The following is a 54,165-nucleotide window of genomic DNA, read 5'->3' as shown; positions in this document are numbered from 1 at the left end:
CTGGACCGCTCATGCCCGCCGCGTCACGGCGCGGCCGGCGGTGCAGGCCGTTCTGGCGCGCGAAGGGCTGACGCTTCCAGCCTGACAGCGCCGCTTGCAGTCTCCTCCAAATCCGCCTAAGAGCCGAACCGTACGGTACGGTACGGCTTCTAGAACGCAATGGAATCAGGCCCCGCCATCGAGACCACGACCCCGTCCGCCCGCCAGCAGGCCGTGCTCGACGCGGTGCTCGGATTGATGGTGGAGGCGGGCGATCAGCTCACCATGGACGCCGTCGCGCGCCGTGCCAGCTGCTCGAAGGAGACGCTCTACAAGTGGTTTCGTGACCGCGACGGCCTGCTGACCGCGACGGTGCAGTGGCAGGCCTCTCGGGTCCGCGCCGGCCGCTTCGAGGCCCGCGCGCTCGATGTCGCCACGCTGAGCGAGAGCTTGCGGGATTTCGCGACGACGTGGCTGGAGGTGATTTCGAGTTCCGCGTCGATCGCGCTGAACCGTATCGCCATCGGCGACGCAGCGTCGCGAAAAAGCAATCTCGGCAGCATCGTCCTAGCGAACGGACGCTTCGCCATCGGTGACCGCCTGAAGCCGCTCTTGGAGGCGGGGCGCGAGGCCGGGCTTCTGGCTTTCGACGACAGCGAGACCGCCTTCCGGACGTTCTTCGGCCTCGTCGGCCGCGACGTCCAGATCAGACTTCTGCTCGGCGATGCGATCGATTTCGACGCCGCCACGATCAGACGCGACGCCGCCAGCGCGGTGGAGCAGTTCCTGGCCCTCTACGGCCAGCCCCAACGTCAGCAACTTCCACTTCGGTAAAAGGACAAAAGACATGCGGGTTTATTACGATCGCGACGCCGACCTGAACCTGATCAAGGGCAAGAAGGTCGTCATCGTCGGCTACGGCAGCCAGGGCCACGCCCACGCGCTCAACCTCCGTGATTCCGGCGTGAAGGGCATCGTCATCGCGCTGCGCGAGGGCTCCGCCACCGCCAAGAAGGCGGAGCACGAGGGCTTCACGGTGATGAACGTCGCCGACGCTGCCAAGCAGGCCGACGTCGTGATGATGCTCACCCCCGACGAATTGCAGGGGGACATCTACAAGGAGTCGCTCGAGGGCAACATGAAGCAGGGCGCCGCCCTCCTGTTCGCCCACGGCCTCAACGTCCACTTCAACCTGATCGAGCCCCGCAAGGACCTCGACGTGCTCATGGTCGCCCCCAAGGGCCCCGGCCACACCGTGCGCGGCGAGTACCTCAAGGGCGGCGGCGTGCCGACGCTCATCGCCATCGCCCAGGATGCCTCGGGCAACGCCCACGACCTCGGCCTGTCCTACGCCTCGGCTAATGGCGGCGGCCGCGCCGGCATCATCGAGACCACCTTCAAGGAGGAGTGCGAGACCGACCTGTTCGGCGAGCAGGCCGTGCTCTGCGGCGGCCTCGTCGAGCTCATCAAGGCCGGCTTCGAGACCCTGGTCGAGGGCGGCTACGCCCCCGAGATGGCCTATTTCGAGTGCCTGCACGAGGTGAAGCTGATCGTCGACCTCATCTACGAGGGCGGCATCGCCAACATGAACTACTCGATCTCGAACACCGCCGAATACGGCGAATACGTCACCGGCCCGCGCATCGTCACTGCCGAGACCAAGGCCGAGATGAAGCGCGTGCTGGATGACATCCAGTCCGGCAAGTTCACCCGCGACTGGATGCTGGAGAACAAGGTCGGCCAGACCTCGTTCAAGGCCACTCGCGCCAAGCTCGCCCGTCACCCGATCGAGGAGGTCGGCGCCAAGCTGCGCGGCATGATGCCGTGGATTTCGGAGAAGGCCCTCGTCGACAAGTCCAAGAATTGATCTTTTCGGAGTTGAGGCCGGGCTTCGCTCGGCCTCGGCGATAGGATCTCGGCCGGTGTCGCGCGAGCGGCATCGGCCTTTCCATGTCCGGCGCAGGAGCGGCCAAACCGTTGCGATGACCCTCCCACTTCGGCGATAAGCCTTCTCGGTGCCCTCTCAGAAGAAGCGGGCCGGAGGAGGACACGATGGCATCGCTCTATTTCGACGCGCACCGGGCGCTTCAGGAGGAGTTCGGCACCACCAAGCTGGCAGAGCGGCTCGACACCCAATGGGTTCACGAGACCGTCAAGGAGGACGAGGCCGGCTTCATCGGCAGCCGCGACATGTTCTTCCTGTCCACCGTCGATCCCGACGGGATGCCGACCGTCTCCTACAAGGGCGGCGCGCCGGGCTTCGTGAAGGTGCTGGACGACCATACGTTGGTCTTCCCCGGCTTCGACGGCAATGGCATGTTCTACTCGATGGGCAACGTCGAGGGTCAGTCCAAGGTCGGCCTACTCTTCATCGACTTCGAGACGCCGCATCGCGTCCGCGTCCAGGGCCATGCCAGCCTGCTGCGCGACCACCCGCTGATGGCCGACTACACCGAAGCGAAGTATCTCGTGAAAGTCGATGTCACCAAGATCTGGGTCAACTGCCCGCGCTACATCCACAAGTACCAGAAGCTGCAGCAGAACAAGTACGTGCCGGCGCCGAACAAGGAGACGCCGCTGGCCGCCTGGAAGCGCCTCGATCTCGCCGGGGACGTGATCAGCGACGAGGACAAGGCCCGCGTCGCCAAGGAAGGCCGGCTCGAAGTGCCGGAATACGAGGCGCTGGTCGCGCGCGGTGAGGCTTGATCAGGGTTTCGGTCCATCGGGCGCAGGCCCTTCAAGCTGAGCGCACCTGCCAGAACCACGACCCGAAACGACAGCGCGGATTCACCGAAGTCCGCGCCGGCTGATCGGCTCACACAGCCCGCAAAGCCGGCCCCCGCCGCACGAAGCCGACGATGTCCTTGACCGCGTCGAGGGTCGGTGCAGCCAGCGCCTCGGCCCGCTCCGAGCCTTCGGCGAGCACAGCGTCGATGTGAGCCGGATCGGCCACCAGCCGTTTCATCTCGCCGGCGATCGGCGCCAGCTTCTCGACGGCGAGGTCGACCAGGGCCGGCTTGAAGGTCGAGAACTGAGAGCCGCCGTAATCGGCCAAAACCTCCTCGCGCGTGATGCCGCGGAGCGCGGCAAAAATGCCGACGAGGTTGTCCGCTTCCGGCCGTCCCGCGAGGCCCGCGACCTCGGAGGGCAGGGCCTCCGGATCGGTCTTGGCCTTGCGCACCTTCTGCGCGATCGTGTCGGCATCGTCCGTGAGGTTGATGCGCGAATTGTCGGACGGGTCCGACTTCGACATCTTCTTCGAACCATCGCGGAGCGACATGACCCGCGCTGCCGGGCCGCCGATCAGCGGTTCGGTGATGGGGAAAAAGGACTCACCGTGGCCGTGAGCCAGGATCGACCCCGAAAAGTCGTTGTTGAACTTCTGGGCGATGTTGCGGGTCAGTTCGAGGTGCTGCTTCTGGTCCTCGCCGACCGGGACGTGCGTCGCGCGGTAAGCGAGGATGTCGGCGGCCATCAGCACGGGATAATCGTAGAGCCCGATCGAGGCGGCCTCGCGGTCCTTGCCGGCCTTGTCCTTGAACTGGGTCATGCGGTTCAGCCAGCCGAGCCGTGCCACGCAGTTGAGGATCCAGGTCAGCTCGGCGTGCTGCGGCACCTGACTCTGGTTGAACACGATCGAGCGCTTGGGATCGATGCCGGCGGCGAGGAACGCAGCCGTGACTTCGCGGATCTGGCCCTTCAGCGCCTCCGGGTCCTGCCAGAGCGTGATCGCGTGCAGATCGACGACGCAGTAGAGGCATTGCGCGTCGCGCTCCTGCATCTCCACGAAGCGTTTGATCGCGCCGAGATAGTTGCCGAGGTGCAGGTTTCCGGTCGGCTGAACGCCCGAAAATACCAGTTCCGAAAACGCCGCCATCGGCGCGATCCTTCAAGCCATGCGCCGGAGCGGCCCACCGCCCGATCGAAGGGCCGGGTTCTGACACCCGGTGCGCGGCACGGTCAAGGATGCGCGGCGATCGCGCTCAAGACACCGTGAGGTTCGCGGCCGGCTCCCGCGCGCGACCGGTGGGACACAGGCTGAGCAGGACGCAGCGCCCGCAGGCCGGATTGCGGTGGTGGCAGACGTGCTGCCCATGCAGCATCAGAACCTCGTGATTGTCGTAGAGCGCCTGTGCCGACCAATCGTCGGGAAGCTGGGCGCGCAGGATCGCGTGCGAGGGTCCGACATCGGTCCTCGCGCCGATCAGGCCGGTCCGCTGCGCCACCCGATGATGATGACTGTCGACAGGTAAGGCCGGCATGCGCAGGGTCGAAAACGACAGCACCGCCGCGCTCGTCTTCGGGCCCACGCCCGGAATCGCTTCCAGCCAGTTGCGGGCCGCGTCGACGCTCAGGCCGGCCAGGAAATCCAGGGACAACGCGCCGCGCGTCTCGGCAATCGCCGAGAGGACTGCGCGGATGCGCGGTGCCTTCAGCTCCGGCCAGGTCACGCCGTGGATCGTCGCCTCGATCTCCGCCGGATCGGCGTCCATGACCCGTTCCCAGTCCGGCCAACGTGCCCTCAGCGCCTTGAAGGCGCGGCCGGAATCGGCGTTGCGCGTCCGGTGCGAGAGCAGCGACGAGACCAGTTCGCTCAGCGGATCGAGATCATGGAAATAGGCGATCGGGCAGCCGTACACCCCGCAGAGGTGGCGGTGGATCTCGAGAGCCTTGGCCGAGAGGCGATCCGCCTCGTCGGAACTGGTCGGGTCGAAGCGCGATCGGGGGGAAGGCCGTGTGTGAGCGGAGGAGATTGGCATGGAGCCGGAATCCGCGACGAGTCATGCCCGTTCCCGCCTGCGGCATTGCGATCCGCAAAAGCACCATGTGGAAGCATCGGAGCGAAAGCCGGCGACCGCCTTTCGCTCCGAAACCTCATTTCGGCAGGGCGTAGATGTTGATGTCGAGCTTGTCGTCGGCGGATTCACTGAGGTCGGTGACGTATTCCTCGATGAAGCGGTCCTGCACCGCGATGTCCTTGGCGTCGAAATACGCGATCAGGGTGTCGTAGGTGCCGCTGATCTCGTCGTAGGACCCGGAATGCTTGAAGCGTAGCGCCTTGCCGCTGGGCGTCGCGCCGAAATGCAGGCCCTCGCCCGACGCCGGACCGGAAGAGGGTGCGGCCTCGATCGGAATCATCGCCTCGTACTGGAAGCCGTTGTCCTCGGTCTTGGTGAAGACCGCGAGGGGGCGCCCCGTCGGGCGGATGCCGGCTTTCGAAAGCTCGCCCTCCATCCTGGCGAAGGAGGCCTTCAGGCTCGCCACCGCCTCCTCCCAGGTCGTCTTGCCCGAGAGGATCGCAGCGGGCTTGGCCGGGAGCGCGACCTCTTCGACGTCGTTCGCCTCGGCCGACGGCGCCACCAGGGTCTGGCGCGCCGGCGCGGCAGAGGAGCGGGCCGGCGCCGTTCCGGGGACGCTGGGCGGCGCCAGCGATTTATCGGGCGCGGGGTTTGCGGTCCCGGCGGGCTTCGCGGAGGTATCCGGCGCGGTCGTGGTCGAGAGCGGGTTCGCCTCGGCGGGGGAAGGTGCGTTGGAAGGCGGCGGCGCCGGCTGCTCTGCCGCCCTCGCCGAGGAGGTGGCCAGCACGAGCGCGAGAGCGGCAGCGGTCACGGGACGAAGTCGGGTCAAAGGCAGCGCTCCGGTCTCTACGCCCCCCGCGAATCGCGTGGGCCGTCGGTTCTCGCCAAGCTAGCGGCGATGCGGTCGCTCCGCGAGGCTGCGGTTCAGCACGCATGGCGCATGCCGGCCCGGCCCTCGCGTCGGGCGGCGTGGTTTGCCATATACGCGGGCCATCCCCGAACCGTCGCCCGAGCACCCGTCACCGCAGCGATCGCCCACACACCCGCATGACCGCACTCGCCAATCACCGCTTCCTGAAGATGCACGGCGCCGGCAACGCCATCGTCGTGCTCGACCTGCGCAGCTCGCGTCATATCGTGAGCGGCCGGGAGGCGAAGGCCATCGCCGAAGATCCGCGCTCGCATTTCGACCAGTTGATGGTGCTCCACGACGCCGTCACGCCCGGCACCGACGCCTATCTCAGGATCTACAACACCGACGGCTCCCGCGCCGGCGCCTGCGGCAACGGCACCCGCTGCGTCGCCTTCGCCATGCTCGACGACCCCGCCATGGCGCGTCCGGTCGAGTGCGGGTCTCTGACGCTGGAGACCGAGGCGGGGCTCGTCGGCGTGAAGCGGGTCGCCGACCGCAGCTTCACCGTCGACATGGGCAAGCCGCGTCTCAAGTGGGACGAGATTCCGCTCCGCGATCCTTTCCCCGACACGCGCCGGATCGAATTGCAGATCGGCCCGATCGACGATCCGATCCTGCACTCGCCGGGTGCGGTCAGCATGGGCAACCCACACGCGATCTTCTTCGTCGACCGCGATCCCGAGGCATACGACCTCGAACAGATCGGGCCGATGCTCGAAGGTCATCCGATCTTCCCGGAGCGCGCCAACATCTCGATCGCCCAGGTCGTCGCCCGCGACATCATCAAGCTGCGCGTCTGGGAGCGGGGTGCAGGCCTGACGCTCGCCTGCGGCACGGCCGCCTGCGCGACGGTGGTCGCGGCCTCGCGGCTGCGCATGATCGGCCGGCAGGCCACCGTGAGCCTGCCCGGCGGCCAGCTCTCCGTCGAATGGCGGGCCGACGACCACGTCCTGATGACCGGCCCGGTCTTCCTCGAAGGGGAGGGCACCTTCGCGCCGGAGATCTTTTCCGGGCTCGCCCCTTGAGCGTCGAGACGCTCACCTTCGGCTGCCGGCTCAACACCGTCGAGTCCGAGGTGATGCGCAGCCATGCGCTCGGGTCGTCTGCCGACCGCGATCTCGTCCTCGTCAACACCTGTGCAGTGACGGCAGAAGCCGGCCGGCAGGCGCGCAAGGCGATCCGAAAGCTCGCGCGGGAGCGGCCCGACGCCGAGATCGTCGTCACCGGCTGCGGCGCGGAGATCGAGACGCAAGCCTATGCCGGCATGCGGGAGGTCGCCCGCCTCGTGGGCAACGCCTCCAAGACCAAGCCCGAGACCTGGGCGACGCCCGCCGCGAACGATCCCGGCATCGGCGCGGTCATGCAGGCCCGCGAAACGGATGCGACGCGGATCACTGGCATGGCCGGACACACCCGGTCCTTCGTGCCGGTGCAGAACGGCTGCGACCACCGCTGCACCTTCTGCGTGATCCCGTTCGGACGCGGAAACTCGCGCTCGGTTCCCCTCGACGACGCCGTGGCCCAGGTTCGCCGCATCGTCGCCCATGGCGGCCGCGAGGTGGTGCTGACCGGCGTCGATCTCACCGCCTACGGCCGCGACCTCGACGGGAACCCCACCCTCGGCCGCCTCGTGAAGGCGATCCTGTCCGCGGTGCCGGAGCTCGCCCGCCTGCGGATCTCCTCGATCGACTCGGTCGAGGCGGATGACGACCTGCTCGACGCCTTCGCGAGGGAGGCGCGGCTGATGCCGCATCTCCACCTCTCGCTGCAGGCCGGCGACGACCTGATCCTCAAGCGGATGAAGCGCCGGCATACCCGCGCCGACGCGATCCGCTTCTGCGAGGAGGTACGCCGCCTGCGTCCCGAGACGGTGTTCGGCGCCGACCTGATCGCGGGATTTCCGACCGAGACCGAGGCGCAGTTCGCCCGCTCCCTCGACCTCGTCGCGGAATGCGGCCTGACGCATCTCCACGTCTTCCCGTACTCGCCCCGCCCCGGCACGCCGGCCGAACGAATGCCGCAGGTCGCGGGCGACGTGGTGCGCGAACGGGCTGCGCGACTGCGCGAGGCCGGTGCCTCGGCCTTGATCCACCATCTCGACGGCGAGGTCGGGCAGACCCGGTGCATCCTGGTGGAGCGAGGCGGCATCGGACGCACCGAGACGTTCACGGCCGTGCGGCTCGACGACGACCTCGGGACGCGTCTGTCCCCGGGCGATCTCGCCGACGTCGCGATCGGCGGGCATGACGGGCGACGACTCACCGCTGCGCGTGTTGCGAAAAACCCGCTCGTCGGGTAATGACTCGCCCGATTCTCCCATCGGATTCGTAGGTTGCGGATTGCACCGCCTCCTGTCCGCCGGGAGGTCGGCCCTCGACCATCGCTTATCGAGCATGCGTCGGCCCCTTCTTGATCGGGGGGTGAGCCCGGACCGTTTCGGTTCCCGGGCGGCGAGGAAGAGGGTCTTCCGCAACACGAGCCGCCGACGCCGGCCTCCGCGAGAGGCCATTCAGGAGAGAGAATGTCTGCAGGTCTGAACGCGCGCGACACCGCGCCGAGCCGTGACGATTTCGCCGCGCTGCTCGAAGAGTCCTTCCTCGAACACGAGATCACCGAGGGTTCGGTCGTCAAGGGTACCGTCGTCGGCATCGAGAAGGATGTCGCGGTCATCGACATCGGCGCCAAGACGGAAGGCCGTGTCGCCCTCAAGGAATTCCACGGCCCCGGCCGTGAAGGCGACCTCAAGGTCGGCGACGTCGTCGAAGTCTATGTCGACCGCATCGAGAATGCGCTGGGCGAAGCCGTCATCTCGCGCGACAAGGCCCGCCGCGAAGAGAGCTGGGTCAAGCTGGAGAAGTCGTTCGAGAACAACGACCGCGTCACCGGCACGATCTTCAACCAGGTCAAGGGCGGTTACACCGTCGACCTCGACGGCGCCGTGGCGTTCCTGCCGCGCTCCCAGGTCGACATCCGCCCCGTGCGCGACGTGACCCCGCTGCTCGGCACGCCGCAGCCCTTCCAGATCCTCAAGATGGATCGCCGCCGCGGCAACATCGTCGTGTCGCGCCGCACCGTCCTCGAAGAGAGCCGCGCCGAGCAGCGCTCCGAGCTCGTGGCCAACCTCGAAGAGGGTCAGGTCATCGACGGCGTCGTCAAGAACATCACCGAGTACGGCGCCTTCGTCGACCTCGGCGGCATCGACGGCCTGCTGCACGTCACCGACATGGCCTGGCGCCGCGTCAACCACCCGTCCGAGGTCGTGGCGATCGGCGCCACGGTCAAGGTCAAGATCATCAAGATCAACCACGAGACCCACCGCATCTCGCTCGGCATCAAGCAGCTGCTCGCCGATCCGTGGGAGGGCATCGCCCAGCGCTACCCGGTCGAGGCCAAGCTCAAGGGCCGCGTGACCAACATCACCGATTACGGCGCCTTCGTGGAGCTGGAGCCGGGGATCGAGGGCCTGATCCACGTCTCCGAGATGAGCTGGACCAAGAAGAACGTCCACCCCGGCAAGATCGTCTCCACCTCTCAGGAAGTGGAAGTGCAGATCCTCGAGGTCGATCCGGTCAAGCGCCGCATCTCGCTCGGCCTCAAGCAGACCCTGCAGAACCCGTGGGAGGCCTTCAACGAGAAGCATCCCGTCGGGTCCGAGGTCGAGGGCGAGGTCAAGAACAAGACCGAGTTCGGTCTCTTCATCGGCCTCGAGGGCGACGTCGACGGCATGGTCCACCTCTCGGACCTCGATTGGCAGCGCCCCGGCGAGCAGGTCATCGAGGAGTTCAAGAAGGGCGACATGGTCAAGGCGCAGGTTCTCGACGTCGACGTCGAGAAGGAGCGCATCTCGCTCGGCATCAAGCAGGTCGGCGGCGATCCCTTCGCCGAGGCCGGTGACCTCAAGAAGGGTCAGATCGTGACCTGCGAAGTGACCGAGGTGAAGGATTCGGGCCTGGAGGCGAAGATCGTCGACAGCGACATGACCACCTTCGTCCGCCGCGCCGAACTCGCCCGCGATCGCGGCGACCAGCGCCCCGAGCGTTTCGCCGCCGGCGAGAAGTTCGATGCCCGCGTCGTGCAGTTCGACCGCAAGGCACGCCGCGTCCAGGTCTCCATCAAGGCGCTCGAAGTCGCCGAGGAGAAGGAGGCGATGGCCCAGTTCGGTTCGACCGATTCCGGTGCCTCGCTCGGCGAGATCCTCGGCGCGGCCTTCAACAAGAAGAAGGGCGACGACGAGTAAGTTCGTCCGAGCTCTGATCGCCCCGGGATCGGTTCGCCGATCCCGGGGCTTTTTTGTTTCTGGACCCTGTTGGGCTTGCATGCCGAGGATCTCGAAACAGCCGTCACCCGCGTTCGGCGCCGAGCCGAACGGCCGATCTGAATGTCGCTACGGTTGTTGCGCGCGTCCGGCAGGACAACCGCGAGTGTATCGTTCCTGAACGGCTCTTGCTCGCGCGCCGCCGCCGGGGCTAAAACACCCGCCGGTGTTGGGCGAAACGCCGCGAGCCCATGCCGGTCAAGGACTTGACCCTTGCGGCAGCTCGGATCGCCCTACCGGAAAGACTGAGTGCAAACCGCGGCTCCGCATGGGATGCTGCGGTAAGCGAGTCGAAAATTGACCGGCCCCGAAGCCGCCTGATCCGTCGTTTCGACGGCACCGGGGCGCGGGGCGCGCACCGGCCGGCACAGGCCGGAAGGCGAGGGAGTGAGCCGTCGCATGGCCGCAGACGCCGAAGTTCTGATCGATCGTCGGCGCTTGCGCCGCAAACTCACCCTATGGCGGGTGCTCGGCATCGGCGGACTGATCGTGGCGGTGGGAGCCGTCGGCTATCGCGCCCGGGTCGGCACGGAGGTCTTCGGTTTCTCGGCGGCGCCGAGCCAGATCGCGCGGATTTCCATCGGCGGCTTCATCGCCGGCAGTGAATCCACCACCAAGCTGATCAAGAGCGTCGGCGAATCCGCCGCCGTGAAGGGCGTGGTCGTCTCGATCTCCTCGCCGGGCGGCACGACGACCGGCTCAGAGGAACTCTACCGCAACCTCCGCGCACTCGCCGAGAAGAAGCCGATCGTGGCCTTCGTCGACGGCACCGCCGCGTCGGGCGCCTACATCACGGCCATCGCGGCCGACCACATCGTCGCGCGCGAGACCGCGCTCGTCGGCTCGATCGGCGTGCTGTTCCAGTACCCGGAAGTGTCGGGGCTGCTCGACAAGGTCGGCGTCAAGATGGAGTCGATCAAGTCCTCGCCGCTCAAGGCCGAGCCGTCGGGTTTCACCCCGACCTCGCCCGAGGCCCGCGCCGCCCTCGCCTCTGTCGTCTCCGACACCTACGGCTGGTTCAAGGGGCTCGTCGCCGAGCGCCGGCACATGAACGACGAGGAACTCGCCAAGGTCACCGACGGCCGGGTCTTCTCCGGCCGGCAGAGCATTCCGCTCAAGCTCGTGGACGAGCTCGGCGCCGAGCGTCAGGCGGTGGCGTGGCTCGAGGCGAACAGGGGGGTCGCCAAGGACCTCCCCGTGAAGGACTGGAAGCCGAAATCCGGCAGCGGCTTCACCCTGTGGTCGGCTTTGGGCTCCAGCGCGTCCCTGATCGGCCTCGACGAGCTCGCAGCGCGGCTTCGCGCCGTCGGCACGGAGGCGGAAGGCTATGCCGGCGGAGGCCTCCTCGTGCTCTGGCGCCCGGCGCCCTGATCGCGACGAGCCGCGCCTCCCGCCCATACCGGACCTCGGAAGACGGACGCATGATCAAATCGGAACTCGTGCTCAAGATTGCCGAGCAGAACCCCCATCTCTACCAGCGCGACGTCGAGACCCTGGTCAACGCGATCCTCGACACCATCGCCGACGCCCTCGCCCGCGGCGACCGGGTCGAGCTGCGCGGCTTCGGCGCCTTCTCGGTGAAGCGTCGTGAAGCGCGGCGCGGACGCAACCCGCGCACGGGCGAAGCCGTTGCCGTGTCCGAGAAGGCGATCCCCGTGTTCAAGACGGGCAAGGAGATGCGCCTTCGCCTCAACAAGGCGGGGATCGGCGCGGAAGCGGTCGGTTAATCCTGAGCCGTCCCGAAAAGCCCGCCGGAGACCCGAGATGATCCGCTTCCTCAAGGCCCTGATCCTGCTGCCCGTTGCGCTCGTCGTGCTGCTCCTGGCCGTGGCCAACAGGAACGCCGTGACGCTGTCCTTCGACCCGTTCTCGCCCGAGCCGGCGTTCAGCATCGTGCTGCCGCTCTACGCCATCGTCTTCGCGGCCGTGGCTATCGGCATCCTGGTCGGCGGCATCGGTGCCTGGCTCGGACAGGGCAAGACCCGCGCGAGCGCCCGCCACCATCGCCGCGAGCGCGAGAAGCTGGAGCGCGAGACCGCTCAGATCCGCACGTTCGGTCCCGACGCCGGCAGCCCCGCCTATGGCGGCGGCCGTGCGGCCCTGCCGGCGCCGCGCTGATCGCGCCGGAGGTTCGAACCCGGCCGTTGCCCCCCATACAGGTCAAGATCTGCGGTCTCAGCACCGAGCCGACGCTCGATGCCGCCCTCGATGCGGGCGCCGACCTCGTCGGCTTCGTGCATTTTTCGAGGAGCCCGCGCCATGTCGCCCTCGACCATGGGGCAGTGCTGTCGCGACGCGCGAAGGGCAGGGCAGGGCGCGTCGTGTTGTTGGTCGATCCCGACGATACCCTCGTCGCCGCTGCGGTCGCGTCCCTGGATCCGGACCTGATCCAACTGCACGGGCACGAAAGCCCTGCGCGCGTCGCAGCGATCCGCGCGCGGACCGGGCTCCCGGTGATGAAGGCACTCGGCGTGGCCACACGCGCTGATCTCGCGACGATCGCCGAATATTCGCACGCCGCCGACCGCATCCTCTTAGACGCCAAACCGCCGAAAGACGCCGCACTGCCCGGCGGTAATGGTCTCGCGTTCGACTGGAGTCTTCTGTGCGGAGCGGACTTGCCGGCAGGCACCATGCTGTCGGGCGGCCTCACGCCGGAAACGGTGGCGGAAGCGCTGCGGCGCACGGGACTGACGGCGGTCGACGTGTCGTCCGGGGTTGAGACGGTCCCCGGAGTAAAGGACATCGACAGGATCGCGGCGTTCGTTGCGGCAGCCCGCCAAGTCTAACCTGAGCAATGGCGGGGTCGATACCGCCTCGTACGGCCGCATTGCAGGCCGCCGTCGACAGGTCTACGCAGGCGCAACATCCACGAAAATCCCTTCGCGAAGGACATCGTCCGTGACCATCGCTCCCGAGCCCAATTCCTTCCGCACCGGTCCGGACGAGCGCGGCCGCTTCGGCATTTTCGGCGGGCGCTTCGTCGCCGAGACGCTGATGCCGCTGATCCTGGAGTTGGAGAAGGCCTACGAGGCCGCCAAGGACGATCCGGGCTTCAAGGCGGACATGGAGTCCTTCGGTACCCACTATATCGGCCGGCCGAGCCCGCTCTATTACGCCGAGCGGCTGACCGAGCACCTGCGCGCGACGGCTCCGGCGGGCAACGGCGCGAAGGTCTACTTCAAGCGCGAGGAGCTGAACCACACCGGCTCGCACAAGGTGAACAACGTCCTCGGGCAGATCCTGCTCGCACGCCGCATGGGCAAGCCGCGGGTCATCGCCGAGACGGGCGCCGGCCAGCACGGCGTCGCCACCGCCACGCTCTGCGCCCGCTTCGGCCTGAAATGCGTCGTCTACATGGGCGCCGTCGATGTCGAGCGGCAGGCGCCGAACGTCTTCCGCATGAAGATGCTCGGCGCCGAGGTGATTCCGGTTCAATCCGGTACCCGGACGCTCAAGGACGCGATGAACGAGGCCCTGCGCGACTGGGTCACGAACGTCGCCGACACGTTCTACTGCATCGGCACGGTGGCGGGGCCGCATCCCTATCCGGCCATGGTGCGGGACTTCCAGTCGGTCATCGGCCGCGAGACGAGGGAACAGATGCTGGCCCTCGAAGGCCGGCTGCCGAACTCGCTGATCGCCTGCATCGGCGGCGGCTCGAACGCCATGGGCTTGTTCCATCCCTTCCTCGACGACCGCGACGTCGAGATCTTCGGGGTCGAAGCGGCCGGGCACGGCATTTCGAGCGGCCTGCACGCCGCCTCGCTCTCGGGCGGGAAGCCGGGCGTGCTGCACGGCAACCGCACCTACCTGCTGATGAACGAGGACGGCCAGATCGCCGACGCGCACTCGATCTCGGCAGGCCTCGACTATCCCGGCATCGGCCCGGAGCACGCCTTCCTGCACGAGGCCGGCCGCGTCACCTATCTCTCGGCGACGGACGGCGAGACGCTGGAGGCGTTCAAGCTGTGCTCCTCGCTGGAGGGCATCATCCCGGCACTGGAACCGGCGCACGCGCTCGCCCGGGTGGTCGATCTCGCCCCGCAGCGTCCGGCCGACCACCTCATGGTGCTCAACCTCTCCGGCCGCGGCGACAAAGACATCCCCCAGGTCTCCGAGATCTTTTCGAAGATGCAGTAGGTTGCCTCAGGAAGACGCGTTCCGCGCCATGAAGGTCGCGGGGCTCTCGTCCTCCGGGTTGGCGAAGACGATGTCGGCGGGATCGCGCCGCGGCGTGTCCACCGTCAGGAACACCAGCGGCTCGGCCAGAATCTGCGGGAGGGCGTGCACGGTGCCCTTCTCGAAGAACAGCAGTTCGCCCGGGCCGAACTCGGCTTCGGTGCCGGCATCCCCCATCCAGAACGTGCCGCGCCCGGCCACGACGTAGAGATACTTGTCGCAGGTCGTGCGGCGGCGTCGGCCTATAGACGCGAAAGACGCGCGCGCTCGCCGCCGCGCGGTCGGTCAGAGAGGTGTCGACGAGAAGCGTCGAAGCCGTTTCGGGCAGAGACGCCGCGATGGCCGCGACATCGAAGCGGCCGGTCGATCCGGTCGGCGCATTGTCGGTCATCTCGCCCCCTGCAGGAATGGACACGGCTGGCTCTTCGCTTCGGAGCGGAGGACGCGCAGGTCCAGCCCGTGTTCGCAGCCGGTGTCGCCCCCCTCCTCGTCAGGCGTCCGGCCCACACGGCAGCGAAGTATTTACCGTCGATGTTCAACGTTCGAGCGAGTTCCGACAGTTCAGGTTGATCGCATGTCCGGCGGTTTCGTCTCGTCCCTTCGCGGCCGCATCGTCGCCGTCGCGTTGATTCCCTGCCTGGCCTTCGCGGTCGTCGCGATGCTGGCGGTGTTCGACCGCATGGCCCAGGGCCGCGAGATGGCCCGCCTGGAAGGGCTCGTCGCCCTGTCCGGCAAGATCAGCCTCTTCGTGCACGAAGCGCAGAAGGAACGCGGCGCATCGAGCCTGTTCCTCGGCGCGAAGGGCGCGCAGTTCGGGAGCGAACTCACGGCGCAGCGCCAGTCCCTCGACGGTACGCGCGGGCCGCTCTTGAGCGGTCTCGACAGCATAGAGATCGACGGCCTCGGAGACGGCTTCGTCCGCAAGGTCGCGAACCTGCGCTCCAGCCTCGCCACGATCGACGCGCATCGCAGGGCGGTGGACACCGTCTCGCTGACGCCGCCGCAGGGGACGGCAGGCTACACGGGCATCATCGCCGAGGCCCTCGACGTCGTGCGGGACGTCTCGCGAGTCGCGTCCGATCCCGCGATCGGCGCGCGCATTTCGGCCTATTCCGCCTTCCTCTCGCTCAAGGAATTCGCCGGCCAGGAGCGGGCCGCGGCCTCCGGCATCTTCGCCTCGGGCAACCTCGATCTGGCCGGGCTCAAGCGCCTGAGCGGGCTCGCCTCCAGCCAGGCGACCTTCGAGGGCCTGTTCCGCGCCGGCAGCCCGGCCGAACACGGTGCGGCCCTCGACGCCGCCAACGCCTCGGAGCCGGCCCGCGAGGTCGCCCGCATCCGCGGCATCGCCCTCGACACGATCCCCGGCCAGCCGCTGCTCTTCACCGATGCCAAGGGCTGGTTCAAGCTCGCGACGCAGCGCATCGACAGCCTCAAGACGATCGAGGACCAGCTGACCGCCGACATCGCCACGGAGGCCGCGGCCGTGCGTGGCAAGGCCGAGGCCGCCATCCGGATGTGGGCCGGGGCGGGCTTTGCCACCTTCGCGCTCTCGGTGATGGTCGCCTTCGGCCTCGGTTCGGCCATCGCCGGACCGCTCACCCGACTGGCCGAGACGCTGACGGCCATCGGCCAGGGCCGGACCGACATGAAGATCGCCGCGAAGGGGCCGAGCGAGGTGCGCGCCATCGCCGCCGCTGCCGCCAACTTCCGCGACAGCGTGAGGGAACGCCGTCTGGCCGGCGAGGCGCAGGAGCGGATGAGCGACGAGCAGGCCGCCCGCCAGCGGGAGGCGATGATGGGCATCGCCGACGGATTCGAGGCCAGGGTCGGCGGAATCGTCGAGGCCGTTTCGGCGGCCTCTCATCAACTCGAAGCCGCGGCTCGCGCCATGAGCGCCACAGCCGGCGAAACCTCGAGCCGCAGCACGGCGGTGGCACAGGTTTCCGAACAGGCCGCCCGCTCTTCCGACACCGTCGCGGCGGCGACCGAAGAGCTGTCGGCTTCGATCCGCGAGATCGCCATGCAGGTGACCGCATCCGCGGACGCCGCCAGCACCGCCGAGCACGACGCCACCCGCATGACGGAAGAGGTCGAGCGCCTCGCCACTGCGGCCGGCAGCATCGGCAGCATCGTCGGGTTGATCTCGGAGATCGCCGGGCAGACGAACCTGCTCGCGCTCAACGCGACGATCGAGGCGGCGCGCGCGGGCGAGGCGGGACGCGGCTTCTCCGTGGTGGCGGCGGAGGTCAAGGACCTCGCCAGCCAGACGGCGAAGGCTACGAAGGAGATCGCGGCCCGCGTCGGCGAGATCACCACCTCGACCGAGGCCTCCGTCAGAGGAATCTCCGGCATCACGGCGACGATCCGCAACCTGTCGCGGATCTCCGCCGACATCGCCTCCGCCGTCGAGGAGCAGGGGGCGGCGACCACGGAGATCGCCCGCACGACGGCCGAAACGTCGCAGGGCAGCCGCCTCGTCTCCGAGAACATCGCCGGCGTGGCGCAGGCTGCGGATTCCGCAAGCGTCGGTTCGGCCCAGGTGCTCTCGGCGGCGAGCGATCTCGCCCTGCAGGCGCAGGCGCTGCGATCGGAGATCGGCGGGTTCCTGGCCACGGTACGGGCGGCCTGAGCTGTCCTTACCTTCGCGCCGCCGCGGCGGGGCGCGACCGGACGACGTGGATCATCGTCAATGCCGCGCTTCGCCCTGGGCCGGCTCGTCGGCGATGGCGCTTACCTCGCCGCCTGCGCGCGGGTTCACCTTCAGGTTCTGGCGCAGGCCCTGGAGGTGGTCGACAGCAACCTGAACGCCCGGCTTCAAGCCGCTGACGATGGCGGTGTTTTCGCCGTAGACGTCGCCCGTCTCGATCGGGATCATGTGCACGGTGCCGTCCTCGGCCACGGTCCAGACGACCTGCTGGTCGAGCTGTGAGGACAGGGCGATGGTCGGCACCAGCAGGCGCTCCTGCCGCCCGACCTCGACGCGGGCGCGCACGAACTGGCCGGGCAGGTAGCGCTCGTCCTTGTTCTCGACCTTGGCCTGCACGAGGCGCCGCGCCGTGCGCGGATCGAAGCGGTTGTCGAGCTTGTAGATCGTCGCCTCACGCACCGGCTTACGGCGCTCGTCGAGAAGTTGGACCTTCACCGCGCCGCTGTGCATCGCCTGCCGCACCGCCTCGACGTCTTCGGAGGAGAGCGCCAGCTGCACGTCGATCGGATCGACCTGGACCACCGAGACGAGGTTGGTCTGGTTCTCGATGACCATGTCGCCGGTGTTCACCAGGGACAGGCTGGAGCGGCCGTCGAACGGCGCGTTGACCTCCGCGTAGTTCAGGTTGAGCTCCTGCCGGGCGATGGCCGCCTCGGCTTCCTGCAGCTTGCCCAGGGCGCCTGCGAGGTTCGACTGGTTCTGCTGGTTGCGTTGCTCGGAGGCGTAGCCCTTCTCGACGAGTTGCTCGGTCCGGCTGAGTTCGGCCTGCGCGAATTCGAGGGCCGCCTTGGCTTGGCCCTGCTGCGCCTTGGCCGTCTGCAGCGCCACCTCGAACGGGCGCGGATCGATCTTGAAGAGCAACTGACCCTTCCTGACGTGCCCGCCGGGCTCGAAGGAGCGCTCCATCACCTTGCCGGAGACGCGCGCCTGCAGTTCGGCATCGGCCGGCGAAATGATCGTGCCGGTGTACTCGAAGGCGATCGGGACCGATTGCTGGGAGGCCTGGACGACGCGGACGTCGATGCGCGGATCGTCCCTCTCGGGCTTCTCGGCCCGCTTCGTCGTGTGGAAGTGTTCGGCCAAGAAATTCGGAATCGGATGGCCGGCGGCCCACCAGACACCGCCGCCGACCCCCGCCGTCGCGATCAGCGCGCCGGCGACAACGAAACCGAGACCTGACCGCACCAGACGCTCCCGCGGGACAAGACCGAATCCGCCCCACGACGCTCCAGCCGACAGAGGAACACGCCGAGAGCGAACACGTTGCAAGCTCGATTGCGGTTCCGGGAGTTCGACGAAGACGCATGTTCGCCAAGTTCGTCGACCGTCCGATCCTGGCGGCCATGATCTCGATCATCATCATCGCCGTCGGCATCGTCGCCGGGGTGACCTTGCCGATCGCGCAGTATCCCGAGATCGCGCCGCCGGTGATCAACATTCAGGCCAGCTATCCCGGCGCCAGCGCCCAGCAGGCCTACGAGTCGATCGCGATCCCGCTGGAGCAGGAGATCAACGGCGCGCAGAGCCTGCTCTACATCAACTCGACGTCGAGCACCGACGGCAGCGTCTCGATCGATGCGACCTTCGAGGTCGGCTACGACCTCAACGGCGCCGCCGCCGACGTGCTGACCCGCGCCAAACGCGCCGAGGACAAGCTGCCGGAGGCCGTGCAGCGCCAGGGCCTGGAAATCCAGAAGAGCTCGCGCCAGCAGCTCGGCAACATCGTGCTCTATGCCGACGAGGGCTCCGGCTACGACGAGCTCTTCCTCTCGAACTGGGCAGAGACGCAGGTGATCAAGCCGCTGCGGCGTGTCACCGGCATGGGGCGCATCCAGAATTTCTCGCAGATGCGCTACGCCATGCGGCTCTGGCTCGACCCCGCCAAGATGGAGGGGCTCGGCATCGGCGTCGACCGGGTCCGGGAGGCGGTCACCGCCCAGAACGCCCAGATCACCACCGGCTCGCTCGGCAAGCCGCCGCTCGACAACCCGACGCCGTTCCAGTTGCAGATCGTCACCAAGGGCCGCCTGACCAAGCCCGAGGAGTTCGGCAACATCGTCCTCAGGGCCAATCCCGACGGTTCGGTGGTCCGTGTGTCGGATGTGGCCCGGGTCGAACTCGGCTCCGAGCAGTACGGGGTTACGTCGAGCTTCGACGGCAAGCCCTCGGCGACGCTCGGCATCTACCAGAACCCCGACGCCAATGCCGTCGAGGTGATGGACGGCGCCCGCGAGACGATGAAGGATTTGGCGAAGAGCTTCCCCCCGGGCCTGCACTACAAGATCGCGCTCGACCGCACGGAGTTCGTGAAGGAGGCGATCTACGAGGTGGTGCACACCCTCGTCGAAGCGATCCTGATCGTCATCGTGGTCACCTACCTCTTCCTGCAGAACTGGCGTGCGACGCTGATCCCCTCGATCGCGGTGCCGGTGGCGCTGATCGGCACCTTCGGGCCGATGGCGGCGCTGGGCTTCTCGTTCAATACGCTGAGCCTGCTGGGTCTGGTGCTCGCGGTCGGACTCGTCGTCGACGACGCGATCATCGTGGTCGAGAACACCGAACGCCTGATGGGCGAAGGCATGGAACCGAAGGCGGCCTCGCGCGAGGCGGTGAACGAGGTGGCCGGCCCCGTCATCGCAACGACTCTGGTGCTCGCCGCCCTGTTCGTACCGGTGGCCTTCATTCCGGGCCTGACGGGCAAGCTCTACAACCAGTTCGCCCTGACCATCGCGATCTCGGTCGGCATCTCGGGACTGGTCTCGCTGACCCTGACCCCAGCCCTCTGCGGCCTGCTCCTGCGCGCGCATGAGGGCGAAAAGCGTTCGTGGTGGCGAGCGCCGCTGCGCTGGTTCGACACGGCGCTGGAGCGCAGCGCCAACGCAGTCGCAGCGACCGCCGGACCGCTCTCGCGCCACATCGTCCTGACGCTCGCCGTGTTCGCGATCTTCGCCGGGCTGACCTTCTGGCTGTTCACCCTGCGCCCCACCGGCTTCGTACCGGACGAGGACCAAGGCTATGCCTATATCGAGGTCGCCCTGCCGAAGGGAGCGTCCGTCGCGCGCAGCGAAGCGATGGTGCAGCGGGTCGGCGGCTACCTGCGCGAGCGGGCCGACGTCGACCACACGGTCGGCGTCGGCGGACGCAGCTTCCTCGCCGATACCGTGGCCCCGTTCTACGGGTTCAACATCCCGGTGATGAAGAACTGGGGCGAGCGCACGACGACGGTCAACGACATGATCGCGGACGCGGAGAAGCGCTTCAGGAACGATCCCGACGGCGAAGTCCGCGTCGCCAACCCGTCGCCGCTGCCGGGGCTCGGCACGCGCGGCGGCCTGACCCTGGAGATCCAGGACCGCAGCGGCAATGGCGGCCTCGGCCTCGCCAAGACCGCGGGCGAGTTCATCAAGAAGATCGAGGCGCTGCCCGGCATCGCGAGCGCCGCACCGACGACCGAGTTCGGCGTGCCGCAGATCCGGCTCGACATCGACCGCGCCAAGGCCGAGCAGCTCGGTGTGCCGCTCTCGCGGCTGTTCGATGCGCTCGGGGCCTATGTCGGCTCTTCCTACATCAACCTCTTCAACCGCTTCGGCTTCGTCTACCAAGTCTATCTGCAGGCGGAGGATTCCGGCAGGCGGACCCTCTCGGACATCGAAGCGCTAACGGTGCTGAACAGCCAGAACCAGCCGGTGCGGATCGGCTCTTTGGTGCAGCCGCATTTCGCCTCCGGGCCGACGGCCGTCCTGTCCTACAACACCTATCCGGCGATCGAGGTCTCCATCGCGCTGGAGGCCACGGCGAGTTCCGGCACAGCCATCGCCGACATCGAGGCGCTGGCGGACAAGGAGCTTCCGCGCACCTTCTCGGCCGAATGGACCGAGGTCGCCTTCCAGGAGAAGATCGCTGGCGGCTACGCGCCGATCATCTTCGGCTTCGGCGTGTTCATGATCTTCTGCGTGCTGGCCGGGCAGTACGAGTCCCTGCGCCTGCCGCTGGTGATCCTGCTCGCCACGCCGCTCGCGATCTTCGGCGCGATCGGCGCGCTGGCGCTGCGCGGCATGCCGCTCGACGTGTTCGGGCAGATCGGTTTGCTGCTGCTCGTGGGGCTGGCCGCCAAGAACTCCATCCTGCTCGTCTCCTTCGCGGAAGAGCTGCGCGAGAAGGGCGAGAGCGCGCTCGCGGCGGCCCAGCACGCCACGCGCCTGCGCATGCGCCCGATCCTGATGACCTCCTTCGCCTTCATCCTCGGCTCGGTGCCGCTGGCGATCGCGAGCGGAGCTGGCGCGAACGCCCGGCTCTCGATGGGGACGGTGGTGATCGGCGGCCTTCTGGTGGCGACGATCCTGACGCTGTTCGTCACGCCGGTCTTCTACGTCGCGGCCGACCGGCTGCGGAGGGAGATGCCGGAGGAGCGGAAGCAGGGCAGTGGCGCCGGGCCTGCGCCGAGCCCCGCGCAATAGCGGGTCGGCGGGTCGCGGCTCTCAAGAATCCGCGTCTTCCACGAACGGCACGACGCGGCCTTTGCGTCCCGGCCTCGGTGTCGGGGGTGGTTCGAAAGCGATGAAGCGCCCGGTCGGTCCGTAGACTGTGCCCAGGACGGCGTCGAAGTGGCGCCGGACGGAGCCGTGGCACTCGCACGCCGCCTTCTCGATCGCGGCGCGGGCGATGACTGTGATGCGACCGCGCCCGACCTCGATCAGGCCCTGGTCCTGGAGGGTCCGCAGGATGCGGGTGAGGTAGGTGCGCTGTACCCCGAGCATCGCGGCAAGCAGCTCCTGCGTCACCGGCAGAACGTCCGAGCCGAGCCTGTCCTGCAGCGTCATCAGCCAGCGCAGGCAGCGCGACTCGATCGGGTGAAGGGCATTGCACGCCACCGATTGCAGCACCTGCGCCAGAAGGCAGTCGGCGTAGCGGCTGAACAGGTTGCGCACGGGCTCGGAGAGCCGCTTGGCCTCCTGCAGGCGGCTCGAATCGATCCGAAGGACCTGACCGCCGAGCTGCACGACGGCCTGGGTCGAAGCCGGCAATCCACCATTGCTGACGATGCCGCCCACCGCGCCCTCTCGGCCGATGGTGGCGGTCTCTGCACTGCGGCCGTCCGCCATCGCGATCAGGAGGGTCACCACCGTCCGGTCGCAGGGAAAGGTGATGTACGAGATGTCGCCGCCGGCCGCGAAGACCGTGTCGCCGCGCCCGTACTCGACGAGCTCGAGATGCGGCTCGAGCAAGGAGCGATCCGCCCTCCGAAGCGCCTTGAGCAGAAGGTTGCTTTCCAGGAGCTCGCTCGGTGCCGGCATTCGCTGTGCTATGTTCACGGTTCGTCTGCCGGACTGCGTAACGCACCGTCCTCGTCGGCGTCTGTATGGAAATATACAGTTTCGCCGATTACTCCGGGTTGCTAGATCCTTGGCAAGGATACCACGACACTGAAGCAATGCCGTGGACCTCGCAAGGCTCGTCCAACGACTGGTTGTGTCGGGTTCCCGACTATCTGCCCGTGCACAATCCCTGGCCGGCCAGCCGCGGATGTTCGCGCGGATCGCAATCCGTCGAGAGGAACGAGGCCCACTCGGCGGGCGTGCCGTAGAAGGCGTTCCGGTCGACGTCGCCGCGCACGCCGGGGACGCGGCCGGTCGAGGTGAACTGCCACAGCATCCACTTGCGGTTGGCGAAGCGCTGCTCGGGCTCGGCGGCGGTCGAGCGCAGCCAGTGCGGGTAGTCGGGCAGCTCGTCCTCGAGCACGTCCTTGTGGAAGGTGATGTCGGTGTAGATGATCGGCCGCTTGCCCGTGTAGCGCTCCATCTCGACGAGCATGTACTTCGTCATGGCCAAAGCCTGGGCCTTGGGGAGCTTGCGCGGGCAGCTCTGCGAATGGCCATTCCATTCGACGTCGAGCACCGGGGGGAGGGCGCTCGGATCGTTCGGGACGTTGCGCTTGAACCAGGCCATCTGCTCCTCGGCGGAGCGGCACCAGAACACGAAATGGTAGGCGCCGCGGGGCACGCCGGCCTGGGCCGCCCCGTCCCAGTTCGCACGGAAGCGGTCGTCGACATGGTCGCCGCCCTCGGTCGCCTTGATGAAGGCGAACTGCGTCCCGGCCGCCCGGACCGAGGCCCAATCGATCGGGCCCTGCCACTTCGAGATGTCGATGCCCTGGATCGGATGCTGCTTGGCCTTGGCCACGCCCGGATGAGGCTTCGTATCGCCCTTGGTGGGGTAATAATTGAAGGTGTCGCCGGCGCAGGCGGCGAGGCCCGTCAGCAGGACGACGGCCGCGGCGCGCCCGATCCAGCGACGGATTCGAGACGCAGGCGCGAGACAAGACTCGTTCCCCAAAGACATCGTGCCCCCGCTCGACCTCGGCCGCGCCATCTGTATGGCTAATCGATGCCCTAGACGCGGTTAACGGAGGTTTGACGGCAACGGAACAGATTGCCGGCAAGCGTTGCCCAAACAGCACAAACGGCTCGCGCGGCGCTGTCGCTGTTCCGAGCAAACCATTGAACCGATGCGACAATCACGTGAGGCCGACGTGGCGAAAACCCTGTTTACCATTGGTTACGAAGGTCTCGATCCCGAGCGGCTGACGGCCGCACTGAAGGATGCGGGCGTGGCCCGGCTCACCGATGTCCGCGCCGTCGCCAACTCGCGAAAGCGCGGTTTCTCGAAGGGCGCGCTGAAGGCGGGCCTGGAGGAGGTGGGCCTCGGCTACGACCATTTCCGCTCCCTCGGCACGCCGAAGGCGGGCCGCCAGGCCGCCCGCGCCCACGATGCGGCGCTGATGCGCAAAATCTATTGCGAGGAGGTCCTCGACACCGCCGATGGCGGCCTCGCCCTCGATCAGCTGATCGAACTGGCAGAAGGCGCGCCGATCTGCCTGCTCTGCTTCGAGCGCGATCCCGCGGGCTGCCACCGCCGGGTACTGGCGGAGCGTCTGGAGGCGAAGGGCTTCGTGACGGTGGATCTGTTCGGCTGAGGGCTACCAGTAGCCGTCGCATTGCCGGTTGGCGTCGTGCATCGCCACGCCCTTGGCTCCGCCGGCCAGGACCAGACCCAGCGTCAGCAGGCAAGCGATGGCGACCAAAGCGACCATGACGCCAAGCTTGCCGATTCGTGGTGAACGAAGGGTTAAGCCCCGGAGCGTCCCCACGGGCCGCCTCGCCCATCGCGGAAACCGTTGCTGCGTTCGGGTGTTCTCCCGCCATCCGCCGCAGAGCCGTGTCGCGGCGGCGCAATCTCTGTCATTTCAGATCCGAGCCCTCATGCGAGCGATCCTGCCGGCCGTCCTCCTGTCCCTCACCCTGACTCAGCCGGGCCACGCGCAGGAGGATACGGCGAACGCCGCCGCCCAGCTGACGCCGGCGCTCCGCTCCGCCGACCTCATCTTCAACGGCGTGACCCGTTCGAAGGACGGCCGCATCTTCTCGCCGTTCCAGCGGCAGGAGAAATCGAAGGGCATCGAACTCGGCGAGTGGAAGAACGGCAAGCCCGTCGCCTATCCGAACGAGGCCTGGAACGCCTGGAAGCCGGGCGAGGACGCGGCCAAGGCCTTCGTCGGCGTCAACGCGATCCGGATCGGGCCGGACGGCGACCTCTGGGTGGTCGACAAGGGCGCTGCCGGCTTCGGCGAGGCGCCATTGCCGGGCGGGGCCAAGCTCGTGCAGATCGATCTCGCGACGAACACCGTCCGCAGGGTCTATCCGCTCGAAGCCGGAAGCCGTGAAAAGAGCTTCGTCGACGATTTCCGCTTCAACGGCCGCAAGGTCTACCTGACCGATGCTGGCCAGCCGGGGCTGATCGTGCTCGACCTCGACAGCGGCGAGACCCGCCGCGTCCTCGACGGACATGTCTCGACGATCGCGCAGCGGCCCCTGACGGGCGAGAACAAAGTGCTGCTCGATCCGAAGGGCAAGCCCATCGCCGTCCACGCCGATCAGATCGAAGTCTCGCCCGACGGCAAGACCTTCTACTACCAACCCTGCACCGGCCCCCTCTACCGCATCGAGACGCAATGGCTCGACGATGCCGCGGCGACCGACGCGGAGCGGGCAAAACACGTCGCCATCCATGCCGCCACCGTCGCGACGGGCGGCACCGCGATCGACGCGGCCGGCAACATCTACGCGAGCGATACGGACAATCTCCGCATCCTCAAGATCGCACCGGACGGCGAGACGACCACGCTGGTTCAGGACCCGCGCCTCGTCTGGGTCGACGCGATGTGGATCGACGACGACGGCGGTCTCTGGATCCCGGCCGCCCAGATGAACCGGACGAAAGGCTTCAACGGCGGCACGACGGCGGTGCGATTCCCGACGACGATCTTCCGGATGGAAATCGGTGCGAAGCCGCTGCGGAACTGAACCGCGCCGCTTTCGCCGCAAGGGGCTCGCGCCGAGGCGCACGGCTCTATTTCTCCCGACGCCGTATCCATCGACATATCCGTTTTAACGAACGGGCGCTTTGGAGATGGTTATGGCTGTTTTATGCGGCCACGGCAGAAGATCGATCTCTTCTGCCGTGGCTGCCTTGAGGCGAGGAGAATTCCGACCGACATCCGGGGCTGCCGCAGCGCACAAATAGCGGGGCGGACAGGCTTGACAGCGTTCGTTTTAAGGAACGACAACCTCATCTCGCGCGCCGATTGCCATTTCGGACGCGGTCGACCGGCTTCTTCAGGACTTCGCCATGCGTCTCTCGAATTCCCTCGGGCAAACCGTTCTCGCCGCGGCCTTCGGCGCGTCGATCGCGCTCGCCGGGAGCGCACCCGCCTGCGCGCAGTCCGAGTTGTTGAACGTCTCCTATGATCCGACGCGCGAGCTCTACAAGGACATCAACGCGGCCTTCGCCGAAGACTGGAAGGCCAAGACCGGCGAGACGATCACGGTGCGTGCGGCCCATGGCGGCTCGGGCGCTCAGGCGCGCACGGTGATCGACGGCATCCCGGCCGACGTGGTGACGCTCGGCATTCCCTCCGACATCGACGCCATCGCCCGGATCTCGAAGAAGATCTCGCCCGACTGGCGCACGAAGCTCCCCAACGAGGGGCTGCCCTACACCTCGACCGTGGTGTTCCTGGTGCGCAAGGGCAACCCGAAGGGCGTCAAGGACTGGGGCGACCTCGCCAAGCCCGACGTCAAGGTGATCACCCCGAACCCCAAGACCTCCGCCGGCGGCCGCTGGAACTTCCTGGCGGCCTGGGGCTACGCCTACGAGCAGAACGGCAAGGACGTCGAGAAGGCCAACGCCTTCGTCGGCCAGCTCTACAAGCAGGTCCCCGTCCTCGACACCGGCGCCCGCGGCTCCACCGTGACCTTCGCCCAGCGCGGCCTTGGCGACGTGCTGCCGACCTGGGAGAACGAGGCCTATCTCGTGTTCGACGAGTTCGGTCGCGACAAGTTCGACATCGTCGTGCCGCCGACCTCGATCTACGCCGAGCCGCCGGTCGCCCTCGTGGACGCGAACGTCGACAGACGAGGCACCCGTAAGCAGGCCGAGGCCTACCTGCAGTTCCTCTACACCGACGCGGCCCAGGCGATCTTCGCCAAGCACCACTATCGCCCGCTCAAGCGCGAGGCCGCGAAGAAGGAGGATCTCGCGCTGCTGCCCGAGATCAAGCTCTTCAAGATCGAGGATCTCCAGGGCAGCTGGGACGACATCCAGAAGAAGAACTTCGACAATGGCGGGCTGTTCGATCAGCTCGGCAAGGCCGGGCGCTAACCCGCGATGGCGAGTTCCTCTCCCCGACCCAGGCGGCGCTTTCGCCAACCCAGCGTGATCCCCGGCTTCGGGCTCACCCTCGGCTACACCCTGACCTGCCTATCGCTGATCGTCTTGCTCCCGCTCGCCGCCCTCGTGGTGCGGGCCTCGGGCCTCGGCTTCGCCGGCATCTGGGACGTCGCGACCGACCCGCGCGTGGCGAGTGCGCTGCGCGTCAGCTTCGGCGTCTCGCTGCTGGCGGCGCTCACCGCCTCGATCTTCGGTGGCATCGTGGCCTGGGTGCTGACCCGCTACGATTTCCCCGGCCGCCGGATCATCGACGCCGTCGTCGACCTGCCCTTCGCGCTGCCGACCGCCGTGGCGGGCATCGCGCTGGCCTCGCTCTACGCACCGAACGGCCTCGTCGGCGAGCAGCTGGCCAAGTTCGGCATCGAGGCGGCCTACACGCCGCTCGGCATCTACATCGCCATGGTCTTCATCGGCCTGCCGTTTGCCGTACGCACCGTGCAACCGCTGATCGCCGAGATCGACAGGGAGATCGAGGAGGCTTCGGCCATCCTCGGCTCCACCCGGCTCGGCACACTGACGAAGGTGGTGCTGCCGCCGCTGATCCCGGCCGTGCTGACCGGCTTCGCGCTCGCCTTCGCCCGCGGCGTCGGCGAATATGGCTCGATCATCTTCATCGCCGGCAATCTCCCCTACGTCTCCGAGATCGCGCCGCTGCTGATCGTGATCAAGCTGTCGGAGTTCGACTATGCCGGCGCCTGCGCCATCGCGACGATCATGCTCGCGATCTCGTTCACGGTGCTGCTCGCCATCAATCTGATCCAGGCCTGGAGCCGGCGGAGATTCGGCTATGTCTGAGGCGATCACCCCCGCCGACTTCCCGGTCGCCGAATCCGGCCTCCGGCCGCCCGCGAGCGTCGTCACCGAGACAGGCTGGGTGCGCTGGACCCTGATCGCGGTGGCCGTCACCTTCCTGGCCCTGTTCCTGGTGCTGCCGCTCGTCACGGTGTTCGTCCAGGCCTTCGCCAAGGGCGTCTCCGCCTATTTCACCGCCTTCACCGAGCCCGACGCCCATGCCGCGATCCGGCTGACCCTGATCACGGCCGCGATCGCCGTGCCGTTCAACGTCGTCTTCGGTGTGTCGGCGGCCTGGGCCATCGCCAAATTCAAGTTCTGGGGCCGAGACCTGCTCGTCACCTTGATCGACCTGCCATTCTCGGTCTCGCCGGTGGTCTCCGGTCTGATCTACGTGCTGGTCTTCGGGTCGCAGGGTCTGCTCGGCCCCTGGCTGATCGAGCACGACATCCAGGTGATCTTCGCGGTGCCGGGCATCGTGCTGGCCACGGTGTTCGTGACCTTCCCCTTCGTCGCCCGCCAGCTGATCCCGCTGATGCAGGAGCAGGGCACGGCGGAGGAGGAGGCGGCGATGACGCTCGGCGCCTCGGGCTGGCACGCCTTCCGGACCGTGACCCTGCCCAACATCCGCTGGGGCCTGCTCTACGCGGTCCTGCTCTGCAATGCCCGCGCGATGGGCGAGTTCGGTGCCGTCTCGGTCGTGTCCGGCCATATTCGCGGCCTGACCAACACGCTGCCGCTCCACGTGGAGATCCTCTACAATGAGTATAACTTCGTTGCCTCTTTCGCCGTCGCCTCCCTCCTTGCCGGCCTCGCTCTTGTCACCCTCGTCATCAAATCCGTCCTCGAGTGGCGCTACGCCGACGACATCGCGGCGGGCGCACGGCGTCACTAGCAACTCCACGGCGATCCGGGTCGAGAGCGTCTCGAAGACCTTCGACACGGCGGCCGTGCTCCACGGGCTGTCTCTGGACGTGCGCGCCGGCGAGCTGCTCGGCCTGCTCGGGCCCTCGGGCTCCGGCAAGACGACGCTGCTGCGCATCATCGCCGGGCTCGACCGCCCGGATTCCGGCCGCATCATCTTCGGCGGCGACGACGCCACGCGGCTGCCGGTGCAGGAGCGCGCGGTCGGCTTCGTGTTCCAGCACTACGCCCTGTTCAAGCACATGACGGTGGCCGACAACATCGCCTACGGCCTCAACGCCAGGAAGCGCGCCGAGCGCCCGGCCAAGGCCGACATCAAGAAGCGGGTCGGCGACCTGCTCGACCTGATCAAGCTGTCGAATTTCGGCGACCGCTACCCTTCGCAGCTCTCCGGCGGCCAGCGCCAGCGCATCGCGCTCGCGCGAGCACTGGCGGTGGAGCCGCGCGTGCTGCTGCTCGACGAGCCCTTCGGCGCCCTCGACGCCCAGGTCCGCAAGGACCTGCGCCGCTGGCTGCGCGAGATCCACGACCGCACCGGCCAGACCACGATCTTCGTGACCCACGACCAGGACGAGGCGCTCGAACTCTCCGACCGCGTCGCCGTGCTCGACAAGGGGCGCCTCGAGCAGGTCGGCACGCCGGACGAAGTGCAGGAGCACCCGGCCTCGCCGACGGTGCTGAAGTTCTTGGGCGACACGATCGAGGTCGAGGCGATCGCGCAGGGCGGCCGCGTCCTCGTCAACGGCCGCGATACGCCGGTCCCCGCCCCCGACGGGCTGGTCGGTCCGGTCAAGCTCTACGTGCGCCCCTGGCAACTCCAGTTCGCCGACGCCCACGAGGCCCATCTCGAAGGCTTCGTGCGCTCCTCCTACCGCGCCCAGGGCCGCCAGCGCATCGAGATCGACCGCCCCAACGGCAAGCTCCTCGTGGTCGAAGCCTCCGACAACGCCCGCCTTGCCGCCGGCCGCCCGGTCGGCCTGAAGATCAACAACGGCTACGTATTTTCGGAGTGAGAACGGCTCGGCCGGACGCACGAAGCGCATCGGCCGTTCCCTGCCCGGGAAAAACCGGGATGACGCGCGCGCAGCCAGCGGCTAGGACATGGTCCGTTGCCCTGCCGGGCCTGTAGCTCAATGGTTAGAGCCGACCGCTCATAACGGTCTGGTTGCAGGTTCGAGTCCTGCCGGGCCCACCACACGTTTTGCAACTCCTTGCAATATTTCATGAATTTCTGCCTCATCCCGCACCGGGGTTTGGGGTGCGGGAATTTTACGGGCCTGACGGGCTAGCTTCGCCCGGTTCGCGGTTCGCGTATAGACCGCGCTCTCGCGGCTACCGTCGGCCCATCCGAACAGGGCATTGAGCTGTGATTCCGTCGCTCCGTCCTCTGCTGCGCGGCGCGCGCCGGCTTTGCGGAGGCCATGTCCGGAGCCTGGTACGCCGGCCGTCGTGCACACCTTCCGGAACCAGTTTCCGAACGACTCCTTCGCGAACGGCGTGCCTCTCGCTGTCGCGAGGAAAGTCAGGTCCCCGGTCTCGGTCGCGGCGATCGACTTCGCGAGCACCGGTAGGATCGGCGCCGTGACCGTGATGCCGGTCTTCTCGGTGCGGATCGTGAACTCGCCATTGCGGACATGCGGCCGGCCCAGGCGGACCACGTCGCCGCGGCGAAGGCCGGTGTAGAGCATCAGATCGAGCGCCAAGCGCTCCCGCGTGCCGACCTTCCATCTCGCCTCGAAGCACGCGACCTCGTCCTCGGTCCACGCGTGGAAGCCGGCGTTCTCGCTGCCCAGGCTCAGCATCTTGATGCCGGCGGTCGGGTCGGCCGTCACGTACTCTGCGTGAAGCGCCCACTGAAACAGGCCGCGCATGGCCTTGATGAAATTGTTCGCGGAGAACGGCCGGTCGCGGCGGCGGTCCCGGCCAGCCAGCATGGACTTGCGGTTGATCTTCGCGAGGGGCTGTTCGCCGGATGTCTTCTCGGACATGCGGTAGAAGGACAGGCGCTGCTTGCGGGTCGCGGCGCTGATGTCCGACGACCACTCGGCGCTCGTCGTGTATTTCTGAACGAGCCAGGAGAGCGTGCCGGCGGCCGGCCCTTTCGCGGTCGCGACGGGCTTGCCCTCGACCGCGTTGCGATAATCGTCCCAGAAGGCCACGCTGTCGTACTTGTGGATGATCCGGATGCGCTTGCCTTGCCCAACGCGCACGTACCAGACGAACTTCCCGTGGCGGGTCTTCTCGCGGCACAGGTGCGGAGGGCGCTTCTTCGGCATGCCGGTCATAGGACCACCACCTCATCCTCGGCGGCAAGATCCTCGTACGTCCGACTGCGGTCCCGGACATCCTTCGACACCGGCTCGACGACGACTCCGCCATCGCGCAGAACGACGTGCACGACATCGAAGCCGGCCGCCTTCATGGCGCGGATGGCCCGCGCGATGTCGGCCTGCGTGACGTTGGCGGGGCGACGCGGCATCTACGGCGCCTCCCCTGAAACAATATCCAGACATTCCGTCAGCGCCTTCAGCCGAATGGCGCAGGCGGCAGCTTCGATGCCTCGGCCGGCCGTGCGGTGCTGGTCGCGCCACGTCTTCGTGCGCTCGATAAGCGCAGTGATCCGCGCCTTAGCCATGTCCATCGCGCCCCTCTTGCTCTGGGGTGAGGGCGGAACGGCGAGACTCGACCGCAGCGCGCATCGCAATCTCGCAGGGATCGCAGCGAGGCGTTCGCTTCTCCGCGGTCATGAACGCCTCGCAGGACCAACAGCGACCGGCGTAAAATCCCGGATAGATCTTGCTCACGCGAGGGTGGACGAAGGAACTCCCCGGCTCGCCTTCTGTCGGCGGCACGGGCGACCATTGGACGTCCTGCAGCCACAGGTGGTCCAAGCGCTTCTGCATGTCGAGAATGAACCGGGCGAGCGGCTCGTCTCCCATGGGATCGTCCGCACTCCCTGTCGACAGGCTGTCGCCGGCCCATCGGCTGGCGAGCCCTGCGATGAAGGATGCGTATCGAGCGAAATCGGCGTTCGTCAGCATCCTGCCTTCTCCTCGTGCGCGAGGGGGAGGGCGCGATAGCGGTCGGCTACCTCTCCAGTGAGAGGCCGGACGATGTTGGCGTGGGACAGCGCATCATATGCGCGCTGGGCTCGGGATCGCGCGGCAGCATCAAACCCGTCGTCGTAAAGTCCCATCAGTAGGCCGTCGATCCGAGATTTGGTAGCGGCCGACTCCGACGAGGGGCGCTCGGCAATCGCCAGCAAGCCCTTCGCTAAAATGTCGAACCCCATCCGCTCGCCATCCCGGTCCAGGCTCGGGGATCGGAGGGCGGCGAGAGCCACACCCCTCATGTAAATGGCGACCGCCTTCGCGGTGCGTCGCTCTTGGGCGGTCATCTCCCCGCACGCCAGCAGCAGGGCCGACATCGTGCTCGCTTTGAGCATTGCGGCCTCGACAGCCTCCGCCACGTCCCTCGGCTCAGCCATGGGTCGGGCCTCCTGCGAGGGCGGTCAGCAGGGCGGCGAGGATGGCCAGAGGCTCGGACCCGCCGTTGTGGTCCGACCTGACCTCGTTGTTCACCCTGGGCGACAGAGAGGGGTTCCAGGCGCGGCACCAGGCCGGATTGCCGAAGCCGGATTTTCCGTTTTCGCGAGACCACCCCGGCAGCATTCGCTCAAAGAGTACGATCGACGTCTCCAGAGGGTTGACCTTGAAGCCGGAGCGCCACGAAGGCCACGCGGCCCATTCGATGTCTGCGCCAGTGAAAGCACCTCGCCTCGTACAGACACGCACCGTTTCAGAGACCGGCGCGACGCTCACGAAGCTGCCGGCTGGAGCAATGGTCTCGGCGATCAAATGGGCGCATGTCAGAACGTCCGCCCCCTTTGCCGCCAGCACGCGTTCGCGCAGCGCCAGCAGCACGTCTCGGCTCGTGTTATTCGGCATGGGGAGGCTCCTCGGTGGGGTCTTGGACATCCGGGTGCGGCGTGAAGTGCGTGTGGTAGCCGGGCCAGTCGGAGTCGTTCGGGCTGCCGATCCACGCCGGCTCGCAGACCGGGAAAATCCACCAGGTCACGAAGCCGAAGTCCTCGTGGTATTCAGCGATCGGCCGCGGTGTTGTCCGCCGCACCTTCTCCGCCTCTGCCGCCGCAAGCTCGCCTGCGGTGCGATCGGCTTGGGCGGTGGCGGCGTCGCGTTCGGCCTTGGCTTCCTTCTTCTGCCGCCAGAGGCGCAGCAGCAGCGTGTCGCCGGGCCACTCTTCCAGCATGCGCATGGTCCAGAGATCGGCGTCGCCTTGGACTCGGGCCGCCTGCCGGCGCGCCTTGACCATCTCCGGGCGCATCCCGGCGACATCATCCAGGATGACCTTGCGTGTCAGAGCGCTGCGGAACGAGCCGGGCTTGAAACCGGCTGCGCCGAGAAGCGCGTCGCGCTCCTCCCGCGCCTCATCCCGTTCCGCCAGGGCGGCGTCGCGTTGAGCGCGAAGCACCTTGATCTGCGTCTCGGGCCAGCAGGCCGGCGCGAACTCGGCGCAGTCTGATGCGAGGCGCATCGTCGTGCTGCCCGGCTCGTGGCCGTGGCGCGCACGAGCCGCTTCTTCCGAGTAGCGGCCGGCCTCGGCCAGGACGCCGGTGTAGCCCTGGCCGTTCGGGCACCAGTACAGACCGCGCTTCATCAGGACGTATGGCGCCGCCTCGCGGATCTCAGCGGTTTCGGTTGGGCGGGCGGGGGCGACCGGCTCGTCGAGCAGATCAATGCGTTCATAGCCCCCGCATAGATCGCAGTGGCAGCCACGGTCATCGCACCTGATGATCGGATCTTCGCAGTGGCACTCAGGTCCGAGGAGGCTCATGCTGCGTCCTCTGTCTGATCAAAGGAGACCGTCGTGGCGTCTGCACCGAGATGCGTGTAGCTCTTGTGCTGGTCTACAGCGCGGTCTCGGAGTTGTTTTCTTGCAATTAAGGCTGAGTATCGAAGCGAAGCACGGCTGCGGTACATCCAGTACATTGCGTCGGAGACAATGACGTTCTGGCCGAGCCAATTTCTCATAATAATGGCCATCACTTCGCCCTCTCGCTCGCGGCGGTGGCCGGGGCGGCGGGCAGGGAAGCTCGGTCGAGCCGTTCGATTTCAGCGAGGATCAACGCGCCGGCTTTGACGAGCATCGGCCGAACTGGGCCGGGCTTCCACCACTGCCGAGACCACGGCCAGTCAAGCGTGGTCTGCAGGTGATAGTCCCAGCCGGCCGAGTAGCCGAGGCCACTAAGCGGCGGCCCAAAAGTCCTGTCGCAATCGTTCGCGCCGTTCGCCAGGATCATGCCGGACATGGCTGCGTAGTTGGCGGCAGCCCGAACCATCTCGCCCTTGCTGTGCGTATCGTCGTGCTCGGGCGTCCAGCCTTCCGCCTCGACCTGTCGCCGCCTCTCGGCCAGCACGTTACGCGCGGCGTCTGTCTGCCCCGCACCCGGCCCCTGCGCGATGGCTGCGAGGGCTGCGCGGGCGCCAGCATCAAGTTCGTTGCTTGACGGGTCCGCAGATGTATTCGCGTGCCAGTCTTTCAGCACCTGCGCCAGCGCCTCCACGGCATCCCCGGCCGGTGCCGGTGTCTGGCTCTCCCCGCCCGTGTCGGCCTGGGTGGATCGGAGCGAGGCGAGGGCTGCGTCCGCGATATCTAAGGCGTCGTCGAAGGGCTCGTTCGCATTCTCTGCAAAGCGAAGCTCGGCGATCTTGCGCAGAGCAGCCACCGCATCCTGTCCGGGCGTTTCGCCGGGGGTGGGGGCGAGGGCCTTGAGCGAGCGCCGAGCGATGGCCTCGGCGACATCTACGTGCTCTGGGTAATCCCTGCGGATGCTGGCCAAGAACTCAGCTTCGTCGTTGCCGCGCTCATCGGGGTCGCTGTCGAAATATTCCCCCAACAACGCTGCATCCGTGAGGCGGGTGAACGTATCGGCTGCCTCGCGATCCAGCCCCGCGACCCGTGTCGCAGGGACTGGTGGCGGGGTGGTCGGCTGCGAGGACTGACAGGCTGCCCCGTTCTCCAAATAGAGAACGATGCTCGCCACGGCCTCGTCTATTCCAGAGGTAAAGGCCCGGCTTTCGTTGTAAATGACGCTGACGTGTTTTTGGATCAACAATCCGATCTCAACCGCGTCGGCGCGTCGGGAGTCGGGGATCTGATTGAGAGCGCCCATATCAGCGGCCCTCCGAGGAGAGAGCTTTGGCGGCAATTTCCGCCATCTGACCAGCCAAGGTGAACTCGGTCGTCGCGGGATCGAGCTTTAGGATCGCCCGGAGCGCGGATCGCAGCCCCTCGCCGTCTGCCGCCGATGCTGGCGGGGCGAGGACGTGGGTGCGAAAGTACACCTGAGCAGCATCAGCAAATTCAAGGCTAGCCGAGTTGAAGCGCGCGTACCCGTTGCCGCTATCTTTCCAGTAGTTTTGCGCCACCAAAAGCCGATCGCTCAGCGCCCGCAGCCCCTCGGCCTCTCCTGCCGGCAACCCCAGCGCGGGGACTGGATCTTGTGCTGGGGGAAGGGCGAGAGCGGCACGCAAGTCCATGATGTGGCCCGGCAGAGTGCCGACCGATCCGTCCTTGTCGAACCAGTTTACGACCTCCAGCGCCGCCTCACGAAGGGTAAGTGGCCCCTCAAAACGATCGCCGGGAAAGTCCGCCCGCAAAGCGCCATCGGATGCGGTGGGGAGGGTCTGTGTCATCGGGTGCGCTCCGTCGAAATGAAAAGGCTGGCGCGAGGGGGAAGGGTCGTCGTGTCTGCGCCGCTCACCGGCGGGTGACGGTGCCGTCGAAGCCGCGCTTCAAGCCGGACGCTCGAGAGCCGGGCATGGGGCGGCCCTTGCGGGTCTTGAAGCCAAGGGCGGCCCGCTTCTGGGCCTTGGCGTCGGCAATGCGGGCGATGTCGCCCCGCGGGCCGTGGGTCTTGGCGTCCGCGCAGGCCTCGTGGACGATCGCCCGGTTCCCGAAGTCGTTCGTGCCGCCGAGGCCGAGCGGCCGAAGGTGCTCGTCGATCAGCTTCTTGCCGGCGACCATGAACAGGCCGCACAGGGGGCAGATGCCCTTCTGCTCATCGTAGAGGGCGAGCTTCTGCGAGGCCGTGAGGGGCTTACGCCGGGTCGTGCCGACGTTCTCGGAATTGTCTGAGCAGTACAGGCGCGTCACGGCCGCGCCCCAACAGCCGCCAGCGCTTGATCCAGCTTCTCGGCAGACGATCGCGCGATGAAGGTGTCGGTGTCTTGGTCCCGTACGTCGGCACGAGCGGTGGCGATCGCTTCGATCATGAGGGCGATGGCACCGACGGCCTGGGCGAAGCTCTGAGCCTCGCGCAGCGTGCCGGGCCAGATTGTCGAGCAATGCTGCCCGTCGGCGGTCTCGATATCGATGAAAACGAGTCCGTCTTGGCGACGACCGAACTGAACGGGCTTTGGAATGTACGGTTCAGCTTTAGCCATGACGGCCTCCACGGCTATCGATGTAGCGGCGCACGCGGCTGTGAAGCTCCACGACGATTATGGGCGTGAGCAGGATCGCGGTTACTGCGAGGCTCACGAGGACGAAGCCAGCAAGGGCCAGGGCGTGCGGATTCATGCGGCCTCGCAGGCTTGCGCGAGATCGATGATCGGCTCTCCAGCGCCCCAATAGGCGGCCTCGAGGGCAGCCAGGGCGCCGCGGGTGTCGGCCGACGACGCGAGGCTCGTCACGATCGACCACGCGACCGCAGAGTTGATGCGAAGCCGCACGACTCCGTCGTCGGGCCGGGCGGCGCGGCGAACCATGCCAACGGCGGCGCCGAGACTGCCGTTGTCGATCATCGCCGAAACCAGAGCCGCGTAGGCCGCCGCCGGCAGGAGGATGGTGAGTGTCGCAGCCGGAGACATCACGACCACCCGTTCGCGAGATCGGGTTCTATGAGATCTGCGACGACGTCGGAGCGCTCCTGCTCGCAGTCGCCTAGGCGATAGCGATGGATCTCAGTCGCGCCGCGCATCGCCGCGGTCTTGAGCCAGCCGGGGAGACCAAGGTCGCCGAATCGGACCGACCGGCGGAGCAGCAGGACGCCCTGCCCACGCTCGTCGCGGCACACGGCGAGGTATACGCCGGCCTCGGCCGACGCGATCTCATCTGGCCCGTAGACCCGCACGAGGTACGTCCGCCCGGAAACGCCGTGCCAGTAGCTCAGGTGGCGCCGATGGCGGTCGCGGCGGCCCGCGCAGCAGGGCAGGGGTTCTTCGCGGACAAGGCCGCGCGGCGAAGCGTGATCGACGCAGCGGCCGGCATCGGCGCGAGCGAGCGCAACGGCCATCACGAAGCCCTCCGGTCTGCGGCCGCGGCGATCGGCGCGAGCGCAGCCACGAGGCGGCCCGGGGCACCGACGGCCCGCAGGACATCGGCAAGCCACCCGGCGTCACTCGGAGCAACGTGAAGCCGGCACGTGGTGCTCGCGAGCATCGCGGTGCGGAGGATGGCGGCAGCACGCGCCTCACCGGCGGTATCCAGCGCCTCAAGCGCAGCGATCAGTTCAGGCGTCAGGCATTCGATGGCCGTGCCGTCGGGCGGGGCGCGCCCGGCGATCTCGTCGAGGCAGTCGAGGCCCAGCACGAACCCGTTGAGCCGCCGGAACACATTGCCCAGCAGAACCGCGTCTCCGGTGTTAATCCAGACGACGACGTGGCCGGGGCGCTTCCAGGATGTCTCGGCCTTGTCGAGAATGGCGAGGGCGCGGCCGACGTTGACGGTGACGACCGGATCGGCAGCCTCGCGCTCCATGAGAGCGCGGCCGCGGGCGACGAGGCCGGCATGCTCGTCGGCGGCGAAAAAGACGGCCTGAGCCCGGGCGTTCCGCTCGCGCTTGGCGGCCACGTTCTGGCGCGCGATGCGAGCCCGGCTGCTCTTGCGGCTCTGCCCGTAGGCAAAGCGCTCGGCAACTGCGGTGACGGTTAGGTTGCGATCGTGAAAAATCGATCAGCCCTCCCCGACGAGAGCGCTACCGATGACGAAGACCGCGCCGACGATGAGGACGGGAACGAAGGGCGCGAGGTTGGCGAGGAATGACACTGGGCGGCTCCATCGCGAGTGGCGATAACCAACCCCTATAACCGAGGTTGTTGGTTGTCAACTACCGTCGGGGTTTCGGTTGTTGTCCCGGTTGTCCACAGCCTACCTCTGGTTCCTCGTATTGACTCCAATGAGAACAGAAAGGGAACATGAGGAAGCAAAACGGAGGAGACCCTGATGGCAGAGAGCTCTCAGCGTAAGACGTATTTCGTGATCCAGAGCTTCTCGAGGGAGCGTGGCGGCCTGAGAATGGATTCTCCCGTGCAAGCGCAATCGGAGGCCTCGGCACTGAGACAGGCCGAGCGGCTGTCCGAACGGAAGCCGGGCGTGATTGCCTTTTCGAGGACTGGCAATCCCACAACCGGCGAGTTTGATGAGCCGGTCGTGATCGCAAGCTACGGTCGTGTCCCCGGCAACGAGGAAGGCTTACCGTTCTAGTGGTGGAATTTTGACGCTTAGTACCCTCTGGCCGCGTCCGAGTTCGACCCTTAGCAGGCCATGAAAAGGTCTACTTCCCGGCACCTTGGTGGACGAAGAGCTACGAACTTAATCATGGCGCCAACGCTATCATACTGAAGTCGAGACGGAGGAGTACGAGGCCGGCGTCATCGGTCACCTCCATGCGCCACTCCTCACCAAGCGCGATGCGCTTCGCGTCATCCATCAGTTCGTATCCTATTGAGCAAATGGCCCCCACACGAGCATCTTCCCAGGTATCGAAATCAGTACCGTCTGAGTCAATGTTGGCTTTGCCGTCGTAAACATTGAAATGGAAGCGGGGCACGTGGCTCTCCTCGCATCGAAGGCGGGAGCACACGGATCTCTCAAGCGCAGAAAGCCAGGAGCAGAGCTGCGCCGAGATCAATATAGACCAGAACTCACCCACAAAAAATAACTTAAGTGCCTAAATAAAAATAATTCAATATTCGGGTTTGTGCAGTGCATGCTGTATGTACGAACGATATAAATGCTAAGCTTGTAGGCAATAATCTGCTGATATCAACTTCCAAGCATGGCAGTGGCCAACCACTACAACGAGGTTAGGTTGGAGGCAAAGCGTCTGCTTGACGGCAAAAGGTCAGGGCCCGATTGCTACTCATTACGGACGGTTCGGGCGGGTACCATCCGTCAGATTTTCACCACTAGGGTCTAACGAAAGTTCTTCGACACGATCCGATGGCGCAGCGGCCATTGCTCTCGCGCCATCGTGAAGGTTTTATCGGGCGAAAACTGGCGGACCGTCCAATCTACTTCTGTATGGCTGAGATAGCGTTTTACGGAAGCTTTAGGCTCATCATCGTCAGCGCCATAAAAAACGCACGAAGCGTCGCGAAGCACTGGCAGGCGTGGATTTACGAACAGTGTATCGCCGGGCTCAAACTCCGGGCTCATTGATGTGCCAGTCAAATAGATCGCATATCCATTCTTGACGCCCTGAAGCAGAGGGGGGCGCTTCACGGCTCCGATTGGATCGCGTTCGATGATCAGCGAGCCTTCTCCCCCTTCGGCTGCGGCGTAAAGGGGCACATCGCCAACAAGTCCTGCTGCTGCGGCCCAGTATGCCGGATCGCGAGCAAACTCTGGGACGGGCTGAACGACCATCGGCCCGCCCTCTCGCTCCTGGCCGAAAGCTTCTGTCGGGAAGAGTGAGCGATCAAGCTCGAGCGCCTCAATCAGCGCGTCCAACACGACGGTGCTCTTTGGGTTGCTCTTCTCGATCTTTGCGATTGCGGCCTGCGAAACTCCGACGGCTTTTCCAAGCCTCGCCTGGCTCCAGCCTCTGCTGTTGCGCGCTTCGCGAATGAGATCGTGCCACGTCATCGAAGGCGAGATTACAACCTCGGTTGTTAGTAGGCTCGAACATTCTGGTTGTTGACAACCAACAACCGACGTGTTCATAACCAACGGCATGAGCGTCCGTCACCTCATTGAGGCAGCAATTCGAGACAAGGGCTCCGAGGCCAAGCTGGCGTCGGCCTGCTCGGTCTCTCAGGCGGCGATCTGGAAGGCCAAGAAGGCAGGCCGGTGTTCGCCCCGCCTCGCCATCAAGATCGAATGCGCCTGCGGCATCAGCCGGCGGCTTCTCTGCCCCGAAATCTTCGGCTCGTCCGCCCAACCCGAGACCACGGGAGCGGCGGCATGACTCTGCTTACACATGGCCGCCTAACTGATCCTGCCGGTCGGGCCGCTGTAAGTCTGTCCGATCACGATCTCAGCTTTGCAGGTGTCACACCGCAGGTAGTTCGTAAGCGTCCACTGATGGTCGCGGGCGAACGCCTGCAGGATGCTTTTGCGGCGGTTCTGGTAGCAGGTTGCGCAAATTGCGTGACCGGTCTCGCCCGCCTGCATATCGGGCTTAAGCACGTAGGCGAAGCTTCCGGTAGCAATCTCCATCAGTTCGTAGCGCTGTGCTTCGCGGTCCCAGTCTTCAAATTTCTTTATCTGCTGTTTCAGATCGGCAACTTCACTCAGCAGAGCCGCCTGCGCCGACTGGGCCGCAAGTGCGCCCTGATGGGCGGACATGATCTCAGCCGTCAGTTCGACGGCCTTCTCCCGCACAAGCTGGGCATCCCGGAGACCCAGCATCGCCTTCGTCAGATCCGTGCTCGCCTTCAACGAGGAGAGCAGGCCTGAAATGGCAGATATGTCGACCATTCTCAGCTCCATCAGCATCGGTTTCGCAGCCGCTGATGTAGCGCGTCCGGCCCCCTCCGCCCCCTCGGGTGAGTCGGACGTCGCAATTCTGCGGAGCGCCACATGATCGGCCGCTCGCACCCACTCTCGCCCGCCAAGGGCATCGCCATCGGCTTCGGCATCTCGATCGCCCTGTGGCTCGCCATCGTCGCGAGCGTGATCGGCATGGCCCACGACAAGGCAAGTCGCGGCGAGCTGCCGACCCTCGCTCGCGAGGTCACGCGATGACCATGTCGAGCCGGACCCGATCGCTGCTCGCGGGGGCGCTGGTCGCCTTCATCGCAGCTGCGCCAGTCGCCTTCCTGGCAATCGCTTGGTGCGCGCCATGAGCGCCGCCGCCATCCATTCGCGCCATCTCGGCGCGTCCGAGGCCCACCTGGGCACGCTCACCTCGAGCGTTTCCTCCCCTGACTGCCGGAGCCTCAGTGCTCCGGCCCTTTCGGGCTTCGCCGTACCAAACCACCCCTTCCCGGATCAGCGCCGCCAAGCGCCGTCGGGCTTCGTCTCGTGCCGTTTCTCGCGCGTCCGTCCCTGCCGCCAAGCCGGCGGTCGCGCTGCTGTTCGTCGTGCGTATCCCGTCAACAATTCCGGGCTCCGCTGAGATGTCCGCCGTGTCCTTCACCTCCAAAGGTCTCCTGGGCCGCACTTCTTCGATGCACACAGCATCGGAGAAGGTCATGCGAAAATCTGGGGTGTTCTTGCGAAACATTGGGGTAATCGAACCCCAAACTTTCGCAGTGCGGATTGCTGAGTTTCTACGTGGGATCCATGCCACGAAGACGGCGTCGTGTGTCGAGGCCGACACCGGTATCTCGCACAAGACGGTCAGCAAGTGGCTGGAGGGCGCGTCTTCGCCTTCGGGCAACGCCTACCACCGCCTGATCGAGGTCTACGGGCCGGAGCTGTTCTGCTTCATCTCGCCCGACGCTTCACCGGACTCGCTTCAGGAAGCCGCGCGCATCTGCCGGCAGTCGCGCCTCGAGCGCCACGCCGCATCGATCCGCCAGCAGCTCACCGATGTCCGGGAGGGCCGCGCGTGATTTCAGCCATCATCAATCGCCTCACGGCTTCGGCTCTTCGCGGCGCTGCCGTCGTCCTGCTCTGGATCGGCGACTTCGCGACGCCCGTGCTCGCCGCCTCTCGGTTCTGCGACGACCGCGCCCGGGAATGGGATCCGCGCCTCTGGGATCGCAACGAGGACGATCGCACCGACACACGGGAGCGACGCCCATGACCGATCGCGAGCGCCTTCCCGGTCGCCGGGACTCGACCATCGTCGAGTTCTTCCACGACAACATCCACTACACGGCCGGCTTCTCCCGCTTTGCCGACGGCCGCCTTGCTGAGGTGTTCCTCAATGGCGGCAAGCTCGACTCGCAGACGGACGTCTTCGCCCGCGACTGCGCCATCGCTGCATCGCTCGCGCTGCAGAGCGGATGCCCGGCGGACGACCTCCGCGCTGCCCTGACGCGCACCGGCGCCGGTGGTGCGGCCGGCGCGCTCTCCGTCGCCCTCGATTGCATCGCGGAGGTCGCGCCTTGACCCGCGAACCCGAACTCACGGGCTCCGGCCTACGCCTGCCCACGGCCGACGGCCGCTCCGTCACCATCGCGCTCGCGGCCGTGCCCGGCGGCATCGCGCTCGTCATCGCCGACCCCTGTGCCGTCAACGCGACCACGGGCGAGCTCGCGCCGATCGCCGTCGACTACCTGCTCTCGATCACGGCTTTCGAACACCTGCGCGAGCGCGGCGCCCTCGTCATCGACGACGCGAAGAAGCTCGCCGCCGAAGCAGAGCCGAACGAGCCGCGCGTCCCGCGCCGAGAGCCCGAGCTTCCCGCTGTCGTCAGCGCCCACGCCTGAATTTCCGCCGGCGGGCGGATCCCGCCTACAACAATCGGAGCATCGACCATGTCCGAGGTCCATCGCCTTCAGCCCCAGGCCCACCGGGACGACGGCACCAGCTTTAACCCCCTCGTCGCCCTGACGGTCGACATCGTCTCCGCCTACGTCTCGCACAATGCGGTGAGCCAGCGGGATCTGCCCGCCCTGATCCGCGACACGCACGCGGCGATCGTCGGCCTGGGCCGGCCGGTGGTCGAGGCCGACCAGGCGGCCGCGGAGATCGAGAAGCCGACCCCGGCCCAGATCCGCAAGTCGATCACGCCCGACGCGCTGATCAGCTTCGTCGACGGCAAGCCCTACAAGTCGATGAAGCGGCACCTGGGCACGCACGGGCTCGACCCGCACACCTACCGCCAGCGCTACGGCCTGCCGTCCGACTATCCGATGGTCGCGCCGAGCTACTCGGCTGCCCGCTCGGCGCTCGCGAAGGCGGCCGGCCTCGGTGTGCCCGGCGGCCGCGCCCCGGCGCCCGACACGGCCAGCAACTCCCTCGCCGCCTAACCCCCAAACGAAAACCGCCCAGGCCTCATCCGCAAAGCGAGGCACCGGGCGGCCACAGCAGAACACTCTGCCAGGAGCACCAGTACATGACCACGAACACCGCAAATCAGCAAGCCGACGTTTCCGCGACCGGCGTCGCCGCCGACGAGCTCCGCCAGTTCATCGAGCGCATCGAACGTCTCGAGGAGGAGAAGGCCGCCATCGCCGGCGACGTGAAGGAGGTCATGTCCGAATTGAAGGGCCGCGGCTTCGACACGACCGCTGTCCGCACGATCCTCCGCATGCGGAAGAAGGACCACGCCGAGCTGCAGGAAGAGGAGGCCATCCTCGAGCTCTACCTGCAGGCCCTCGGGATGGCGGCCTGAGCCATGCAGGCCCTCTCCCCCACAGCCCAAAAGCGCCAGAAGGCCACCGAGGCGCTCCACCGGCGCCCTGAGCAGCGGGCCGCCTACTTCCGGCGCGCCATCGTGCCGACGGTCGAGATCCGATTCCCGCTGCCGCCCAAGACCACGACCTCCTTCTTCCGCATCGGCGAAACGCGGGTCTGCACACCGCGCTATCGCGAGTGGATCGGGAAGGCCGTGCTCGCGATCAGCACCACCGTGCCGGTGCCGGGCCGCATCTCCGGCCTCTGCGACGTCGACATCTACATGCCGGCGTTCTCCGGGAAGCCCGAGAACCGCACGGCCCCCTGCCTCGATGCGGCAGCCCAGGCCGGCATCATCGCGGCAGCGTCCGACCAGTTCGTGCGCGAGGTCCGGCCGCACCCCGGGGCCGAGGCCAATTCCATCCGCATGGTCCTCACTTCCATCCCCGTGGATGAGCAGGACGCGGCCGACATCGAACTCCGACACCGGGCCGGTCATGCGCCGAAGCTCATCGCCGCGTCGCTCGGCATCAGCGTCGGACAGGTCGAGACCGTGATCGCGGGGATGCGTCGATGATGGCCGCCGCACACACCCACGCCGACACCGATCCCGCCCTTGAGCAGGAGATCGCCGATCTCTGGGCCGACGGCTTCGACTCCATCGACATCACCGTCGCCCTGGCCATGGGCGGCGAGATCCTGAGCGAGGCGGGCGTCTGCCGCGTCCTGGCGAGGCAGCGTGAAGAGCGCTGCGCGGCCGCCCGATCCTCATCCGCAACCGTGGAGGCCAGCGATGCACCCGGAGCCTGAAACCGACGCTACCCCCCCCTCGGAAAAGAAGCGCGGCCGCAAGTCGAAGCATGCGCAGCCGACCGTGCAGGAGATCCTGGACAAGGCGCGCCGCGAGGCCCGGCCGTCCACGCCAGCGGAGCGCAGGCGGATCGAGGCGGCAGGCCAGCAGCTTCTGCCGGGCCACGACGACCTGCCCAAGCACTTCAGCACACCGCAGCCAGCAGCCTGAAGGAGAGCGCCATGTCCACGAAGAAGAACGAGGCCGCCCCTTTCCGTGTCGAGGCGTCGCGCGCGGACCTCCTGCGCGCCGTCTCTCGCGCCGGCACGGCCGTCGAGCGCCGCAATACCATCCCGATCCTGTCCTTCGTCGAGCTCGCCATGGGCTTCGGCACGCTGGCGGTGACCGGCACCAATCTTGATGCCGAGATGCGGGTCGAGATCGAAGCGACAGGAGAGGGCGCGGCCTGCCTGCCAGCGCATCGGTTTCGCGACCTGCTGCGTGCGCTGCCCAGCGATCGGGTCGTGCTCACGGGTGACGCCGACGGCGTCGTGACCCTGGCGGCCGACGCCACCGAGGCGACGTATGGCTCGCTGCCATCGGCGGACTTTCCGCGGCTCGCTGCCGACAACAAGCTCTGGTCGATCACGTTTCCCGACGGCGTGTTCGCCTACCTGATCGGTGGCGCGTCCGACGCCATGTCGACGGAGGAGACCCGCTACTACCTTAACGGCGTCTGCCTCGAGGTGAAGGACGGCGTCGCCATTGCGACCGCCACCGACGGTCATCGCCTCGTCTCGCGCACCTCGAACCTTGCTGGCGCCATCGCGGACATCGCGCCGGTCATCATCCCGCGCGACTCCGTCCGCCTCGCCATGGCCCAAATCGGCCGCGGCGAGAGCGTCCTGACCGGATACGGGCTAACCGTTGGCCCTCTTAACATGGCCCTCATCGCTGCCGTACCGGCCTCTTCGGACGCCCTACGACATGCAGCAGCGCTATGCGCCGGCAATCGTCACCGAGCCCGAGGACGGCCCGGTCCGGCTACGGCGCACGTCGACAGCGACTTGGACGCAGCTCGCCTATCAGCTGCGGCTCTCGTTCGCGGAATGCGACATCGCCGACGCCTTCGTCGTGAATGACCTCGCGAAGGGGACGGCCCGCTTCGCGATGCCGGTCGGCCGACCCTACGCACCCGACCCGTGGCCAATGAAGACGGTCTATCTCGAGGGCGGGATCTGGAGGGTGAAACCCTACGGGATCACGCACATGGTCGCGACCTTCACCCTCAACGTCCTCGACTGGTGAGCGCGTGCCGACAGCCGCCGAACAAGCCCGCGACGAGGCCTATGCCTCCGCGCCGGTCGATCAGCCCGTGCACCACGTCATCACGCTGGACACCCCGGCCTTCGACAAGCCGCTGTTCTTCATGGCGGGGGTCGAGGAGGATCAGCCCATCACGCTGGAGACCGGAGCCGTCGTCCCCGCCATCGCCTGCGCGTTCGAAGCGACGCCGCCAGGATTTGAGGACAGCGGTCCGACGTCGGCCCGGCTCAAGATCGATGGCGTGTCCTACAAGCTGTTCCCGGTGCTGAAGCAGGCCGTCGGCTCGGGCGCGATCAAAGTGACGTACCGGGCCTATCTCGGGAGTGACTTTTCCGCGCCTGTCGACCGGATCGAGGGGCTGGAATTGAAGCGGGTCAGCCTGTCGGCGGCCTCGGCTGAAGGCGAGCTCACCTTCAAGGAGATCGCCACCCAGGCCTTCCCGCGGCGGACCTACGACATCGAGGCCTATCCGGGGCTGTGGAATTCGTGACAGCTGTCAAAAGCGATAGCCGACCGCTGTCAGAACCTCCGGCGTCAGTTGGGTTGACCGGAAGGAAAACGCCGTGCTGGGTATGTATGTTACTGCAATATTGCCTTCCGCTCTAACAAAGTACGCGCCAAAGCTATACTCAATCCCAGTGCCAATCGTGGCGTAAGGTGCAAGTTTGTTGATTGTTTTGGACGTGACTTGCCCGGCGGTTCGGGCGCCGCACCCAACGACAGAAGTTGCTTGATTCCCCGGCGATCCAAACGCAGCAGGGCCTGTTTCCAGGATTGGGTTCGAACACACAACGGTGCCGGTATTGTCTGTAATCCTCGTTGTTTGGATGGAATCGGCACCTACGCCAAAGCGGCCATACAACAACCAATTATCCCAAACAAAACCCGCACGAAAAGCTAGATCGCCGCCATACAATCGTGAGGTAATGCTGCGAGTTGATGTTACAGAACTAAGATTGAAATCTGGATATGACGCCGGCGGAACTCCGCCGCAGCAAGTAATGAGAAAAGGTAATGATACCGGAAAATTGTAAAATTGATTGGTCGCAGTCTGAGTTGTTTGCCCGAAGCTTCCTTTCATGCGGGCTTCGACGCCGATCAAAACGTTGTCAAATGTGCGATTATAACCGACAGCTCCGCCAACGTTGCTCGACGTCAGAAAAATTGGATCCGTTGTTGCCGCAAAGAACGGGTCATAATTGATGAATTTCGACTTGCTTTCGAGCGCGAACGATCGACTTCCAAACACTGCGGCGTATGGACCATCGAAGGGCGAGGCGGCGGACGAAGCATAAGATTGCGATGCGCTAGGCCGGATCGGTGCTTCTGCAATAAATTTTGCCTGTCTAGCGGGTCCTGCCACAGGCGAACGGGCGGGTCGAGCAGGCTTCGACTGACCTTCAAGTGCGGCCACCCTGGCTTGTAGCGCCTCAATCAGCGCTTCCATTTCGGCAGGTGACCTACTGGAGGCTTGAACAGATACGGGCGCCGAGACGCTCAATGCGATCCCTAGCCCAAACACCAAAGACTTATTGACCACGTCCGCCCCCTACTTGGTCAGGCCCATAAGCCGGCCAACTAACCAGGAGTCGAGTGCGCGCGTGCAACATATCGAATGTTTGCAACCTAAGGCGGTCTGCCCCGCCGCCTACGTTTCGGCGCTCCAGGGCCAGCCCAACACCGTCGAGAAGCATTGCTGGGAGTGGGTCCGTCTGTTCCAGCGCGACCTGCTCGACCGCAACCTCCCGCCCGTCCTGATCTCCGACCGCCTGAACGCCCGCGAACTCGTGAAGGCCTTCCACGCCCACCCCGAGCGCAAGCGCTGGCGACAGACGCCAGCTCCGGCCCATGGCGCGATTGTCCTGATGCACCGACCAGGCAGCCACGCCCGCGCGATCCATGCCGGGGTGTACCTCGATCTCGATGGCGGCGGCGTCCTGCATGCCGACGAGGATGCCGGGGTCACCTTCGACGATCCCGCGAGCCTGAACCTCCGCAACTGGCGGACAGAATTTTACGTCCCGGCCTGAACCTCAAAAGGAAAACGACATGAAACACGCGACTCTCGCGGCGCTGGCGCTCGCCTGCTCTGCCTCTCAGGTCTTCGCGGCCGCTTCAGTGCCGGCGTGCGACCACGCCAATTGCCCGCACGCGCACAACTTCGCTGCGGGTCTCTCCAGCGGCCTCGTCGGGTTGGCTTTCGTGGTGATCGTAATCGCGCTCGCGGGCATCGTGACCCGCCGCATCTGCGCGAGCCTGTAGGCGCGCGGCTTCGGCCATGCACCTTCTGACGCTCAACGCGGCGGGCAAATCGCTCGCCCCCCCGCGCACGCTCGATCCGAGCCGCCGTCGCCTGTCGCAGGTGATCGGTCGGCACGTCGATCGCTCGCGTCCGCACATGATCGCCGTCCAGCGGGCGCGTGACCCGTTGCAGCCGATCGACGAGGCGTGGGTCACGCGCGGCCGCGACAAGGCCGGCAAGGTGAAGCCGTGGCCTCGGCGCTACCTGCCGGCCGATGCCGTGGTGGTGGTGGTCTACCTGCCACGCGGCGGGCTCGGCGGATCCTCGGGCTCGCGCGGCGGCGGCGGCAAGTCGGCGCTGTCCATCGCGGCCGGAATCGCCGGGCTCGCACTCGTCGCCTTCGCCGGGCCGCTCGCGGCCGCGTTGCTGCCGTCGCTGATCTTCGGAAGCGTTGCGCCCTTCCTGCTGCAGGCCGGGCTCGTCATCGGCGGCACGGCGCTGCTCTCGCTGGCCTCAAAGTCCAAGGCGAACAAGCAGGCGACCGACACGACGCAGATCTACGGCGTGGCCGGCGGCGGCAACCTGCCGAAGCCCGGCGACCGGATTCCTCGAGGCTACGGCCGCACGTGGATGAAGCCGGACCTCTCGCAGCCGGATTTCAGCCAGTACGACGGCGACGACCAGATCCTGCTGAAGCGGCACACGCTGGGGGTCGGCAAGTACCACCCCTACAAGGTGCGCGCCGGGAAGCAGGTGATGTGGCAGGAGGGGTCGGGCTTCGTCGCGCCCTTCGACGACAGCCGGAACCGGATCGAGTTCATCTACGGCACCGCCTCGACGCTGGTGCCGAGCAACGTCGTCGCCGCCTCGGGTGTCGGAGGAACGCTGCCCCGGCCGGCCGACAATCCCGCCCTGGCTGGGCCGTTCCTGATCAACCAGCGCGGCGCGCTCATCACGCGCATCCAGATCGATTTCCAGTTCCCTGGCGGGATCTCGTCGTCGGCCACGAAGAAGTCCGGGGCCCAAATCTCTAACCTGCCGGGCTTCTGGTCGGTGCTGTTCGAGTATGCCCCGATCGACGAGAGTGGCGCGATCACGGGAGCCTGGGCGCCGGCCTACGATGCCTCGAACGACACCGAGGGCACCCGCTTCTCGACGCATCCGCTGCGCTACACCAAGTTCAAGGACGTGCCGCCCGGGCGCTACGCCGTGCGCGGCCGCAACCGCAGACCCGACACGACCGGCAACCAGGGCGTCGAGGGCACGGCGGTCAACATCGATGCCGTGCAGTGGGACGCGGCGTCGGGCTGGGTCGGCGACGTCGCGGTTCGGCCGGGCGTCACCGAGATGGCCCTGCGGATCTACGCGACCAAGGGCAATCAGGCTGCCGCCTTCGGCGAGATCGAGATCGATGCCGGCGCGATCATCCCGGTCTGGACCGGATCGGCCTGGGTCGAGCAGGAGACCTCGAAAGCGGTCTGGGCCTACCTCGACGTGATGCGCAACGCCGACTACGGCGGGGCGATCTCGGACGATCAGCTCGACCTCGGCACGGCGCTCTACTACGCGGGCGCGCTCAGTGAATTCGACACCTTCGATGCCTCGATCCGCGGACCGGTCTCGGTCTACGAGGCGGCGGCGACTGCGCTGCTGCCGATGCGGGCCGAGCCGGTCCATCTCGGCCGGTTCTGGTCGCTGGTGCGCGACGAGCCGAAATCCGTCCGCCGGCACATGATCACGCGCGGGCAGATGCTGAAGGGCTCCTCGCAGATCACCTTCGATCTCGACACAGAGTCCGGGGCCGGCCACGTCATCGGCGAGTTCGACCAGGACGGCGACTACCGCAATCCCAACCAGTCGACGGCGATCTACGGCGCGGCCTCGCTGACCCCGACACGCCAGCGCTGGACCGGCGTGAAGAGCTTCGCGCACGCGACGCACTTGACCCGCTGGCGGGCCGCCTCTGGCGCCTACCGTCGGCAGGCCACGCCCTTCGGCGTCGAGATGGAAGGCCGGATCTACAAGCGCGGCGATTCCATCTCGGTCGATCCGTGGTTCATCGACGTCCGCAAGAAGGCCAACGTCGTCGATAACCGCGGCGACACCCTGGTGCTCGATGCCGACGTGCCGGTGACTGGCACCGATGCGATCTCGCTGCGCGACCGGGACGGGAGGGAATGGGGACCGCTCGCCATTGCCGGCCAGGGTGCGAGCCCGCGCGAGATCACGCTCTCCACATCGTCCCGGCAGCAGGTCGAAAGCGCCACGGGGCGCGCGCTCTCCGCCGTCCTCTCCGACGGCCGGCGCGACATGACCACGGTGCTCGTCGGCGCGCTCGTCGACCTGAAAGAGAATTACCTGATCCAGTCCGTGAAGCCGGATGGGGTCAGCCGGGCGCAGGTCGAGGCGCTGATCGACGACCCCCGCGTTTGGGCGGCGATCGGCGCGGCGGTTGGCAATCCACCGTCTGGCTATGCCGGCGTCATCGAGCCGGAGAGCCCGGCCATCCTGTCGCTCACGGCCGTGGCCGTGCCGGTCGCCGCCGGATTCCGGCTCGACTACACGATCCGGCCGGGCCGCGGCGCTCGCTCGTTCGAGGTCGGGTTGTCCTACGACACGGGCAACCGCTTCGACACGCGCACCGACGCCGGCCTCACGGGCTCGATCGACTTGAACCCGGTCGACCCGATCACCCTGGTCCTGCGTGCCCGCGCCTTCGGGCCGTCAGGGCTTCCGGGCGTCTACGCCTACGCGTCGGTTGGGCTACCCGCCGCGACCGTGAACGCGATCCTGCAGCCGATCGCCTACGAAGATCTCGCCACGACGGTTCGCGACCGCTTCGAAGCCCTGCAGCAGCAGGCCGAGGCCGCAGAGCAGGAGGCGCAGAACGCCCTCGCCACGGCCACCGCCCGCTTGGACGACCTGCGCCGGGCTCTCGCGCTCGACCCCGCCATCCGGCAGGGCTACGTCGACACCATCATCGGGGACCTGCGCGGCGATCTCGGCCTGCTGCTCACCTCGGCGGATCGCAACGCCACCGCGCTCGCCGAGCTGCAAGGCGCTCTGACGACGGCAGGTCTCGAGATCATCCCCGGCGAAGGCCGTGCCCGGTTCTACGCGATCGAGGCGCTTCAGACCGAAGTCGGGACGCAGGTCACGAACCTGTCGGTCACGGTCGATGCGCTGTCGAAGCAGATCGAGCTGTACGGCTCGGTTCAGGCCGGCGATCTCCAGGGCCTCATCACGCAGATCTCGACCGTCACGGTGACGCTCAACGCGCTGCAGGGCACGATCGCGAGCCTCGCGACCTCGGCGCAGTTCGACGCCGCCTCTGCGCGGTTATCCTCCGCGGAACAGCGCCTCGATGCGCAGGCCGCCACGATCGTTACCAAGGCCGAGAGAGTCACCGTCGACGCGCAGGGCATCCAGCTTACACAAGTGCGCCAGTCGCTCGATGCCGCGCTCGGTGTCATCGCGCAGTCGGTTCAGGCGATCGGCTCCACGCAACTCGACCAGGCGCTGCTTCCGAAGACGCTCGACGGGCTGATGGGCCTGTTGGGCGAACAGATCGGCGGCCTGCAGCAGAACTTCGCCCGGGCCGAGAGCAGCATCTCGGCCAACATCGACGAGACCGGCCGCTCGGTCGCCGAAGTCTCGACCCGCCTGCTGGTGCTCAGGGGCGAGGCCTCGGCGCAGTTCGAGACGGTCACTCGCGCGGTGGCGGATACGAATTACGCCTTGGTCCAGGCGACCACCATCTACAATGCACAGTTCGCCGAGGTCACGGCCTCCCTGGTCCAGGAGATCCAGGTTCGCGCGGCGGCCGACAGCGCGACGACGTCAAACCTCAGCGGGGTCTTGTCGCGGATCGGAACCGCCGAGGCGGGCCTGACCTCGCTCGGGCAGACGGTTGCGACGAACCAATCCTCTGCCGCGAGTCAGTTTTCGGGCGTAACCGCGCGGTTCGGTACGCTGGAAGGCCGTACCAGCGCGGCCGAGGCCGCCGTCACGTCGCTGACGCAGTCGCAGGCGAGCGACCGCGCTGCCAATGCATCGACGTTCCAGGGCGTCTCGGCCAGCCTCACAGGCTTGGCAGATCGCGCCTTCTCGCTGGAAGGGCGCGCTTCGGTCTCCGAGGCAACCATCGCGCAGATCGCCTACGCCTACGTCACGGCGGACCAAGCGCTCGCGTCTCGTTCGGACCTGATCAGCGCCCGGGCCGAGAACGCCAATGCCGGCGTCTCGACCGTGTCGCAGGCCCTGGCATCGACGAACCAAACCCTCGCCAACGTCAACTTCGACCTCGTCTCACGCTCGAATGCCGGCACCGCCTTCGGTCGCTTCGGCATGAACACGGTCTCGGCTCCGTCCGGCGTCAGCGTCCGCATCGCCGCGGTCGCCTCGACGGAGAGTTTCGGCCAGCAACGCAACGCCGGCTGGTACCTCGACCTGATGCCGAACGGCACGTCGCGGTTCGTGATCGACGCGAACTTCTTCGCGCTCACCGCCAATGGCGGCATTACCTACCCGTTCCAGTTCGACGGCCAGACGCTGACGGTGCCGAGCCTACGGGTGACGCAGTCGGTCATCCTGCCAGGCGCAGTGTCCGATCGCTTCGCGCCCCTCGTGCAGAACATAGATGCCGGCGGATCCAGTGGCTCGTGGCGCGAGGTGCCCGGCACCGGAGTGTCCTTTACGGCAGATGATCTCTGGTCATCGATTTTCTCAGCCACAGTACAGGGCTTCGTTCAAGCTGTCGGAAGCAACAGCACAACGTTTTCGGCAACGATCTCGTTCGCCGTTGGTATTGATGGTGTTCCGCTTACGACATTCGCCACGGTTTCGGGGCAGGCCGGCGGCGGATTTGTTCCGAACGTTACAAACACGCAGGGACCGGTCGTAAGTAGCCCGGCCTACTTCGAGATGACGGCGGCCAACCAGAACCGCCGCATCGCAATTCTCTACAAATTCGAAGCTGGCCCCGGCAGTACCGGCAGAATCAATGTGGCGCAGATCAAGCTGCAGACCACGAAGCGCTGACCCGCCGCAGCCCGCGACCGCCGCCTCCCTACGAACCTCGCACCCGTCGCCCCCTCGCTCCTGAGGACGCCTCTCCATGTCCCTACTCTCCTCCCCGAACGCCACGGCGACGGTCGCGCAGAATACCTCTGCCGTCACGATCGCCGGCATGGATCTGGCCGGGGTCCAGCCGAGCATGCTGCTGCATCTCGGTGCGCGGGATCGCAAGAAGGGCGACGGGCTGATCATCGCCAGCGTCGCGCCGAACGTCGGCTCGACCGGCGGCACGCTGACTCTCGTCGGTCCCGTGGATGCCGCCTTCACGAATGCCGCCTTCCTGATCGACACCGGCAGCTACAACGGCGCTGGCGAAGTCTTGAAGGTCGATGCCGCCTACGAGGTGCTGAATGCGCTTCGCAGCCTCACGTCGCCGAACACGAACGTCTATGGCGGCGACCGAATCGTAGCCCTCGATAAGAAGCTCGCCACCAACGTCTCGTATCTCGCCCTATCGATCGGCGGTCGGTCCTGGGGGCGCCTCGAGCAGCGGACGCTGAGCTACACGCCGACCGGCGGTTCTCAGGTTTCGACAGAGGCCGCGAGCCTGCGCGCCTTGCCTGACGGCACCACGCCAATCGACGCCGTTCTGGTCGACCTGGCCACGGGCGGTGTCGATGTTCGCAAGGCTTCGATCCCGATGGTATCGGCGGCGCTCCTTGACCTGTCCTCTGCGCCGATGGCGAAAGTGGCCGTCACGGGCAGTGCCGCCATCACGTCGTTCGGGCCCGGCAAGCACCTCGAACGCCTGGTGCGGTTCGTCGACGGCGGAAACGTCCTCACCCACAACGCGACGTCGCTCATTCTGCCGGGCGGCGCCAACATCGTCACGCGGCCGGGCGACTGCCTGCACGCGACCTCGGACGTCGCCGGCAACTGGCGGGTCCACTCCTACGACCGGGCCGACGGCACGCCGTTGATCCTGCCGATATCGACCCAGCGCGCGGCCTTCCGCAATCGCATCCGAAACGGCGGCTTCACGATCAACGAGCGTGGCGTTTCCGGGACCGTGACGCTCGCGGCCGGCGTCTACGGCCATGACGGCTTCAAGGCCGGCGCAGGCGGCTGCACGTACGCGTTCTCGAAGAATAACGGAGTCACGACGTTCAACATCACCGCGGGCACGCTCCTGCAGGTGATTGAGGGTGCACTCTATGTCGTCGAGGGCGGCACCTATACGGCGTCTTGGATCGGAACGGCCCAGGCTCGCGTCTACCAGGGTGGAGCCACGGGCTCCTACGCGAGTGGACCGCTAACCGTTCTCGGGCTTGGTTCGGAGTCGAATACCACGGTCGAGTGGGGCATCGGCACACTTGCTCTGCCACAGTTTGAGCCGGGCGCCATCGCGACAACATTTGAGCGCCGCGACGACGAAGCATTTCGTAATCTTCGGTATCAGCAGCCCGTCCCACAGATGGATGGGATATTTATTAACTCCACCCTTTGGTACGGCATTGTCAAGACTTCGCCGACAATGGCCTTTACTCCTTCGCTTGTATTGAAGAACGGAGCTAACGCCTTAAACGAATACCAGAACGCTACCATACGCAATGCCACAAGCTTTGCTAACCCGCTCTATGTAAACACCGGTGGCGATCTTTTTCTAAATACAAGTACGGCGAACAGCGGTGCCAGGGCCTCGCTAAGTGGGTTAGCCGCCGTCATGCGCTCGGAGTATTGATTGTGAATAGCATCATCATCACTCGACAAACGGACGATGGCGCCCAGGGGACCATGACATGGGCCGGCGGTGCCATGGCAGGCCGTCTTCCGCCCGACGACGCCGAGATGCGCGCCGT

The 54,165-nt window shown here is 66.7% G+C and carries 64 protein-coding genes, 1 tRNA gene and 1 pseudogene (2 of these 66 only partly in view); 41 read left to right on the top strand and 25 right to left on the bottom strand.

The window, feature by feature from the left end; all coding sequences use genetic code 11:
- From FV217_RS05055 to FV217_RS05040, 4 genes are all read left to right on the top strand, one after another.
- A protein-coding gene (locus FV217_RS05055) for a glutathione S-transferase N-terminal domain-containing protein (protein WP_147814922.1) crosses the window boundary here: on the top strand, nt 1–85 show its final stretch. The gene continues 560 nt to the left of window position 1, outside the view; only the last 85 of its 645 coding nucleotides appear in the window; the start codon falls outside the window, past its left edge; its stop codon occupies nt 83–85.
- A gap of 74 nt (nt 86–159) precedes the next feature.
- Entirely contained in the window at nt 160–813 is a 654-nt protein-coding gene (locus tag FV217_RS05050; RefSeq protein WP_147814920.1) for a TetR/AcrR family transcriptional regulator C-terminal domain-containing protein, read from the top strand.
- Between the two features lie 13 nt (nt 814–826).
- A complete protein-coding gene (ilvC, locus tag FV217_RS05045) occupies nt 827–1,846 on the top strand; it encodes a ketol-acid reductoisomerase (protein WP_147814918.1) in 1,020 nt (339 codons plus the stop codon).
- Nucleotides 1,847–2,031: 185 nt separating this feature from the next.
- Nucleotides 2,032–2,685, top strand: coding sequence for a pyridoxamine 5'-phosphate oxidase family protein (locus FV217_RS05040; protein ID WP_147814916.1), 654 nt, complete (start codon nt 2,032–2,034; stop codon nt 2,683–2,685).
- A 109-nt stretch (nt 2,686–2,794) separates the two neighbouring features.
- Here FV217_RS05040 and trpS read toward each other — a convergent pair whose 3' ends face one another.
- From trpS to FV217_RS05025, 3 genes are all read right to left on the bottom strand, one after another.
- Complete coding sequence (gene trpS, locus FV217_RS05035) at nt 2,795–3,856, bottom strand: tryptophan--tRNA ligase (RefSeq protein ID WP_147814914.1); 1,062 nt, start codon at nt 3,854–3,856, stop codon at nt 2,795–2,797.
- Between the two features lie 106 nt (nt 3,857–3,962).
- Nucleotides 3,963–4,739, bottom strand: a complete 777-nt coding sequence (locus FV217_RS05030) for a Fe-S cluster assembly protein HesB (protein WP_147814912.1) — start codon at nt 4,737–4,739, stop codon at nt 3,963–3,965.
- A gap of 115 nt (nt 4,740–4,854) precedes the next feature.
- Nucleotides 4,855–5,607: a GyrI-like domain-containing protein gene (locus tag FV217_RS05025; RefSeq protein WP_147814910.1), complete on the bottom strand. Its 753-nt coding sequence runs from the start codon at nt 5,605–5,607 to the stop codon at nt 4,855–4,857.
- Between the two features lie 218 nt (nt 5,608–5,825).
- Here FV217_RS05025 and dapF point away from each other — a divergent pair, with 218 nt between their 5' ends.
- The 8 genes from dapF to trpB all read left to right on the top strand — a co-directional run bounded on the left by dapF (nt 5,826) and on the right by trpB (nt 14,149).
- Nucleotides 5,826–6,716 carry a diaminopimelate epimerase gene (dapF, locus tag FV217_RS05020; RefSeq protein WP_147814908.1) on the top strand — a complete coding sequence of 297 codons (891 nt, stop codon included), beginning with the start codon at nt 5,826–5,828 and terminating at the stop codon, nt 6,714–6,716.
- The gene (mtaB, locus tag FV217_RS05015; RefSeq protein ID WP_147814906.1) at nt 6,713–7,990 is read left to right on the top strand and encodes a tRNA (N(6)-L-threonylcarbamoyladenosine(37)-C(2))-methylthiotransferase MtaB; all 1,278 of its coding nucleotides are present in this window, start codon (nt 6,713–6,715) and stop codon (nt 7,988–7,990) included. The genes dapF and mtaB overlap by 4 nt, the downstream gene beginning before the upstream one ends.
- 222 nt (nt 7,991–8,212) lie before the next feature.
- On the top strand, nt 8,213–9,928 hold the full coding sequence (gene rpsA / locus FV217_RS05010; protein ID WP_147814904.1) for a 30S ribosomal protein S1: 1,716 nt from the start codon (nt 8,213–8,215) through the stop codon (nt 9,926–9,928).
- A gap of 477 nt (nt 9,929–10,405) precedes the next feature.
- The gene (gene sppA, locus FV217_RS05005) at nt 10,406–11,377 is read left to right on the top strand and encodes a signal peptide peptidase SppA (protein ID WP_147814902.1); all 972 of its coding nucleotides are present in this window, start codon (nt 10,406–10,408) and stop codon (nt 11,375–11,377) included.
- A 50-nt stretch (nt 11,378–11,427) separates the two neighbouring features.
- Nucleotides 11,428–11,733 carry an integration host factor subunit beta gene (locus tag FV217_RS05000; RefSeq protein WP_147814900.1) on the top strand — a complete coding sequence of 102 codons (306 nt, stop codon included), beginning with the start codon at nt 11,428–11,430 and terminating at the stop codon, nt 11,731–11,733.
- A 37-nt stretch (nt 11,734–11,770) separates the two neighbouring features.
- Nucleotides 11,771–12,124 carry a lipopolysaccharide assembly protein LapA domain-containing protein gene (locus tag FV217_RS04995; protein ID WP_147814898.1) on the top strand — a complete coding sequence of 118 codons (354 nt, stop codon included), beginning with the start codon at nt 11,771–11,773 and terminating at the stop codon, nt 12,122–12,124.
- Nucleotides 12,125–12,150: 26 nt separating this feature from the next.
- Nucleotides 12,151–12,795 (top strand): phosphoribosylanthranilate isomerase, encoded by a 645-nt coding sequence (locus FV217_RS04990; RefSeq protein WP_147814896.1) that lies wholly within the window; start codon nt 12,151–12,153, stop codon nt 12,793–12,795.
- Between the two features lie 112 nt (nt 12,796–12,907).
- The gene (trpB, locus tag FV217_RS04985; RefSeq protein WP_147814894.1) at nt 12,908–14,149 is read left to right on the top strand and encodes a tryptophan synthase subunit beta; all 1,242 of its coding nucleotides are present in this window, start codon (nt 12,908–12,910) and stop codon (nt 14,147–14,149) included.
- A gap of 6 nt (nt 14,150–14,155) precedes the next feature.
- Here the strand turns inward: trpB and FV217_RS04980 are convergent.
- Nucleotides 14,156–14,579: pseudogene (locus FV217_RS04980) on the bottom strand (cupin domain-containing protein).
- Nucleotides 14,580–14,762: 183 nt separating this feature from the next.
- Here FV217_RS04980 and FV217_RS04975 point away from each other — a divergent pair.
- Nucleotides 14,763–16,817 carry a nitrate- and nitrite sensing domain-containing protein gene (locus FV217_RS04975; protein WP_147814892.1) on the top strand — a complete coding sequence of 685 codons (2,055 nt, stop codon included), beginning with the start codon at nt 14,763–14,765 and terminating at the stop codon, nt 16,815–16,817.
- A 57-nt stretch (nt 16,818–16,874) separates the two neighbouring features.
- Here FV217_RS04975 and FV217_RS04970 read toward each other — a convergent pair whose 3' ends face one another.
- Nucleotides 16,875–18,080 carry an efflux RND transporter periplasmic adaptor subunit gene (locus FV217_RS04970; protein ID WP_147814889.1) on the bottom strand — a complete coding sequence of 402 codons (1,206 nt, stop codon included), beginning with the start codon at nt 18,078–18,080 and terminating at the stop codon, nt 16,875–16,877.
- A gap of 119 nt (nt 18,081–18,199) precedes the next feature.
- Here FV217_RS04970 and FV217_RS04965 point away from each other — a divergent pair, with 119 nt between their 5' ends.
- Nucleotides 18,200–21,352 (top strand): efflux RND transporter permease subunit, encoded by a 3,153-nt coding sequence (locus FV217_RS04965; RefSeq protein WP_147814887.1) that lies wholly within the window; start codon nt 18,200–18,202, stop codon nt 21,350–21,352.
- Nucleotides 21,353–21,373: 21 nt separating this feature from the next.
- Here the strand turns inward: FV217_RS04965 and FV217_RS04960 are convergent, their stop codons facing one another.
- Both FV217_RS04960 and FV217_RS04955 read right to left on the bottom strand, forming a co-directional pair.
- Nucleotides 21,374–22,189, bottom strand: coding sequence for a Crp/Fnr family transcriptional regulator (locus FV217_RS04960; RefSeq protein ID WP_147814885.1), 816 nt, complete (start codon nt 22,187–22,189; stop codon nt 21,374–21,376).
- Between the two features lie 190 nt (nt 22,190–22,379).
- A complete protein-coding gene (locus FV217_RS04955) occupies nt 22,380–23,234 on the bottom strand; it encodes a GH25 family lysozyme (RefSeq protein WP_147814883.1) in 855 nt (284 codons plus the stop codon).
- A 190-nt stretch (nt 23,235–23,424) separates the two neighbouring features.
- Between FV217_RS04955 and FV217_RS04950 the strand changes: the two genes are divergently transcribed.
- From FV217_RS04950 to FV217_RS04920, 7 genes are all read left to right on the top strand, one after another.
- The gene (locus FV217_RS04950; protein WP_147814951.1) at nt 23,425–23,868 is read left to right on the top strand and encodes a DUF488 domain-containing protein; all 444 of its coding nucleotides are present in this window, start codon (nt 23,425–23,427) and stop codon (nt 23,866–23,868) included.
- 286 nt (nt 23,869–24,154) lie between these two features.
- Complete coding sequence (locus tag FV217_RS04945) at nt 24,155–25,255, top strand: L-dopachrome tautomerase-related protein (protein ID WP_147814881.1); 1,101 nt, start codon at nt 24,155–24,157, stop codon at nt 25,253–25,255.
- A gap of 325 nt (nt 25,256–25,580) precedes the next feature.
- Nucleotides 25,581–26,612, top strand: a complete 1,032-nt coding sequence (locus FV217_RS04940) for a sulfate ABC transporter substrate-binding protein (RefSeq protein WP_147814879.1) — start codon at nt 25,581–25,583, stop codon at nt 26,610–26,612.
- A gap of 6 nt (nt 26,613–26,618) precedes the next feature.
- On the top strand, nt 26,619–27,476 hold the full coding sequence (gene cysT, locus FV217_RS04935) for a sulfate ABC transporter permease subunit CysT (RefSeq protein ID WP_147814877.1): 858 nt from the start codon (nt 26,619–26,621) through the stop codon (nt 27,474–27,476).
- The gene (gene cysW / locus FV217_RS04930; RefSeq protein ID WP_147814875.1) at nt 27,469–28,368 is read left to right on the top strand and encodes a sulfate ABC transporter permease subunit CysW; all 900 of its coding nucleotides are present in this window, start codon (nt 27,469–27,471) and stop codon (nt 28,366–28,368) included. Before cysT ends, cysW begins: the two co-directional genes overlap by 8 nt.
- A gap of 13 nt (nt 28,369–28,381) precedes the next feature.
- On the top strand, nt 28,382–29,410 hold the full coding sequence (locus tag FV217_RS04925) for a sulfate/molybdate ABC transporter ATP-binding protein (RefSeq protein WP_281407153.1): 1,029 nt from the start codon (nt 28,382–28,384) through the stop codon (nt 29,408–29,410).
- Between the two features lie 106 nt (nt 29,411–29,516).
- Nucleotides 29,517–29,592, top strand: a tRNA-Ile gene (locus FV217_RS04920).
- Here FV217_RS04920 and FV217_RS23305 read toward each other — a convergent pair.
- From FV217_RS23305 to FV217_RS04855, 14 genes are all read right to left on the bottom strand, one after another.
- Entirely contained in the window at nt 29,549–30,199 is a 651-nt protein-coding gene (locus FV217_RS23305; RefSeq protein ID WP_281407152.1) for a tyrosine-type recombinase/integrase, read from the bottom strand. The two genes, FV217_RS04920 and FV217_RS23305, sit on opposite strands and share 44 nt — an antisense overlap.
- A 479-nt stretch (nt 30,200–30,678) precedes the next feature.
- Entirely contained in the window at nt 30,679–30,876 is a 198-nt protein-coding gene (locus FV217_RS04910; RefSeq protein WP_147814871.1) for a hypothetical protein, read from the bottom strand.
- Nucleotides 30,877–31,038 (bottom strand): hypothetical protein, encoded by a 162-nt coding sequence (locus FV217_RS22720; RefSeq protein ID WP_187272436.1) that lies wholly within the window; start codon nt 31,036–31,038, stop codon nt 30,877–30,879.
- A complete protein-coding gene (locus FV217_RS04905) occupies nt 31,025–31,438 on the bottom strand; it encodes a hypothetical protein (protein WP_147814869.1) in 414 nt (137 codons plus the stop codon). The genes FV217_RS22720 and FV217_RS04905 overlap by 14 nt, the downstream gene beginning before the upstream one ends.
- On the bottom strand, nt 31,432–31,884 hold the full coding sequence (locus FV217_RS04900; protein ID WP_147814867.1) for a hypothetical protein: 453 nt from the start codon (nt 31,882–31,884) through the stop codon (nt 31,432–31,434). Before FV217_RS04900 ends, FV217_RS04905 begins: the two co-directional genes overlap by 7 nt.
- Entirely contained in the window at nt 31,877–32,344 is a 468-nt protein-coding gene (locus FV217_RS04895) for a hypothetical protein (protein WP_147814865.1), read from the bottom strand. Before FV217_RS04895 ends, FV217_RS04900 begins: the two co-directional genes overlap by 8 nt.
- On the bottom strand, nt 32,334–33,251 hold the full coding sequence (locus FV217_RS04890; RefSeq protein WP_147814863.1) for a hypothetical protein: 918 nt from the start codon (nt 33,249–33,251) through the stop codon (nt 32,334–32,336). The genes FV217_RS04895 and FV217_RS04890 overlap by 11 nt, the downstream gene beginning before the upstream one ends.
- Nucleotides 33,252–33,459: 208 nt before the next feature.
- Complete coding sequence (locus tag FV217_RS04885; protein WP_147814861.1) at nt 33,460–34,590, bottom strand: hypothetical protein; 1,131 nt, start codon at nt 34,588–34,590, stop codon at nt 33,460–33,462.
- A 1-nt stretch (nt 34,591) separates the two neighbouring features.
- A complete protein-coding gene (locus tag FV217_RS04880) occupies nt 34,592–35,113 on the bottom strand; it encodes a hypothetical protein (protein WP_147814859.1) in 522 nt (173 codons plus the stop codon).
- Between the two features lie 64 nt (nt 35,114–35,177).
- A complete protein-coding gene (locus FV217_RS04875) occupies nt 35,178–35,573 on the bottom strand; it encodes an HNH endonuclease (RefSeq protein WP_147814857.1) in 396 nt (131 codons plus the stop codon).
- Complete coding sequence (locus FV217_RS04870) at nt 35,570–35,875, bottom strand: hypothetical protein (RefSeq protein WP_147814855.1); 306 nt, start codon at nt 35,873–35,875, stop codon at nt 35,570–35,572. The genes FV217_RS04875 and FV217_RS04870 overlap by 4 nt, the downstream gene beginning before the upstream one ends.
- Nucleotides 35,876–35,995: 120 nt before the next feature.
- Nucleotides 35,996–36,289, bottom strand: a complete 294-nt coding sequence (locus FV217_RS04865) for a hypothetical protein (protein WP_147814853.1) — start codon at nt 36,287–36,289, stop codon at nt 35,996–35,998.
- Nucleotides 36,289–36,714, bottom strand: a complete 426-nt coding sequence (locus tag FV217_RS04860; protein WP_147814851.1) for a hypothetical protein — start codon at nt 36,712–36,714, stop codon at nt 36,289–36,291. Before FV217_RS04860 ends, FV217_RS04865 begins: the two co-directional genes overlap by 1 nt.
- Nucleotides 36,714–37,271, bottom strand: coding sequence for a hypothetical protein (locus FV217_RS04855; RefSeq protein ID WP_147814849.1), 558 nt, complete (start codon nt 37,269–37,271; stop codon nt 36,714–36,716). Before FV217_RS04855 ends, FV217_RS04860 begins: the two co-directional genes overlap by 1 nt.
- Nucleotides 37,272–37,643: 372 nt before the next feature.
- Here FV217_RS04855 and FV217_RS04850 point away from each other — a divergent pair, with 372 nt between their 5' ends.
- The gene (locus tag FV217_RS04850; protein WP_147814847.1) at nt 37,644–37,904 is read left to right on the top strand and encodes a hypothetical protein; all 261 of its coding nucleotides are present in this window, start codon (nt 37,644–37,646) and stop codon (nt 37,902–37,904) included.
- A gap of 112 nt (nt 37,905–38,016) precedes the next feature.
- On the opposite strand, the gene FV217_RS04845 is transcribed toward FV217_RS04850, so the two are convergent.
- Nucleotides 38,017–38,250, bottom strand: coding sequence for a hypothetical protein (locus tag FV217_RS04845; RefSeq protein ID WP_147814845.1), 234 nt, complete (start codon nt 38,248–38,250; stop codon nt 38,017–38,019).
- A 365-nt stretch (nt 38,251–38,615) separates the two neighbouring features.
- Nucleotides 38,616–39,287 (bottom strand): helix-turn-helix domain-containing protein, encoded by a 672-nt coding sequence (locus FV217_RS04840; protein WP_187272435.1) that lies wholly within the window; start codon nt 39,285–39,287, stop codon nt 38,616–38,618.
- 88 nt (nt 39,288–39,375) lie between these two features.
- Between FV217_RS04840 and FV217_RS04835 the strand changes: the two genes are divergently transcribed.
- Nucleotides 39,376–39,609: a YdaS family helix-turn-helix protein gene (locus FV217_RS04835; RefSeq protein WP_147814841.1), complete on the top strand. Its 234-nt coding sequence runs from the start codon at nt 39,376–39,378 to the stop codon at nt 39,607–39,609.
- A gap of 20 nt (nt 39,610–39,629) precedes the next feature.
- Here FV217_RS04835 and FV217_RS04830 read toward each other — a convergent pair whose 3' ends face one another.
- Nucleotides 39,630–40,139, bottom strand: coding sequence for a hypothetical protein (locus FV217_RS04830; protein ID WP_147814839.1), 510 nt, complete (start codon nt 40,137–40,139; stop codon nt 39,630–39,632).
- Nucleotides 40,140–40,223: 84 nt separating this feature from the next.
- Between FV217_RS04830 and FV217_RS22715 the strand changes: the two genes are divergently transcribed.
- The 13 genes from FV217_RS22715 (at nt 40,224) to FV217_RS04775 (ending at nt 45,538) form a co-directional block, all read left to right on the top strand.
- A complete protein-coding gene (locus FV217_RS22715; RefSeq protein ID WP_187272434.1) occupies nt 40,224–40,388 on the top strand; it encodes a hypothetical protein in 165 nt (54 codons plus the stop codon).
- A 383-nt stretch (nt 40,389–40,771) separates the two neighbouring features.
- A complete protein-coding gene (locus FV217_RS04825; RefSeq protein ID WP_147814837.1) occupies nt 40,772–41,200 on the top strand; it encodes a hypothetical protein in 429 nt (142 codons plus the stop codon).
- Complete coding sequence (locus tag FV217_RS04820) at nt 41,197–41,394, top strand: hypothetical protein (protein WP_147814835.1); 198 nt, start codon at nt 41,197–41,199, stop codon at nt 41,392–41,394. Before FV217_RS04825 ends, FV217_RS04820 begins: the two co-directional genes overlap by 4 nt.
- A complete protein-coding gene (locus tag FV217_RS04815) occupies nt 41,391–41,702 on the top strand; it encodes a hypothetical protein (RefSeq protein WP_210245119.1) in 312 nt (103 codons plus the stop codon). Before FV217_RS04820 ends, FV217_RS04815 begins: the two co-directional genes overlap by 4 nt.
- A complete protein-coding gene (locus FV217_RS04810) occupies nt 41,699–42,022 on the top strand; it encodes a hypothetical protein (protein ID WP_147814833.1) in 324 nt (107 codons plus the stop codon). Before FV217_RS04815 ends, FV217_RS04810 begins: the two co-directional genes overlap by 4 nt.
- 48 nt (nt 42,023–42,070) lie before the next feature.
- Nucleotides 42,071–42,565 carry a MucR family transcriptional regulator gene (locus FV217_RS04805; protein ID WP_147814831.1) on the top strand — a complete coding sequence of 165 codons (495 nt, stop codon included), beginning with the start codon at nt 42,071–42,073 and terminating at the stop codon, nt 42,563–42,565.
- Between the two features lie 86 nt (nt 42,566–42,651).
- Nucleotides 42,652–42,930: a DUF2312 domain-containing protein gene (locus FV217_RS04800; protein ID WP_147814829.1), complete on the top strand. Its 279-nt coding sequence runs from the start codon at nt 42,652–42,654 to the stop codon at nt 42,928–42,930.
- A 3-nt stretch (nt 42,931–42,933) separates the two neighbouring features.
- Complete coding sequence (locus FV217_RS04795; RefSeq protein WP_147814827.1) at nt 42,934–43,509, top strand: hypothetical protein; 576 nt, start codon at nt 42,934–42,936, stop codon at nt 43,507–43,509.
- Entirely contained in the window at nt 43,506–43,742 is a 237-nt protein-coding gene (locus tag FV217_RS04790; RefSeq protein WP_147814825.1) for a hypothetical protein, read from the top strand. Before FV217_RS04795 ends, FV217_RS04790 begins: the two co-directional genes overlap by 4 nt.
- Nucleotides 43,726–43,953 carry a hypothetical protein gene (locus tag FV217_RS04785; RefSeq protein ID WP_147814823.1) on the top strand — a complete coding sequence of 76 codons (228 nt, stop codon included), beginning with the start codon at nt 43,726–43,728 and terminating at the stop codon, nt 43,951–43,953. Before FV217_RS04790 ends, FV217_RS04785 begins: the two co-directional genes overlap by 17 nt.
- An 11-nt stretch (nt 43,954–43,964) precedes the next feature.
- Entirely contained in the window at nt 43,965–44,864 is a 900-nt protein-coding gene (locus tag FV217_RS04780) for a hypothetical protein (protein WP_147814821.1), read from the top strand.
- Entirely contained in the window at nt 44,857–45,030 is a 174-nt protein-coding gene (locus FV217_RS22710; protein ID WP_187272432.1) for a hypothetical protein, read from the top strand. The genes FV217_RS04780 and FV217_RS22710 overlap by 8 nt, the downstream gene beginning before the upstream one ends.
- Nucleotides 45,031–45,034: 4 nt before the next feature.
- Complete coding sequence (locus tag FV217_RS04775) at nt 45,035–45,538, top strand: DUF1833 family protein (RefSeq protein ID WP_147814819.1); 504 nt, start codon at nt 45,035–45,037, stop codon at nt 45,536–45,538.
- A 6-nt stretch (nt 45,539–45,544) separates the two neighbouring features.
- On the opposite strand, the gene FV217_RS04770 is transcribed toward FV217_RS04775, so the two are convergent.
- Nucleotides 45,545–46,495 carry a hypothetical protein gene (locus FV217_RS04770; protein ID WP_147814817.1) on the bottom strand — a complete coding sequence of 317 codons (951 nt, stop codon included), beginning with the start codon at nt 46,493–46,495 and terminating at the stop codon, nt 45,545–45,547.
- Between the two features lie 154 nt (nt 46,496–46,649).
- Between FV217_RS04770 and FV217_RS04765 the strand changes: the two genes are divergently transcribed.
- The 5 genes from FV217_RS04765 to FV217_RS04745 form a co-directional block, all read left to right on the top strand.
- Entirely contained in the window at nt 46,650–47,078 is a 429-nt protein-coding gene (locus FV217_RS04765) for a glycoside hydrolase (protein WP_147814815.1), read from the top strand.
- A 19-nt stretch (nt 47,079–47,097) separates the two neighbouring features.
- Nucleotides 47,098–47,310 (top strand): hypothetical protein, encoded by a 213-nt coding sequence (locus tag FV217_RS04760; protein WP_147814813.1) that lies wholly within the window; start codon nt 47,098–47,100, stop codon nt 47,308–47,310.
- A 16-nt stretch (nt 47,311–47,326) separates the two neighbouring features.
- Nucleotides 47,327–52,330 (top strand): host specificity factor TipJ family phage tail protein, encoded by a 5,004-nt coding sequence (locus FV217_RS04755; RefSeq protein WP_147814811.1) that lies wholly within the window; start codon nt 47,327–47,329, stop codon nt 52,328–52,330.
- 76 nt (nt 52,331–52,406) lie between these two features.
- A complete protein-coding gene (locus FV217_RS04750; RefSeq protein ID WP_147814809.1) occupies nt 52,407–54,047 on the top strand; it encodes a hypothetical protein in 1,641 nt (546 codons plus the stop codon).
- Between the two features lie 74 nt (nt 54,048–54,121).
- Nucleotides 54,122–54,165 carry the 5' end (the start) of a hypothetical protein gene (locus tag FV217_RS04745; RefSeq protein ID WP_147814807.1) on the top strand. The gene runs 352 nt beyond the window's last position, so 44 of the gene's 396 nt are visible here — the first part of the coding sequence; it begins with the start codon at nt 54,122–54,124; the stop codon falls past the right edge of the window.

This window comes from Methylobacterium sp. WL9, assembly GCF_008040035.1.
Lineage (GTDB): Bacteria > Pseudomonadota > Alphaproteobacteria > Rhizobiales > Beijerinckiaceae > Methylobacterium > Methylobacterium thuringiense.
Note: the sequence above shows the minus strand (reverse complement) of the source record. Positions and strands in the feature narration are given on the sequence as shown.

What these genes read in the sequence shown, in the direction of transcription:
- FV217_RS04945 (WP_147814881.1), top strand. Translation starts at nt 24,155, where the DNA reads ATGCGAGCGATCCTGCCGGCCGTCCTCCTGTCCCTCACCCTGACTCAG.
- FV217_RS04780 (WP_147814821.1), top strand. Translation starts at nt 43,965, where the DNA reads ATGTCCACGAAGAAGAACGAGGCCGCCCCTTTCCGTGTCGAGGCGTCG.
- FV217_RS04865 (WP_147814853.1), bottom strand. Translation starts at nt 36,289, where the DNA reads ATGTCTCCGGCTGCGACACTCACCATCCTCCTGCCGGCGGCGGCCTAC.
- FV217_RS04880 (WP_147814859.1), bottom strand. Translation starts at nt 35,113, where the DNA reads ATGACACAGACCCTCCCCACCGCATCCGATGGCGCTTTGCGGGCGGAC.
- FV217_RS04890 (WP_147814863.1), bottom strand. Translation starts at nt 33,251, where the DNA reads ATGAGCCTCCTCGGACCTGAGTGCCACTGCGAAGATCCGATCATCAGG.
- FV217_RS05030 (WP_147814912.1), bottom strand. Translation starts at nt 4,739, where the DNA reads ATGCCAATCTCCTCCGCTCACACACGGCCTTCCCCCCGATCGCGCTTC.
- dapF (WP_147814908.1), top strand. Translation starts at nt 5,826, where the DNA reads ATGACCGCACTCGCCAATCACCGCTTCCTGAAGATGCACGGCGCCGGC.
- FV217_RS04960 (WP_147814885.1), bottom strand. Translation starts at nt 22,189, where the DNA reads ATGCCGGCACCGAGCGAGCTCCTGGAAAGCAACCTTCTGCTCAAGGCG.
- FV217_RS04800 (WP_147814829.1), top strand. Translation starts at nt 42,652, where the DNA reads ATGACCACGAACACCGCAAATCAGCAAGCCGACGTTTCCGCGACCGGC.
- FV217_RS04900 (WP_147814867.1), bottom strand. Translation starts at nt 31,884, where the DNA reads ATGGCTGAGCCGAGGGACGTGGCGGAGGCTGTCGAGGCCGCAATGCTC.
- FV217_RS04750 (WP_147814809.1), top strand. Translation starts at nt 52,407, where the DNA reads ATGTCCCTACTCTCCTCCCCGAACGCCACGGCGACGGTCGCGCAGAAT.
- cysT (WP_147814877.1), top strand. Translation starts at nt 26,619, where the DNA reads ATGGCGAGTTCCTCTCCCCGACCCAGGCGGCGCTTTCGCCAACCCAGC.
- FV217_RS04965 (WP_147814887.1), top strand. Translation starts at nt 18,200, where the DNA reads ATGTTCGCCAAGTTCGTCGACCGTCCGATCCTGGCGGCCATGATCTCG.
- FV217_RS05000 (WP_147814900.1), top strand. Translation starts at nt 11,428, where the DNA reads ATGATCAAATCGGAACTCGTGCTCAAGATTGCCGAGCAGAACCCCCAT.
- FV217_RS04975 (WP_147814892.1), top strand. Translation starts at nt 14,763, where the DNA reads ATGTCCGGCGGTTTCGTCTCGTCCCTTCGCGGCCGCATCGTCGCCGTC.
- FV217_RS04770 (WP_147814817.1), bottom strand. Translation starts at nt 46,495, where the DNA reads ATGGAAGCGCTGATTGAGGCGCTACAAGCCAGGGTGGCCGCACTTGAA.
- ilvC (WP_147814918.1), top strand. Translation starts at nt 827, where the DNA reads ATGCGGGTTTATTACGATCGCGACGCCGACCTGAACCTGATCAAGGGC.
- FV217_RS04805 (WP_147814831.1), top strand. Translation starts at nt 42,071, where the DNA reads ATGTCCGAGGTCCATCGCCTTCAGCCCCAGGCCCACCGGGACGACGGC.
- FV217_RS22720 (WP_187272436.1), bottom strand. Translation starts at nt 31,038, where the DNA reads ATGGACATGGCTAAGGCGCGGATCACTGCGCTTATCGAGCGCACGAAG.
- FV217_RS04790 (WP_147814825.1), top strand. Translation starts at nt 43,506, where the DNA reads ATGATGGCCGCCGCACACACCCACGCCGACACCGATCCCGCCCTTGAG.
- rpsA (WP_147814904.1), top strand. Translation starts at nt 8,213, where the DNA reads ATGTCTGCAGGTCTGAACGCGCGCGACACCGCGCCGAGCCGTGACGAT.
- trpS (WP_147814914.1), bottom strand. Translation starts at nt 3,856, where the DNA reads ATGGCGGCGTTTTCGGAACTGGTATTTTCGGGCGTTCAGCCGACCGGA.
- FV217_RS04910 (WP_147814871.1), bottom strand. Translation starts at nt 30,876, where the DNA reads ATGCCGCGTCGCCCCGCCAACGTCACGCAGGCCGACATCGCGCGGGCC.
- cysW (WP_147814875.1), top strand. Translation starts at nt 27,469, where the DNA reads ATGTCTGAGGCGATCACCCCCGCCGACTTCCCGGTCGCCGAATCCGGC.
- FV217_RS04835 (WP_147814841.1), top strand. Translation starts at nt 39,376, where the DNA reads ATGAGCGTCCGTCACCTCATTGAGGCAGCAATTCGAGACAAGGGCTCC.
- FV217_RS04995 (WP_147814898.1), top strand. Translation starts at nt 11,771, where the DNA reads ATGATCCGCTTCCTCAAGGCCCTGATCCTGCTGCCCGTTGCGCTCGTC.
- FV217_RS22715 (WP_187272434.1), top strand. Translation starts at nt 40,224, where the DNA reads ATGATCGGCCGCTCGCACCCACTCTCGCCCGCCAAGGGCATCGCCATC.
- FV217_RS05050 (WP_147814920.1), top strand. Translation starts at nt 160, where the DNA reads ATGGAATCAGGCCCCGCCATCGAGACCACGACCCCGTCCGCCCGCCAG.
- FV217_RS04885 (WP_147814861.1), bottom strand. Translation starts at nt 34,590, where the DNA reads ATGGGCGCTCTCAATCAGATCCCCGACTCCCGACGCGCCGACGCGGTT.
- FV217_RS04760 (WP_147814813.1), top strand. Translation starts at nt 47,098, where the DNA reads ATGAAACACGCGACTCTCGCGGCGCTGGCGCTCGCCTGCTCTGCCTCT.
- FV217_RS05040 (WP_147814916.1), top strand. Translation starts at nt 2,032, where the DNA reads ATGGCATCGCTCTATTTCGACGCGCACCGGGCGCTTCAGGAGGAGTTC.
- FV217_RS04785 (WP_147814823.1), top strand. Translation starts at nt 43,726, where the DNA reads ATGCACCCGGAGCCTGAAACCGACGCTACCCCCCCCTCGGAAAAGAAG.
- FV217_RS04955 (WP_147814883.1), bottom strand. Translation starts at nt 23,234, where the DNA reads ATGTCTTTGGGGAACGAGTCTTGTCTCGCGCCTGCGTCTCGAATCCGT.
- FV217_RS04895 (WP_147814865.1), bottom strand. Translation starts at nt 32,344, where the DNA reads ATGCCGAATAACACGAGCCGAGACGTGCTGCTGGCGCTGCGCGAACGC.
- FV217_RS04850 (WP_147814847.1), top strand. Translation starts at nt 37,644, where the DNA reads ATGGCAGAGAGCTCTCAGCGTAAGACGTATTTCGTGATCCAGAGCTTC.
- FV217_RS04795 (WP_147814827.1), top strand. Translation starts at nt 42,934, where the DNA reads ATGCAGGCCCTCTCCCCCACAGCCCAAAAGCGCCAGAAGGCCACCGAG.
- sppA (WP_147814902.1), top strand. Translation starts at nt 10,406, where the DNA reads ATGGCCGCAGACGCCGAAGTTCTGATCGATCGTCGGCGCTTGCGCCGC.
- FV217_RS04840 (WP_187272435.1), bottom strand. Translation starts at nt 39,287, where the DNA reads ATGACGTGGCACGATCTCATTCGCGAAGCGCGCAACAGCAGAGGCTGG.
- FV217_RS04905 (WP_147814869.1), bottom strand. Translation starts at nt 31,438, where the DNA reads ATGCTGACGAACGCCGATTTCGCTCGATACGCATCCTTCATCGCAGGG.
- FV217_RS04860 (WP_147814851.1), bottom strand. Translation starts at nt 36,714, where the DNA reads ATGGCCGTTGCGCTCGCTCGCGCCGATGCCGGCCGCTGCGTCGATCAC.
- FV217_RS04830 (WP_147814839.1), bottom strand. Translation starts at nt 40,139, where the DNA reads ATGCTGATGGAGCTGAGAATGGTCGACATATCTGCCATTTCAGGCCTG.
- FV217_RS23305 (WP_281407152.1), bottom strand. Translation starts at nt 30,199, where the DNA reads ATGCTGAGCCTGGGCAGCGAGAACGCCGGCTTCCACGCGTGGACCGAG.
- FV217_RS04755 (WP_147814811.1), top strand. Translation starts at nt 47,327, where the DNA reads ATGCACCTTCTGACGCTCAACGCGGCGGGCAAATCGCTCGCCCCCCCG.
- FV217_RS04815 (WP_210245119.1), top strand. Translation starts at nt 41,391, where the DNA reads ATGACCGATCGCGAGCGCCTTCCCGGTCGCCGGGACTCGACCATCGTC.
- FV217_RS04940 (WP_147814879.1), top strand. Translation starts at nt 25,581, where the DNA reads ATGCGTCTCTCGAATTCCCTCGGGCAAACCGTTCTCGCCGCGGCCTTC.